At 63.0% G+C, this 42,820-nt stretch carries 38 protein-coding genes and 1 pseudogene; 23 read left to right on the top strand and 16 right to left on the bottom strand.

Annotation, left to right across the window (positions count from 1 at the left end):
* Window positions 1–67: 67 nt before the first annotated feature.
* The 3 genes from QMX83_RS05415 to QMX83_RS05405 form a co-directional block, all read right to left on the bottom strand.
* A complete protein-coding gene (locus QMX83_RS05415) occupies window positions 68–502 on the bottom strand; it encodes a transcriptional repressor (RefSeq protein WP_282295628.1) in 435 nt (144 codons plus the stop codon).
* An 87-nt stretch (window positions 503–589) separates the two neighbouring features.
* Entirely contained in the window at window positions 590–1,345 is a 756-nt protein-coding gene (locus tag QMX83_RS05410) for a class I SAM-dependent methyltransferase (protein ID WP_282295627.1), read from the bottom strand.
* A 2-nt stretch (window positions 1,346–1,347) separates the two neighbouring features.
* Window positions 1,348–3,447, bottom strand: a complete 2,100-nt coding sequence (locus QMX83_RS05405; RefSeq protein WP_282295626.1) for a TonB-dependent receptor — start codon at window positions 3,445–3,447, stop codon at window positions 1,348–1,350.
* 283 nt (window positions 3,448–3,730) lie between these two features.
* Here QMX83_RS05405 and QMX83_RS05400 point away from each other — a divergent pair, with 283 nt between their 5' ends.
* From QMX83_RS05400 to QMX83_RS05380, 5 genes are all read left to right on the top strand, one after another.
* Window positions 3,731–4,276, top strand: coding sequence for a single-stranded DNA-binding protein (locus QMX83_RS05400; RefSeq protein ID WP_282295625.1), 546 nt, complete (start codon window positions 3,731–3,733; stop codon window positions 4,274–4,276).
* A 138-nt stretch (window positions 4,277–4,414) separates the two neighbouring features.
* Window positions 4,415–5,728 carry a site-specific integrase gene (locus tag QMX83_RS05395; RefSeq protein WP_149500782.1) on the top strand — a complete coding sequence of 438 codons (1,314 nt, stop codon included), beginning with the start codon at window positions 4,415–4,417 and terminating at the stop codon, window positions 5,726–5,728.
* Entirely contained in the window at window positions 5,712–7,301 is a 1,590-nt protein-coding gene (locus QMX83_RS05390) for a site-specific integrase (protein WP_232092444.1), read from the top strand. Before QMX83_RS05395 ends, QMX83_RS05390 begins: the two co-directional genes overlap by 17 nt.
* Window positions 7,294–9,327 carry a hypothetical protein gene (locus QMX83_RS05385; RefSeq protein ID WP_282295624.1) on the top strand — a complete coding sequence of 678 codons (2,034 nt, stop codon included), beginning with the start codon at window positions 7,294–7,296 and terminating at the stop codon, window positions 9,325–9,327. The genes QMX83_RS05390 and QMX83_RS05385 overlap by 8 nt, the downstream gene beginning before the upstream one ends.
* A 4-nt stretch (window positions 9,328–9,331) precedes the next feature.
* Window positions 9,332–9,766, top strand: a complete 435-nt coding sequence (locus QMX83_RS05380; RefSeq protein ID WP_282295623.1) for a hypothetical protein — start codon at window positions 9,332–9,334, stop codon at window positions 9,764–9,766.
* 345 nt (window positions 9,767–10,111) lie between these two features.
* Here QMX83_RS05380 and istB read toward each other — a convergent pair whose 3' ends face one another.
* The gene (istB, locus tag QMX83_RS05375; RefSeq protein ID WP_003097544.1) at window positions 10,112–10,903 is read right to left on the bottom strand and encodes an IS21-like element ISPa36 family helper ATPase IstB; all 792 of its coding nucleotides are present in this window, start codon (window positions 10,901–10,903) and stop codon (window positions 10,112–10,114) included.
* Window positions 10,890–12,389 (bottom strand): IS21-like element ISPa36 family transposase, encoded by a 1,500-nt coding sequence (gene istA, locus QMX83_RS05370; RefSeq protein WP_003097546.1) that lies wholly within the window; start codon window positions 12,387–12,389, stop codon window positions 10,890–10,892. Before istA ends, istB begins: the two co-directional genes overlap by 14 nt.
* Between istA and QMX83_RS05365 the strand changes: the two genes are divergently transcribed.
* Window positions 12,382–13,170 (top strand): IS1595 family transposase, encoded by a 789-nt coding sequence (locus QMX83_RS05365; RefSeq protein ID WP_164145999.1) that lies wholly within the window; start codon window positions 12,382–12,384, stop codon window positions 13,168–13,170. The genes istA and QMX83_RS05365 overlap by 8 nt on opposite strands.
* Window positions 13,171–13,219: 49 nt before the next feature.
* Here the strand turns inward: QMX83_RS05365 and QMX83_RS05360 are convergent, their stop codons facing one another.
* Both QMX83_RS05360 and QMX83_RS05355 read right to left on the bottom strand, forming a co-directional pair.
* Window positions 13,220–15,043 (bottom strand): SLC13 family permease, encoded by a 1,824-nt coding sequence (locus QMX83_RS05360; RefSeq protein ID WP_019185707.1) that lies wholly within the window; start codon window positions 15,041–15,043, stop codon window positions 13,220–13,222.
* An 86-nt stretch (window positions 15,044–15,129) separates the two neighbouring features.
* Entirely contained in the window at window positions 15,130–15,438 is a 309-nt protein-coding gene (locus QMX83_RS05355) for a PilZ domain-containing protein (RefSeq protein WP_019185708.1), read from the bottom strand.
* On the opposite strand from QMX83_RS05355, the gene QMX83_RS05350 reads away from it, so the two are divergent.
* Window positions 15,431–16,450 (top strand): transposase zinc-binding domain-containing protein, encoded by a 1,020-nt coding sequence (locus QMX83_RS05350; RefSeq protein ID WP_282295620.1) that lies wholly within the window; start codon window positions 15,431–15,433, stop codon window positions 16,448–16,450. The genes QMX83_RS05355 and QMX83_RS05350 overlap by 8 nt on opposite strands.
* Before the next feature lie 15 nt (window positions 16,451–16,465).
* Entirely contained in the window at window positions 16,466–17,434 is a 969-nt protein-coding gene (locus QMX83_RS05345; protein WP_282295619.1) for an IS5 family transposase, read from the top strand.
* 170 nt (window positions 17,435–17,604) lie between these two features.
* Here QMX83_RS05345 and QMX83_RS05340 read toward each other — a convergent pair whose 3' ends face one another.
* Together QMX83_RS05340 and QMX83_RS05335 are read right to left on the bottom strand one after the other, a co-directional pair.
* Window positions 17,605–17,778 carry a hypothetical protein gene (locus tag QMX83_RS05340; RefSeq protein ID WP_282295618.1) on the bottom strand — a complete coding sequence of 58 codons (174 nt, stop codon included), beginning with the start codon at window positions 17,776–17,778 and terminating at the stop codon, window positions 17,605–17,607.
* Between the two features lie 461 nt (window positions 17,779–18,239).
* Window positions 18,240–18,485, bottom strand: a complete 246-nt coding sequence (locus tag QMX83_RS05335) for a hypothetical protein (protein ID WP_282295617.1) — start codon at window positions 18,483–18,485, stop codon at window positions 18,240–18,242.
* 200 nt (window positions 18,486–18,685) lie between these two features.
* On the opposite strand from QMX83_RS05335, the gene QMX83_RS05330 reads away from it, so the two are divergent.
* The 7 genes and pseudogenes from QMX83_RS05330 (at window position 18,686) to QMX83_RS05300 (ending at window position 27,446) form a co-directional block, all read left to right on the top strand.
* Window positions 18,686–19,842 (top strand): IS3 family transposase gene (locus tag QMX83_RS05330; RefSeq protein ID WP_282295616.1). Its coding sequence is split into 2 segments (ribosomal slippage): window positions 18,686–18,926 and window positions 18,926–19,842, totalling 1,158 coding nucleotides; the frame shifts between segments, so codons are not numbered across the junction.
* A 5-nt stretch (window positions 19,843–19,847) separates the two neighbouring features.
* A pseudogene (locus tag QMX83_RS05325) lies at window positions 19,848–20,809 on the top strand (IS3 family transposase); the annotation flags it as partial.
* 133 nt (window positions 20,810–20,942) lie between these two features.
* Window positions 20,943–21,107 carry a hypothetical protein gene (locus QMX83_RS05320; RefSeq protein WP_282295615.1) on the top strand — a complete coding sequence of 55 codons (165 nt, stop codon included), beginning with the start codon at window positions 20,943–20,945 and terminating at the stop codon, window positions 21,105–21,107.
* Between the two features lie 747 nt (window positions 21,108–21,854).
* Window positions 21,855–23,273, top strand: coding sequence for a hypothetical protein (locus QMX83_RS05315; RefSeq protein ID WP_282295614.1), 1,419 nt, complete (start codon window positions 21,855–21,857; stop codon window positions 23,271–23,273).
* Window positions 23,274–23,543: 270 nt separating this feature from the next.
* Entirely contained in the window at window positions 23,544–24,137 is a 594-nt protein-coding gene (locus QMX83_RS05310) for a hypothetical protein (RefSeq protein WP_282295613.1), read from the top strand.
* Between the two features lie 165 nt (window positions 24,138–24,302).
* Complete coding sequence (locus QMX83_RS05305) at window positions 24,303–25,208, top strand: AraC family transcriptional regulator (protein WP_282295612.1); 906 nt, start codon at window positions 24,303–24,305, stop codon at window positions 25,206–25,208.
* A 60-nt stretch (window positions 25,209–25,268) separates the two neighbouring features.
* Complete coding sequence (locus tag QMX83_RS05300; protein ID WP_282295611.1) at window positions 25,269–27,446, top strand: TonB-dependent receptor; 2,178 nt, start codon at window positions 25,269–25,271, stop codon at window positions 27,444–27,446.
* Window positions 27,447–27,453: 7 nt separating this feature from the next.
* On the opposite strand, the gene QMX83_RS05295 is transcribed toward QMX83_RS05300, so the two are convergent.
* Both QMX83_RS05295 and QMX83_RS05290 read right to left on the bottom strand, forming a co-directional pair.
* Entirely contained in the window at window positions 27,454–28,161 is a 708-nt protein-coding gene (locus tag QMX83_RS05295) for an RES domain-containing protein (RefSeq protein ID WP_282295610.1), read from the bottom strand.
* Entirely contained in the window at window positions 28,161–29,111 is a 951-nt protein-coding gene (locus QMX83_RS05290) for a hypothetical protein (protein WP_282295609.1), read from the bottom strand. The genes QMX83_RS05295 and QMX83_RS05290 overlap by 1 nt, the downstream gene beginning before the upstream one ends.
* 174 nt (window positions 29,112–29,285) lie before the next feature.
* Here QMX83_RS05290 and QMX83_RS05285 point away from each other — a divergent pair, with 174 nt between their 5' ends.
* The 5 genes from QMX83_RS05285 to QMX83_RS05265 all read left to right on the top strand — a co-directional run bounded on the left by QMX83_RS05285 (window position 29,286) and on the right by QMX83_RS05265 (window position 34,047).
* Window positions 29,286–29,900 (top strand): nucleotidyltransferase domain-containing protein, encoded by a 615-nt coding sequence (locus QMX83_RS05285; protein WP_282295608.1) that lies wholly within the window; start codon window positions 29,286–29,288, stop codon window positions 29,898–29,900.
* A 173-nt stretch (window positions 29,901–30,073) separates the two neighbouring features.
* Window positions 30,074–30,970 carry a TIM barrel protein gene (locus QMX83_RS05280; RefSeq protein ID WP_282295607.1) on the top strand — a complete coding sequence of 299 codons (897 nt, stop codon included), beginning with the start codon at window positions 30,074–30,076 and terminating at the stop codon, window positions 30,968–30,970.
* 28 nt (window positions 30,971–30,998) lie between these two features.
* On the top strand, window positions 30,999–32,687 hold the full coding sequence (locus tag QMX83_RS05275) for a GMC family oxidoreductase (protein ID WP_282295606.1): 1,689 nt from the start codon (window positions 30,999–31,001) through the stop codon (window positions 32,685–32,687).
* Window positions 32,687–33,262, top strand: a complete 576-nt coding sequence (locus QMX83_RS05270) for a gluconate 2-dehydrogenase subunit 3 family protein (RefSeq protein ID WP_282295604.1) — start codon at window positions 32,687–32,689, stop codon at window positions 33,260–33,262. The genes QMX83_RS05275 and QMX83_RS05270 overlap by 1 nt, the downstream gene beginning before the upstream one ends.
* A 41-nt stretch (window positions 33,263–33,303) precedes the next feature.
* A complete protein-coding gene (locus tag QMX83_RS05265; RefSeq protein WP_282295602.1) occupies window positions 33,304–34,047 on the top strand; it encodes a DUF1080 domain-containing protein in 744 nt (247 codons plus the stop codon).
* Between the two features lie 80 nt (window positions 34,048–34,127).
* On the opposite strand, the gene QMX83_RS05260 is transcribed toward QMX83_RS05265, so the two are convergent.
* The 5 genes from QMX83_RS05260 to QMX83_RS05240 are packed head-to-tail and all read right to left on the bottom strand — an operon-like array spanning window position 34,128 to window position 38,765.
* Window positions 34,128–34,424, bottom strand: coding sequence for a cytochrome c (locus tag QMX83_RS05260; protein ID WP_282295601.1), 297 nt, complete (start codon window positions 34,422–34,424; stop codon window positions 34,128–34,130).
* A 20-nt stretch (window positions 34,425–34,444) separates the two neighbouring features.
* The gene (locus tag QMX83_RS05255) at window positions 34,445–35,311 is read right to left on the bottom strand and encodes a sugar phosphate isomerase/epimerase (RefSeq protein ID WP_282295600.1); all 867 of its coding nucleotides are present in this window, start codon (window positions 35,309–35,311) and stop codon (window positions 34,445–34,447) included.
* Between the two features lie 19 nt (window positions 35,312–35,330).
* On the bottom strand, window positions 35,331–36,455 hold the full coding sequence (locus tag QMX83_RS05250; protein WP_282295599.1) for a Gfo/Idh/MocA family oxidoreductase: 1,125 nt from the start codon (window positions 36,453–36,455) through the stop codon (window positions 35,331–35,333).
* Between the two features lie 12 nt (window positions 36,456–36,467).
* Entirely contained in the window at window positions 36,468–37,685 is a 1,218-nt protein-coding gene (locus QMX83_RS05245) for an MFS transporter (protein WP_282295598.1), read from the bottom strand.
* A gap of 27 nt (window positions 37,686–37,712) precedes the next feature.
* Window positions 37,713–38,765, bottom strand: a complete 1,053-nt coding sequence (locus tag QMX83_RS05240) for a sugar phosphate isomerase/epimerase family protein (RefSeq protein ID WP_282295597.1) — start codon at window positions 38,763–38,765, stop codon at window positions 37,713–37,715.
* 95 nt (window positions 38,766–38,860) lie between these two features.
* Here QMX83_RS05240 and QMX83_RS05235 point away from each other — a divergent pair, with 95 nt between their 5' ends.
* From QMX83_RS05235 to QMX83_RS05225, 3 genes are all read left to right on the top strand, one after another.
* Entirely contained in the window at window positions 38,861–39,868 is a 1,008-nt protein-coding gene (locus tag QMX83_RS05235; protein WP_282295596.1) for a LacI family DNA-binding transcriptional regulator, read from the top strand.
* Window positions 39,869–40,021: 153 nt separating this feature from the next.
* The gene (locus QMX83_RS05230; protein ID WP_282295595.1) at window positions 40,022–41,641 is read left to right on the top strand and encodes a hypothetical protein; all 1,620 of its coding nucleotides are present in this window, start codon (window positions 40,022–40,024) and stop codon (window positions 41,639–41,641) included.
* A gap of 107 nt (window positions 41,642–41,748) precedes the next feature.
* Entirely contained in the window at window positions 41,749–42,729 is a 981-nt protein-coding gene (locus tag QMX83_RS05225; protein ID WP_282295594.1) for an aldo/keto reductase, read from the top strand.
* Window positions 42,730–42,820 lie beyond the last annotated feature (91 nt).

The following is a 42,820-nucleotide window of genomic DNA, read 5'->3' as shown; positions in this document are numbered from 1 at the left end:
CGGCTGCATTTGGCGCGGTGCGAAGAGCAGCCGGGCAAGCCCGGCTCTACGGAGCAAATGCGCGCGTTTAGGTGGCCCGTGGAGAGTCCGCCATCCTGCACCGCGCGCAGCGGCCGGAAATCTCCACGCTGTGCGACGCAGGCACGAAGCCGGTAATGCGCGCGTGGTCGATCCAGTTGATGCCAGTCTCGGCCCCATGCACGACCTGCACGCTGCTGCAGGTCTCGCACACCAGAAACGTGCACCGCGCCGGTGATCCCGGTGCCTGGTACAGATACGCGCTGATCGAGTTCAACCGCACCGCCCAGCCCTGCGTCTGCAGGAACTCCAGCGCCCGATACACGCTGGTCGGTGCCGTATTGGGCTGCGTCTGGCGAATGGTCTCCAGCACCGCGTAGGCCTTCAGCGGCGCGTTCGCTTCTATCAGTACGCGCAACACCCGTCGCCGGGTGGCGGTGAACGCGTGGCCGCGCTGCTGGCACAAGGTGCGTATCGCCTCCATGCCATCCGCCGCCGTAACTTCAGCAACGGCGCGGTGGCGGGGTGGGGGACTGGGCGGTGGGGCGCTTTGCATGCAGACAATCCGCGCTCAGGCTGGCTCGGCCACGACCAGGTAGTCGCTGCCATGGGCCAAGCCCCCGAGCTGCTGACTCACAGCCAACGCCCGCGCCTCCAGCTCGGCCACGTGCTGCAGCAGCGACACCGCCAACCGGCGATCCTGCAGCTTGTTCGCCGCCTGCGTGCACATCGCCAGCTGGCTCTGGATGAAGCGTGCGCCGTAGGTGATGGGCAGCACGTGGGCATCCACCACGCGGAAGCTGGCAGCTTCCAGATGGCGCAGCGTCCAGTCCAGTGGATACTCGCGATAGGGGCTGTCGCCGGCCATCAGCAGGCAGGCGTCACGCAGACGGCCGATCTCGTTGATCAGGCGACCGGCATCGGTGTCGGGCAGGCCCTGCACATACGGCTGCAGGCCAATCAGATAAAGCCGGCTGCGCACCAGCGGGCGCAGGCGTGGGAAGAGCTTGTCCTGCCAATAGGGTGCAAAGCCCTCGATGGCTCCCAGCAGGTAATCGGCCAGCACCACGTCGAACTGCTCGTCCTGCAGCAGTGCAGGGTCCATCCAGTTGCCGGTCAGCAGGCGATCCTGCTCACGCATCGGTTGCTGCAAGGCGGCGTGGGATTTTTCGCGCATGCGCTCCGAACCGGTCACCGCCGTCCAGCGTTCACTGTCCAGCGATTCCAGCCAACGGATGGATGCCGGCCCGGTGCCGGCATCCAGAACCTGCCCCCACGGCCGGTGGCCGTGGAGGCGGGCAACGCGCTCATAGAGCGAAGTGGCCATGCTTAGAAGCGATAGCTGAAGCCCAGGCTGACATTGCGGCCAGGCTGGGGAACGGTGCTGGCCAGGAACGAGGCATGGTTCCAGACCTGCTCGTTGGCCAGGTTGGTGCCGCGCAGGAACACCTGGGCATTGCTGTTGGGCACGGTGTAGGCCACGGTCAGGTTGACCATGTCGTACGACGGCGATTCCACCTCGTAGTCGGCGATGTCACGCTGGCGGTTCACCCGGTACAGCTCCAGCTCGGTGTCGAACGCACCCAGCGCCCAGTTCACGCGGCCACCGAAGCGTGCGGCCGGAATGCGCGGGACGTTGCCGCCGCCATCGGCGAAGCGGGCCCGGGTGCGGTCGCCGAACAGGGTGGCCGACACCGCATTGGTGAACTGATAGCCCAGCTCGGCTTCCACGCCCCGGAATTCCACGTCGGCCTGGGTGTACTTGATCAGGCGGAAGTCTTCGTACTGGTCCAGGGTGCGGGCGTAGATGTAGTTGTCCACGTTGTTGGCGAACACGCCCAGGCTGTAGGTCAGCGGGCCCTCGCTCCTGCGCAGGGTCAGCTCGGCGTTCTTCGAGGTTTCCTTGGTGTAGCTGGCGTCGTTGGTCGCACCGCCACAGGTCAGGGCGCTGGGCAGCAGGCCGCATTCGTAGGTGTTGGTCGCCATGTGGATGCCACGCGCATACAACTCCTGTGCATGCGGCAGGCGCTGCGAGCGTGACAGCGAGAAGGTCAGCGAGGTGGCCGGGGTGAACGACCAGATCGCCGCGCCCGAGAACGAACTGGCGGTATCGTCGAACGCCGGGCGGTTGCGGGCATCATTGCGCGGCTGATGCTTCAGCCACTCATGGCGCGCGCCCAGCTCAAAATGCCATTGGTCGTTCACTTCCACATGCTCGACCAGGAACACGCCGGTGGAGCGGGTGTCCACGGTGGGCAGGAAGGCTTCCACGCCAGTGGCGCTGAACTCGGTGTCCGAATGCTGGATGCCGAACACACCGGTGAAGGCTCCCAGCGGCACGTGCTCCAGTTCCACGCGGCTGTCGTAGCCCTTGTTGGCGAAGGTGGTGGTGACCTCTTCGCCGTCGATTTCGTCGTGACTGTAGTCGGTGTAGTTGGCACGGAAGCGAACGCGGCTGATGCCCGCGAACGGGTCGCGATACTCGCCGCGCAGGTCGTAGCGCTTGCTGGTCAGGTTGATCGCGGCCACGTGCTCATGGTCGTGCTCGTGATCATGGTCATGGTCGTCCCCGTCGGCATGGTCGTGCGAGCCACAGTGCAGGGCGCTGCCGTGCGGGTGGCAGCCTTCGTACTCGTGGTTGTGGCCGGGCAGACCGTAGTCGTCCTCACGGTAGGAGTAGGCCACGCCCACGTAACCGTTGTCGGTGACCCAGCTGGCCCCGACGCTGCCGTTCTTGGAACGGCTGAAGGTCGCATCCACGCGCGATTCGTCCAGGTCCGGCGCGCGGTAGTTGTCCGCGTCCTTGTAGGAGCCTTCGGCGTGCAGCACCAGGTGGCTGCCGACCTGGCCGGTGATGGAGGCGGCACCCACGCGCTCATCGGCGACGGTGTTGCCACGGACCAGCAGGCGGCCTTCCAGACCGTTCTCAGGCAGGCGCTCGGGGATCTTGTTGTCCAGCACGTTGACCACGCCACCAATGGCACCACCGCCGTACAGCAGGGTGGCCGGACCGCGCAGCACTTCAATGCGCTCGCCCAGCAGCGGGTCGACGGTGACGGCGTGGTCGGGCGAGATGTCCGAGGCGTCCAGCACGGCGGAGCTGTCGGAGAGCACCTTCACGCGCGGGGCGGTCTGGCCACGGATGACCGGGCGGCCGGCACCGGCCCCGAACGAGTCGACCCGCACGCCGGGCAGGCCATCCAGCACCTCGCCCAGGTTGCCGCCGCCCTGCTGGATGCGTTCGGCGCTGATCACGCTGATCGGGGAGGCGACCTTGCTGGCGTCTTCGGCCATGCCGGTGACGTGGATGGTGTCCAGGGTGGACGCGCTGGGTGGGGCGGCCTCGGCATGGGCGACGCTGGCGGCAATGCCCGAGGCGAGCAGGCCCAGGGCGATGGCGGTGGAGAGGGTGGAGCGGGATCGAGACATGAGTCTTCCGTGGCGGGGTGAATTACGATGTTATAACATCACATTCGCACAGGGTGCCAGTCGAGCCATCATCTGATGCGGCGCTGCGGCCTTGTCGGACGGGCCTTGCGGCCGTTTCCGAGGGCGGAAGCGGGAAGTTCCGATCCGGGCCGACCCGGCAGAACTGATAAGATGTGGCGTTCTGTAACCCACCCAGATTCAATGAGCGGCAGCCGGGATCACGCCTCCTTGCGGAGTGTGTAATCTCTCAGGTCTGCCCTCGAACAACGGAAGAGCACACCCTATGGCGCGCGGCATCAATAAAGTCATCCTGGTCGGCAACCTCGGCAACGACCCGGACGTGAAGTACACCCAGGGCGGCATGGCCATCACCCGTATCAGCCTGGCCACCACCAGCGTCCGCAAGGACAAGGACGGCAACCAGCAGGAACGCACCGAATGGCACCGCGTGGTGTTCTTCGGCAAACTGGGTGAGATCGCCGGCGAATACCTGCGCAAGGGCAGCTCGGTCTACGTCGAAGGCAGCCTGCGCTACGACAAGTACACCGGCCAGGACGGCGTGGAGAAGTACTCCACCGACATCATTGCCGACGAAATGCAGATGCTGGGCGGCCGCGGTGAAGGCGGCGGCGGCGGTGGTGGTGGCGGCAACTACGGCGGCGACCGTCCGCAGCGCCAGCAGGCTCCGCGCCAGGAGTACGGCGGCGGTGGCGGCAACCAGCGTGGCGGTGGCGGCGGTGGCTACGGCCAGCAGCAGCGCCCGCAGCAGCAGCCGCAGCAGTCGGCTCCGCCGATGGATGATTTTGCGGACGACGATATTCCGTTCTAGGACACCTATCCTCACGCTTTGTAGCTAATGGATCCAGGAAGCCCCTTCTACTAAGGGGCTTTTCTATTTTTTGCTCACTACTTTTGTAAAATAAAATGGTATAGTCATTCATATGTAGTAAATGTAGAAAAAGACCTTATGTCCTCGCTTGCGATGCGCGTGATGAATCAAGGTGAGCGCGTGCCACTTCTGCTGGACGATCAGGGGCTTCCTGTGTTCTACCCGACGCTCTTTGCGACGGCGCAGTTGCGCAACGCCGGAGCGGCCGTCAATACGATTCGAAACGCTCTCACGCACATCCAGGTGCTCCTTCGATGGGAGATGCAGGAAGGACGCAACCTCGTTGACGAGTTCACGGGTGGGACGTTCCTTTCGTTGCCAGACATCGTGTCGCTGCGCGATTTCGCGAAGCTGGACATGCGATATGTGGGCGCTAGAGAAGACACCGAAGTGCGCTCGGGCAACGTGGTGGCCTTTTCTGATGCACGGGTAGGCCCGACGGTGGCGCGTCCCTCGGTGACCCAGCGAGTGGCCTACAACCGCATGACGACGATCGCGGACTACCTGGAGTTCCTCGGCGGCGTCATCATCCAGCATCGCAACTCTGCGGAGTTTGCGCACGATTTGGCTGAGATGGGCAAGCGCATTCGAAAGCACCGCCCACGAGGGTCCAAGCACGGACTCATTCAGACGCCGGTCGAGAAGTCGCCTGATCCAGGGGTGGTCAAGCGGCTGCGGGAAGTCATCGCCATCGGGAGCGACGAGAACCCGTTCAGCGATCCGACGATCCAGCTGCGGAATGCGATCATCATCGAGTTGTATCGAGTCACCGGCATGCGAACGGGCGAACTGCTCAGCCTTTGGGTGGAGCAGTTTCATCTTGGGCACGAGCCAAGCGTCAGCGTTCGACGCAATCACGATGACGTGCACGATCCTCGCGCTTATCAGCCGACCAGCAAAACGAAAGAGCGCATTCTGCCGATCTCGGACGAGCTCGCAAAGCTGGTCCAGCACTACATCCTTGAAGTGCGTGCACGCATTCCTGGAGCGCGACGACATCCCTACGTTTTCGTATCGCACAAGGCCGGGAAGACCTTTGGGAGGCCGCTGTCGAAGAATGGCCTGTACCGAGTCATCGAGCGAGTCAGCGCGGTCTCGCCAGAACTGGCGGGCATACATCCTCATGCACTGCGCCATCACATGAATTACGCGCTGTCGCTAGCGATTGATCAACACAATGCAGCGTCGCGTTCCAATGACGCCGAGCAGATCATTAGGGAGGGTCGCGAGCAGGACATTCGTGCACACCTCAATGGACATCGCAACAAGGAGTCGGGCAAGGTCTATAACGAGCGTCATATCCGTGAACAGGCCGACAAGGCCATGCGACTGCTTGGCAGCGCACTTGCTCGCAATAACGATAAGAAGGTGGGTGATGAAGGCAAGCGCTAAGGCGAATGCAGCCGTACCAGAGACTGCTTCGCCGCGTATGGCTATATCGAAGGATGGCTATTCATTCGATCCGAAGGACATGCAGTGGAAGCTCAATAAGGATGTTCAAATCTCGCTTGGTGTCATAGATGACCTTGAGCCGGATTGTAGGCAGGGTGCCCGCCTCACCCTTCAGCGCTACGCAGAGGAGCAATCCGCCTCACATACCTACAACATGGCTGAGCGCATGAAGCGGTTCATTCGTGAAACGGGGTCTGCTGAAGTGTCTCCGGCTTCGCTCATGAACTGGAGAGCCTCACTCGGATTGGATGGGGAGTGGAATCTGGGGGGGCTCAAGGGGTTCTTGCTGGCATGGCATGACTATGGGTTCGCTGGGATCTCCAAGGATGTGGTTGAACTACTTGAAGGTTGGCGTATCACCGGCAATGAAAAAGGCGCAGCTGTGGCAAACGGCTGCCCAGAAACGGGACCTTTCACGGATATTGAGCTGCAGTCCCTATTGGATTGGGCGAATCTCGCGGTGGTCCAGAAAACGATTGATTTCGAGGATTACGCCTATCTGTTGATGCTGGCAATGACTGCTCGGCGACCCATCCAGATCGCTGCGCTCAGAGGCAAGGATCTGGCTTTGCCGAAGGCAGGCGATAGCTTCTATACGCTAAATGTTCCACGCTCCAAGCAGCGAGGTGGCTCCTTCCGCGGTGAGTTTCGTTCACTTCCAATCCCGAACGATCTTGGCGTTGTGTTGCAGCAACAGCACAGGGGCTCAGTCAAACTTGTCGAGAGTCGAGTGGGATATACGTTGCACGCATCGCTGCGGGATGAAATTCCGATCTTCATCAATGCATCCAAGGCGTACACACTTCGACGCAACACCGATGGTTTCGCGCTTAAAGAGTTGCTTCTTGGAGGTACGCCTGATCTTTTGCACGCGACGACGACATCATTTAGTCAGGCGCTACAGCGCGTCGCACAAGCGTGCACAGCGCGCTCGGAGCGGACTGGCGAATATCTCCGCCTCACAGCCACGAGATTCCGCTACACACGAGGTACGAAACTTCGGAGGGAAGGATTCGGGGCATACGTGATCGCAGAGTTGTTGGACCAATCCGACATCCAGCAGGTCAAGGTCTATACCGAGAATACGGCCCAAGAGGCGGTGTTCATCGACCGGATAGTGGGCCCCGCCCTTGCGCCATTTGCACAAGCTTGTCTAGGAACGCTGGTTCGCAGCGAACGTGACGCGATACGCGGCGACGACCCTACCAGTCGTGTGTCGAATGATCGGCAGAACGCCGTGGGGACATGCGGAAACTTTGGCTTCTGCGCCAGTGGATATCGCGCTTGCTATACATGCGTGCACTTCCAGCCCTGGCTCGACGCTCCACATTCGGAAGTGCTCGAGGATCTTTACGCTGAGAAACTCAGGGTGAAGGAGGCTGGATGTGCGGAGGTGGTGGTCAACGCCAATGATCTCCTGATACTTGCTGTGGAAGACTGCGTCTCGAAGTGCGCTGCCATGCGTCAACAACTGGCTGGCGCATCGTGCCTCGCTGAGGTGGCCGATGGCTGATGTCGTCCTCTTTGTACCGCGTGACGCACGATTTGCCAGCGAAAATTTGGCTGAGTTCATACGGCTTGCACGTGAAGATCTAACCGCATTCGGTGGGCGAGACGGTTGGGAAGAGCACAAGTGGAGGCTTGGAAAGACATCAGTTGTATTTGCCACGAAGACGAAGGAATTAACGAGCCATCGTTTCACCCCGATGGCAGAGCCGTTCATCCAATTCGCCAAGGCATACGTTCGTTATACGTACAGTCACAAGCCCGTTAAGAACATTGACTATCCGCTTCGAGCATTGCGTTGCATTGAAGCGGCTCTTCTTGAGTCCCGCGGAGGTGCCGACGTCAGCGGCCTGAACGGGGCTGTGATGGATGTGGCGGCTGCCAAGTGTCGGGAGTTCTACAAGAGCGACGACGAGAGATGCCAGACGGGGCGTCAGATGGCTCGCATTGTCGAATTCCTTCGGGAGAAAAAGATTGTCCCTTCCTTGCAGCAGTGGAAGTCGCCGTTCCCGAAGCCGAAGATACTGACCGAAGACATCGGAGGCGCGGGGAAAGCACACCGTGCAGCGAAGCTGCCGTCCAACGAGGCAATGTTCGCTTTGGCTGAAATGTTTGCAGCCGCCGATGATGTCGAGACTCAATATTTTTCCTCTATCGCCACGCTTTTGATGGTTGCACCGTCGCGAATTTCTGAGGTGCTCGCGCTTCCAGTTGACTGCATTCAGTGGGATACCGACGAATATGGAGCGCCGCAAATGTGCCTGCGATGGCGGGCAGCGAAGGGCAAGGGAGCCACGAAGAAGTGGGTGCCTTCGGTGATGCAGGATGTTGTCATCGAAGCCGTGCGTCGGCTGACCCAAATCGGCGCTCCCGCTCGTGCGGCTGCCCGCTTCGCTCATGATCACCCTGGAAGATTTATGGAACATCCGGGCTGTGTGGTGACGGTGGGCGATGCCGCCGATCGTCTGCTGATGCCGAATGAAGTGGCAGCTGCTCTAGGGCTTCGGGTTCACAGAAAAACGTACCGTACTGACGGCACGCCCACTTGGTCGCAGGTGGTTGGGGACAAGCGGTTGAAAAAGCTCCTTGATCGGGGTGACATCTCCTACAAGGATCTGGCCGCCTACGTTTTTGAAGGGTGCGCCGGGCCGGATTGGCCATTCATTGATGACAGCAGGACAGTGAAGATCTGGGATGCCCTCTGCCTGCACCGCGTGAACGAGTTCCATCGCGAACATGAAGTCAAGCGGTTCTCATGGGCAATCGCCACATCAACGATGGTGAATGATCGCCTGGGCGGGAGTTCGGATCTCTCGCTCTTCGAGAAGAAGGGCTATCGGAACTCAGATGGAAGTCCAATCAAGCTCACGACTCATCAGCCCCGTCATTGGCTCAATACCCTGAGTCAGCGGGGCGGTATGGACGAGATGACGTTGGCTCAGTGGTCGGGCCGCGCCCGTGTTGCCGACAACGCGCACTACGATCATCGTTCGCCAGAGGAGCGCATGAGAGAGGTGCGAGACATCCTCAAGGTGGAACATAAGTCGCTACTTGAACGATTCCAGAGCCGTCAACCGGTCACTTATCAAGAGCTTGGGGTAGATCGCCTGGGGACCGCCAAAGCTACGCTCTACGGGATGTGCGTTCACGATTACGCGATGAGTCCCTGCCAAAAACAGCGTGAATGCATGACTTGCAAGGAGCATGTATGCATCAAGGGGGATCACGTGACATTGGATCGAATCCTGCTTCTGGAGGCGCAAACCAAAGCGCTTCTTGATCGGGCCCTCGAGGCTCGCGAAGCTGGGGACTTCGGCGCAGACCGATGGGTGGACAACCATAAATGGAAGTTGGCACATGTGCAGGCGATGCGCATGACGTTGGAGCATGATGGCGTGCCCGATGGCACTGTCTTGCGCATTCCAGATGGTCACGATCCTTCGCCAGTGCGGCGAGCGCTGATTGAACTAGGCGTAGTCCTGCCCGATGCTCTGGCTCTGCATCCTCGCGTAATTCCCTTGGCACTCGCATAAAGCCATGCCGAAGAAGATTGTCACGAAATCGACCCTACCCAAGATCCTGCGGGTATTGGATCAATGGGAAGGCAAGTTGACCTGGGATACTTACTGCGATCGAGTTGCCCAGGTGCTCGGCATCGATTCCGTGAGTCGCCATGCGTTGCTCAATTATCCTGCAATCAAGGAACACTACCGGCGTCGGCAGCAGGAGCTGAGAGAGGTTAGGGATCAACGGCCAAGAGACTTCACGATGGAAGTTGCAACTCGGCGGATCGCGGATCTTGAGGCGCAGGTGAGCCGGCTTGAAGCCACCAATACGTTGCTGCTTGATCAATTTCGGCGGTGGCAATACAACGCGTACGCCAACAACGTGCGGATGGATAGCTTGAATTTGGATAAACCACTGCCTGCGGTTGATCGGTCAGGACATGGGGCGAAAGGGAAGAGTAGGTAGATTTTTCGAATTGCATCGAGCATCGGCAAGCGGTCGAACAGTTGGCAGATCTTGATGCAGCAGGGAGCGAGGATGTCTCACTTGAGCGTTGTTGTCTCAGTTTTTGAGACTCACGTGGAGTAGCTTCGGGTCACTGGAGTGTGGGATGCGATGGATGAACCTGATTCAAGCTTACTGGCCGGCTATCGCTGCAATGGCGTTCTCGTTGCTGGCCGTAGGAGTGATATCTCCCTTGCGGCACAGTTCATTTGGTACGGAGTTGATGGCTAGTTGTTGGCGCGCACTTAAAACTGACCCAGGCTGCGCGTTGAACTTTGACCCACCCGGTGTACGGGGCTGAGGGTATCAGTTGGTGGTCTGGGTGGTGGCCTCCTTTGCCCTGATTCTGGCTTTGGTCTTGTTGGCGGCGGTGCTGTTGCGCAGCCGCCAGGAGTCGTTGCCGGTCTCCAGGATGTGGCAGTGGTGGGTGATGCGATCCAGCAGCGCGGTGGTCATCTTGGCGTCGCCGAACACCTGACCCCATTCGGAGAAGGCCAAGTTGGTGGTGATGGCGAGGCTGGTGCGCTCGTAGAGCTTGCTGATCAGGTGGAACAGCAGCGCGCCGCCTGAGGGGGTGAACGGCAGGTAGCCCAGTTCATCGAGGATGACCAGGTCGGCATAGGTCAGGCGCAGGGCGATCTGCCCGGCCTTGCCCTGGGCCTGTTCCTTCTCCAGCGCATTGACCAGTTCGATGGTGGAGAAGAAGCGCACGCGCAGGCGATGCTGGCGCACGGCCTGGATGCCGATGGCGGTGGCCAGGTGGGTCTTGCCGGTGCCCGGTCCACCGACAAGGACGACGTTCTCGGGGGTGTGGATGAAGTCACCCTGGTGGAGTCGTTCGACCAGTGCGCGATCAACGGGACTGGCCGCGAAGTCGAACCCGAGCAGGTCACGATGGACGGGGAAACGTGCGGCCTTCATCTGGTTGGCCTGGGCACGAACCTGCCGTTCGGCGGACTCGGCCTGCAGCAGTTCGGCCATCCAGTGTTCGGGCTCCATGGTGTGCAGGCGCATCTTGGCCAGCAGTTCGGGCCACTGGCTGGCCATGCCGTGCAGCTTGAGCTGCTGCATGCGCAGCGGCAGGTCAGGCGTCGACATGATCTGCCTCCCGCAGGGCGTCGTAGCGGGCCGGATCGGACACCGGCGGATGACGCAGCGTCACTCGCGAGGCGACCGTCTCGATCGTGCGGTCCGGATGCTGCAATCGCCCCAGCACGTTGAGCACGTGGTCGGCGCGCACCAGGCCGGACTCGAGTGCCAGTTCCACCGCCACCAGTACCGCTTCGAGCCCGTGCACGGGTACGGCGGCCAGCACCTGGGCCATGGCGCGGTCGCCGTGAGGCTGGCGCAGCAACACCTGCTGCAGCTTGCGCAGCGGATCGGGCATGGACAGGAACGGCGCGCCGTCACGCAGTGCCCCCGGCTTGCGCTGGACCAGGGCGATGTAGTGCTGCCAGTCGTAGTGGACCCGATCACGCTCGAAGCTGCGCCGGTGGCGGGCGACCTCGGCCTCGCCGACCACCACGGCCAGTTCGAAGGGATACACGCGCAGGCTGGCGACGGCGTGGGCGTGTTCGCACGGCACGCTGTAGCGGTTGCGCTGGAAGCTGACCAGCGCGGTCGAACTGACCCGCACCGGCCGCTCGATGTAGCCGTCGAAGGGCGCGGGCATCGGCATCAGGTGGGGCTGTTCGTCCTCCAGAGCTTCGGCCACGGTGATGTCGGAGGCATCCGGATGCGCCTGCATCGGCCAAGCGGCGCGGCACTCGCTGGCGAGCCAGGCGTTGAGGGTGTCCAGATCTGGCCAGTGGCGGGCCCCGGCCTCGATCCAGATCTGTCGGCGCCGGTCCTGCACGTTCTTCTCGACCCGCCCCTTCTCCCAACCCGCGGCGCGGTTGCAGAACTCCGCGGCGAACAGGTAGTGGCTGGTCATGGCGTGGAAGCGGGCGTTGACCCGCCGTTCCCGGTGCTGGCCGATCCCGTCCACCGCCGTCTTCATGTTGTCGTAGATGCCGCGGCGCGGCACGCCACCGAAGGCGGTAAACGCCTGGGTATGAGCATCGAACAGCATCTCGTGGCTCTGGGTGGGATAGGCCACCAACCAGAAGGCGCGGCTGCAGGCCAGCTTCACGTGGGCGAGATCCAGCGGCATCTTGGCGTGGCTGCCGACGAAGGCGTACTCGCGGCTCCAGTCGAACTGGAAGGCTTCACCCGGAGGAAAGTGCAACGGCACGAAGGCCGGGCGGCGGCTGGCGCCGCCGGCCGCCTTCCACTGGCGGATGAAGGCCGTCACCCGGGTGTAGGTGCCCGGATAGCCGATCGCCTGCAACTGCGAGAACAGCACCTTGGCGGTGCGTTGTTCCCGCCGGGGACGATGGCTGTCGGCACGCAGCCACGTCTCCAACTGGGACCGGTAGGGATCGAGCCGGGAGGGCGAGGCTCGCCTGGGATAGACCGGCTCGGACTGGCCGCTGCGCAGCCATCGCCGGATGGTATTGCGGGATAGGCCCGTGCGCTTGGCGATCTCGCGCAGCGGCAGGCCATCGCGGAAATGCATCCGCCGGATCTTGGCCAACATGACCATGGTGATCACTCCTGAAATCCCCCGAGCAAAAGATGCTCAGGATGTGGGCTTCAGGTGGGTCAGTTTTACCCGCGCATCACCGCCGAAAGTGGGTCAGTTCTGGATGCGCGCCAACACCAAGACGGGCCGATCGGCTCTGGCACTGTCGCGGGAGCTGGGGATCGGCTACGACGCGGCCTGGCTGCTCAAGCACAAGCTGATGCAGGCCATGGTCGAGCGTGAAGGCAGGCGCCAGTTGGCCGGCTGGGTCCAACTGGACGATGCCTATTTCGGCGGCGAGCGCCGGGGTGGGCCACGTGGCCGCGGTGCCGACGGGAAGCAGGCGTTCGTGGCCGCCGTGCAGTGCTCCGAGGAGGGCCATCCGGAAGTGATGCGGCTGGATGTCGTCAAGGGATTCAGCGCCGATGAGATCGGCGCCTGGGCCACGCGCCACCTGGCCCCCGATACCGTCGTCGTATCCGATGCCCTGGCAGGGTTCAATGCGGTGGGCGAGGTGGCCGGCACCAGCCATCGCCGGCTGCGGACGGGCAGCGGTGGGCACAAGTGCGACCATCCGGCACTGCGCTGGGTCAACGTCATGCTGGGCAACGTGAAGACCGCTCTGCGCGGCACCTACCATGGACCCCGGCGCAAGTACGCCCAACGCTACCTGGGCGAGTTCTGCTATCGGTTCAACCGACGGTTCGAACTGCATCGGCTGGTTGCACGATTGACCTACGTGCTGCTCCGTACGCCGCCGCTGCCCTATCGGATGGCAACCGTGGATGCGATAGCCGGGTAATCAGGAACAAAAAAGCCACGTTGAATCCAGACTCCAAGGCATTGCCGCATCATAGCGGCAGCAGAACCGGCACGAGAAGGACCGTCACCACCAGGGCGATCATCGCCAGCGGCACGCCGATCTTCACGAAATCGACGAAGCGATAGTTTCCCGGCCCCACGACCAGCATGTTCACCGGCGATGAAACGGGAGTCATGAAGGCCGTCGACGCGGCAAGCGCCACGGTCATGGCGAAGGGATAGGGCGAAGCCTCCAGCCCCGCCGCAAGGGCAAGCGCGACCGGCGCCATCAGCACGGCGGTCGCGGTGTTGGAGATGAACATGCCCAGAAGGGCGGTGACGAAGAACAGAACAGCCAACACGGCACGCGGAGAACCGGACCCTACCGTCGATAACAGCCAATCGGCCGCCAGATCGATCCCGCCCACTTCCTGCAGCGCAATCGAGAAGGGCAGCATGCCGACGATCAGAACCAGCGTCTGCCAATGGATCGAACGGTAGGCGCCGTTCATGCCGACGCAGCCGGCAAGGCCGAAAAGCAGGCAGCCGATCAGCGCCGCCAGAACATTGGGCACGATGCCGCTGGCCATCATGAAGACCGTCAGGAGCAGGATCGCCACCGCAAATGGCGCGCGCGACCGGACGGGCGCTACATCGTCGCTCTCGACAGGCAGGTTCAGCAGGATCAGCCGGTCCGGCGAGCGCGGCAGACGCTCTATCGCGCGCCAGGGGCCGATGACAAGGAGTATATCCCCGGCGCGGAACCTCACTTCCGTCACCGGCTCTTCCAGCGCCTTGCGTTCGCGCCTGACCCCGACGACCGTCACATCGTGAAGCGATCGGACATCGGCCTCCGCCACGGTTTTGCCCACCAGCCTCGAATCCGGAGAAAGCAGCACTTCGGCCATGCCGATCTCCTGACTGCGATCCCCGAAATAATTGGCGGCCAGTTCCATCGGGTGCAGCCTGAAGCTGCGAGCCACTTTCCCGATATCGAGATCGCGCCCGCACGCATCGATCATCAATATGTCCCCGGCCTCCAGCTGGCTGTGGGCGTGCGGGCGCAGAAGCTGGCGGGAAAAGCGCCTCTCACGCTCGATGGCGATGATATTGATCCCGGCGCTGCCGCGCAGGTCGAGCGTGGCGAGCGGCCGTCCGATCAGGGAAGAATAGGGATCCACCGCAAAGCGGTATTCGCGGCCCTCCAGTCCGTATTTCTCTATGAAATCGCGAAGGGTGGGGCGTTCCGGCCCCTGCTCCGCTTCCGGCACGCCGGCGAGGAAACGGCGCGCGGCGAGCATATAGATGATGGCCAGGACAAGCAGCGGAAGGCCGAAAGGCGTGAAGGCGAAGAAGCTGAATCCCTCATAGCCATGCCGCTCGAGCTCGGCATGGACCACGAGATTGGGCGCCGTGGCGACCAGTGTCATCATGCCGCTGAGCAATGCCGCGACCGACAGCGGCATCATCAGCCGGCTGGCGGGAATGCGGGCGTTGCGCGCGATCCGCAGGACTATGGGGATGAAAATGGCGACCACGCCGGTCGAGCTCATGAACGAGCCGATGCCCGCCACGACGATCATCAGCAGCACGATCAGCCGGGCCTCGCTGCGGCCGGCCTTGCTGACAAGCCAGTCCCCCAGCATCTGCGCCACGCCCGTCCGGACCAGCGCCTCGCCCACAACGAAAAGCGCGGCGATGAGGATGATGTTGGGATCCGCGAAGCCGGCGAATGCCTGCTCGACGGTGATGACCCCGGAAAGCGGCAGCGCCACGATCATCATCAACGCAACGGCATCCATTCGCGGACGGCCGATCGCGAACATGACAATGGCGGAAATCAGCAGGGCGAGGACAAGGGCCAGGTCGGACATCGTCCCAGCCTAGTGCATTTTTTGCAGTCAGGGGAATCCGCGCGCCGCAAAGAGGTCCGGCGGCCGCCTGTTCGGGGGTGACTTGCCTACTCCGGTTTCCGGCTGGCGGGCTGCCGCAGGCGCAGGATATTATCCAATACGGAAGGATGCAGCGGCCGGGCGAACTGGCAGCCGACCACGAATTCATCCACCCACACGACCTTCGCCTGCTGGGGCTCCAGCTGCGGCAACCTTATCCAGCAGGTGTCCCCGATACGGAGCGCCTGGATCGCGGCAATACGCACGCCATGCGTGGAAATGTCGAGGATCTGGACATTGGTGCGGACGTTCCCCTTGCGGAACTGCACAGTCGCATTCAGCGGCCGCCGCTCGGCAAGGCGAGAAATCTTGCCCAACCTCCTGCTTCCAGACCTGCTGCAGGCGCATTGGCCGGACTTTCTCGCGCGCCGTGAGGTAGAAGACCGCCCGCTGCCCGAGTATGTGCGCGAGGAGTTCGAGACCTACCTGCGCTGCGGCGTGCTCGAGCACGGCTTCCTGCGCGTGGTCTGCGAGCACTGTCGTGCCGAGAGGCTGGTGGCGTATTCCTGCAAGAAGCGCGGGCTGTGCCCGAGCTGCGGCGCACGGCGCATGGCCGAGTCGGCGCGGCATCTGGTGGACGAGGTGTTCGGCCCGCGGCCGGTGCGGCAATGGGTGCTGAGTTTCCCCTACCCGTTGCGCTTCCTGTTCGCCAGCAAGCCGGAGGCCATCAGCCCGGTGCTGGGCATCGTGCATCGTGTGATCGCCGGTTGGCTTGCCGATCAGGCCGGCGTGCCGCGGGATACGGCGCAATGCGGCGTGGTGACCCTGATCCAGCGCTTCGGCAGCGCGCTGAACCTGAATGTCCACTTCCACATGCTGTGGCTCGACGGCGTGTACGAGGACACCACCGAGCGTCCGCAGCGCAAGCCGCGCCTGCACCGCACCCGTGCGCCCACATCGGCGCAACTGACGGAACTGGCCGGCACCATCGCGCATCGCGTCTGCCGGCACCTGTCGCGCCGCGGCTGGCTCGAAGGCGAAGACGAATCCGTGTTCCTGTCCGACAGCGCGGGTAGCGACGACGGCATGGATGGGCTGCGGATGAGTTCGATGACCTACCGCATCGCCACCGGTCGCGACGCTGGCCGCAAGGTCGTCACGCTGCAAACATTGCCCGGTGACGCAGGCTCGCTGGAGGGCGATGCCGGCAAGGTCGGCGGCTTCTCGCTGCATGCCGGCGTGGCCGCGGAAGCACACGAAAGCCACAAGCTCGAGATCTGTGCCCAAAGCGGCGCTTGCGCGGCCGCTTCCTACCCGCCAGACTCGCAAAAAAGGGCGGTTGAACTTCCTATACCCCCCCCCGTTGCGGGCGACAATAGCGCGACCTGAATTGGATGACGATCGATGCAACTGACGTTCGGTGATGCCGAAGGCCTGGGCCAGCGCAAGCGGACCCGCAAGGAGATCTTCCTGGCGGAGATGGAGCAGGTGGTGCCGTGGAATGCGCTGCTGAAGCTGATCGAGCCGCACTATCCGAAGATGGGCCGTCCCGGCCGGCAGCCCTATGCGGTCGCGACGATGCTGCGCATCCACTTCCTGCAGCAGTGGTACGCGCTCAGTGATCCGGCCATGGAAGAGGCGCTGTACGACACGGCGGTGCTGCGGCGATTCGCCGGCCTCAGCGGGCTGGACAACATTCCCGACGAGACCACGATCCTCAACTTCCGTCGGCTGCTGGAAACGCACGAACTTGCGCCGCAGCTCCTGGAGCGGGTGAACGCGCACCTGGCCCGCAAGGGCCAGAGCTTGCGTGCGGGCACGATCGTGGACGCCACGATCATCGCGGCGCCGAGTTCGACCAAGAACAAGGACGGCCAGCGCGACCCGCAGATGCAGCAGACGAAGAAGGGCAACCAGTGGCACTTCGGGATGAAGGTGCACATTGGCGTGGACGAGGAGTCGGGCCTGGTGCACCACGTGGAGTGCACGGCGGCGAACGTGGCCGACGTGACGCAGGTGCACAAGCTGCTGCACGGCCGTGAGGACACGATCAGCGGCGACAGCGGCTACACCGGTGCGGACAAGCGCGAGGAACTGCAGCAGGTGCAGGCCGCGTTCCGGATCGCGGAGAAGCCGTCGAAGCTGCGGGCGATCAAGAACACGCGCGAGCGCAAATACGCCGAGCGCTGGGAGCACTTCAAGGCCAGCGTGCGGGCGAAGGTGGAGCACCCGTTCCGGGTGGTGAAGCGGCAGTTCGGCTACACCAAGGTGCGCTACCGCGGCTTGGCGAAGAACGCGGCGCAGGTACTGACATTGTTCGCGTTGTCGAACCTGTGGATGGCGCGACGACGCTTGTTGCTGCCGGCGGGGTAAATCCGCCTGGTGGACGGGGAAACCCGTCGCAAACCGCCAGAAATGGCGCAAAAGTGATCATATCCAGATCGATCAGGCGCCTTGGCGCGCAAATCCAAGCATCAGAGCGCTTTGTTCAGACCTTCCTTAGTACGGTGAGCGAAACCGGCTCAGGGGTTCAACCGGAACAGTCACGACCTCATCCGGGAGCGCTCTGCCATGTCCACAATGCGGTCGAGCCTGGCTTGCGCGTCGCCCATGGTGGTGTGGTCGCCGCCGAGCTTGCGGCAGCGGTAGCGCATGCGACCAATCTGGCGATCGGGCACCGCAACGGCCGGCTCGATGACCTGGTCACTACGCGACAACCGGGTTCTACCCCGTTTCCAGGGACGGTTGGGATAGGAGTCTAAAGGCCTGCTCCTTGGCATCGAGCCTGCGCTGGACGACCGCTTTGGGTCGAAAGCAGCCCGATGCGGCGACCGATCCATTGATCATGACAGATCAGTCTTGTGATGCGATTCAGTTGGCACCATTACAAGGTCATCCACTCTCTCTAATCGAGCATCAGCTCCAAAGCAGGTCGCGTGCCAAAGCGCGCAGCGGTGCGTTCCGGAGCCGAGCAGCGAGTCGCAGCTCGACATGCTGCGCCTTCTACGTTGCAGACCCGTAGCATTACGTCCACAGCTATCTGGGCCATCTGGCGTTCCTGCCAAGCCCAAAAAATGTCACGGTCCGTGCTTCCGAGAAGGCCACTCAGCGCCACTGCAGTCAAGCGCCAGCGTGCGCGGAATCGGATGGATGCGCTGGGCCCACTGGGCGCCCTTCGTCAGCGGACCTTGCCGCTTAGGAACTTCCGACTGGTCATCTTGAGCCGCTGTCCACCGCCCGGCTGGACTTGGACTGCAACGAGATCTGGGCGATGCGCCGCCGCCGGCGTCCCGAGATCTTCCGGGTAGATGATCCGGTCCGCCAACGGGTGTCCGAGGGCCTTGAAGTCGCTTGCGGTGCTCCCTTCCAGCATCCGACGGAGGCTGGGGATGTTGAGACGGCTTGGTGCACTTTTCTTGGCCATGGAGCCTCCGAGATGTAGTTCAAAGCCTGCCGGTTCAGATGCCCGCTACCGATAGTGCCGCTCGTTGGCGTTATGGCCACACAACAAACACCGCCGGTAGTCACCGTATCGGCCGCTACGTTCGTGGCCCAGAGGCCCGGGTTCTACCCCGTTTTCACGGACACTTACGAGAAGGCCGATCGAGGCCCTGAGGAGTGTTCATGTCGAAGCGAAGGAAGTTCAGTGCGGAGTTCAAGCGCGGTGCTGTTGAGCAGGCAAGCCAGCCGGGCGTCAGCTGCGCCCAGGTGGCCCGGGAGCTGGGGATTCGCGACACCCTGCTGACCCGCTGGAAGCGGGAGGCGCAGAGCCAGGGCAAGGTGGCCTTCGGTGGCACCGGGACGCCCCGGGACGAGGAGCTGGCCGGGCTCAAGCGCGAGTTGGCCCGGGTGAAGAAGGAACGCGATTTTTTGCGAGAAGCGGCGACGTTCTTTGCCAAGGGATCGTCCTGAGGTATCAGGCGATCGAACGTTGCCGCGATGAATTTCCGGTTCGGCTGATGTGCCGCTGCCTGCGGGTGTCGGCCAGTGGTTACTACGACTGGAGCAAGCGCCTCCCAAGCCCCCGCCAGCTCGACAACCAGCGTCTGCTCGGCCGGATCCGTGAGCTGCACGAAGACAGCCGGGGCACGCTGGGCGCCGGTCGGATGCAGGAAGATCTGGCCGATGCCGGCGAACCCGTCAGCCTGAACCGGGTGGCGCGCCTGATGGCTGAAGATGGCCTGCAGGGCTGGCCGCGGCCGAAGCGGCGTGGCCAGCGTGGCCGGCCCGCGCTGACGCCACCGGGTGTGCGCAATCTACTGGAGCGGGACTTCACCGCGCTGGAGCCGGAGACCAAGTGGGTCACCGACATCACCGAGATCAAGACCCGGCAGGCCAAGCTGTACCTGTGCATCGTGCTGGACCTGTTCGACCAGCGCGTGGTGGGCTGGTCGATGCACCATCGGCAGGATCGGCAGATGGTGATCCGGGCCGTGCAGATGGCGGTCTGGCAGCGCCAAGGCAGACATCCGGCGATCCTGCATTCGGATCGAGGCAGCCAGTTCCGAAGCGGCGACTACCAGCGTTACCTGGCGGCCAACGCATTGGTGTGCTCGATGAGCGCGGTGGGCCACTGCGGCGGCGACGCGGCGTGCGAAGGCTTCTTCGGGCTGCTCAAGCGCGAGCGGGTCTACCTCATGACGTATCCGACACTCGATGCCGCCAGGGCTGATGTGTTCGAATACATCGAGCGATTCCACAACCCGAGGATGCGGCGAAGACTCGCCAGGCAGGATCAGAAGCTCTCAACCCTTTCACAACCGTCCGTGATTTCGGGGTAGAACCCTTCGGCGGCATGAATGTGTCGGAGGCCAAGCGCCTGAAGGAACTGGAGACCGAGAACGCGCGGTTGAAGAAGCTGTTGGCCGAGCAGGTCCTCGAGAACGAGGTGATCAAGGACGTGCTGCGAAAAAAATGGTGAGCGCACCCGCCCGACGCGAGCAGGTGCGCTACATGGCAAGAAAAGGACTCAGCGAGCGGCGCGCTCTGCGCGTGGTCGGCATGAGTGCCAGCGCACTGCGCTACACGCCTCGTCCGGACCGCAATGTAGAACTGCGGGCGCAGATCCAGGCCTTGGCGCATCGGCACAAGCGCTACGGGGTGGGCATGATCTACCTCAAGCTGCGGCAAGGCGGCCAGGTCGTGAACTACAAGCGCGTCGAGCGGCTGTATCAGCAGGCGAAACTGCAGGTGCGGCGGCGCAAGCGCAAGAAGGTGCCCCTGGGCGAACGGCAACCACTGATTCGTCCGGTTGCGGCCAACGAGGTGTGGTCGATGGACTTTATCTTCGATCGCACAGCCGACGGCCGTGTCATCAAGTGTCTGGTGATTGTGGATGACGCCAGCCACGAGGCGGTGGCAATCGAGGTCGAGCGTGCGATTTCGGGCCACGGCGTCAGCCGCGTGCTGGACCGCCTGGCACTCAGCCGTGGCCTGCCGAAGGTGATCCGGACCGATAACGGCAAGGAATTCTGCGGCAAGGCAATGGTGGCCTGGGCGCACGAACGTGGCGTGTCGCTGCGTCTGATCCAGCCGGGCAAGCCGAATCAGAACGCTTACGTTGAATCGTTCAACGGACGCCTGCGCGACGAATGCCTCAACGAACACTGGTTCCCGACACTGCTGCACGCGCGCACCGAGATCGAGCGCTGGCGGCGGGAGTACAACGAAGAGCGGCCGAAGAAATCGCTCGGCGGGCTAACGCCTGCCGCCTATGCCCAACAGCTGGCGGTGAAACCGCTACGATAAAGCCGGGCTCCAAACAGCTCCGCTACTGAAAGCGGGGAGACGTCGGGAGCAGTGTTCGAGAGCGGATCCGGTCAAGCTTCAGCGACTCGCCAATCGGGTTGCGCAGGCTGTCGGTCCGGTCGTTGACATGTACTTGGACTATGACTTGAGGCCACCGTCCCAGGCGCAGATCCAGTACGCGGTTGCCATTGCGCGACGAGAGGGGCTCGAGATCCCGGCCGACGTGCTGAAGAAAAAGGTTGCGATGGGCAAGTTCCTTGACCAGCACGCCAAAGGTGGTGCCCGAAGCGGTAAGTAAGCGCTTGCCTCTGCGCGCTGCTAGGATTGCTACCTATGTAGAAAAAGGCGGTCGCTTTCGGCTCGAAATCCGTCTTTTACAACAAAAACCTCTCTCAATGTATAAATGCGAGTTTCAATGATCAAGAAAAAGCCTTTAGATACAGGAACTTGCGATGGTTTCGCGTTGAGAGCGCTGCGATCTGTGGGTTCACAACCGTTCTAAAGAGAACTTTTAGTGGATGTAATTGGAAAGGCTTGCAGCGTACACGCTGCAGGCCTTTCTGCTATTCAGAGCCTCGAAGGCCGCTGGTGATCTTGTTCCATGCCGAGCACTTTGGGCGACGGCTCATAGTTGGGCGATTGCCAGTTAGGAAGATCCACCGGGGGTAGGGTAGGAGCGTTCCCGACCCGGTGCGGAGGCTGTAAAGTCGTGGTGAGGCCACATTGACGTGCTTTTTGCTAACTCTGCACAACCATTGAAAGAAATGAATGAGCGGCTGAAGTAGTCCACCTTCAAGGAAGAACGGAGAGAGAGCCACATATGGGCGGAGCAAAGCCAGGCAGGAATGAACGCTGTCCGTGTGGAAGCGGTAGGAAGTTCAAGCGCTGCCACGGCGGCCCCAATTTCAACTATGAAGAAATGATCTCGCGAGGGGCTGAGGAAGCCCAGCGCAGGGCTGAGATCAATCGGATACAGCGGCAGCGACAGCAGGGCCTAGGTCGCCCAATCACCGCCGCCCAGAGAGCCGGTAAGCGGAACGTCGCTGTGGGCCATCGTCTATTTCAGGGCGTGTGGCCAACCTTTCATGACTTCCTTTATAGCTACATCCTCGATGTTCTTGGGCGCGACTGGTTCGAAGCCCAGGCGCAGCCGGAACACAACGAACGTCATCCTGTCATTCAGTGGCATGAAAGGTTCCTGTTAGCGTCCAAAGTCGCCAACCTGGCACCAGGGGAGACGCGCCAAACGCGGATGACCGGCGCAATCAGCGCATTTCTGACGCTGGCATATGATCTCTACACCTTGGAACACAACAATGATCAAACGCGCACCCCTCAGCTGCGGAAATCACTGATTGGTCGATTGAAGTGCCAAGATCAGTTCAACGGGGTGCGTTATGAGATCCGTGTTGCGGCAATGCTGTTGAGAGCCGGGTTCGAGCTCGAATGGGAAGATGAAACCAATCGCCGAACCAAGCATGTGGAATACACTGCCACCTATCCGCGCACCGGCAAGGCCTTTGGCGTCGAGTGCAAGATCCGAAACCAAGATGCTGCGAAGCAGGCGAACCAGCATCTTGGGAAGTTTGCTGGGCTGGTGAGTGATGCGCTGAAGAAGGAAACACCACATGACCGTTTGATCTTCGTCGATTTGAACACACAGGCCTATCCCTATGTTCCGGGCGGACCACACGATTGGCGAACGATCAGCGTCAACACGCTTCGAAAGTTCGAGGCACAACCCAAGGCAGCGCTCCTGCCCCCTGCCGTGGTGTTCATCACCAACTATCCCGACCATCACCACCTTGATACTCAGGTTCCCGATGCTGGAGCCGTCGTTGAGGGATTCAAGATCGATGACTACCGGACCGGTGAGCTTCTGACGCTGCAGCAGAAGATTGAGATGCGCGTGCGCAATCCTGAAGTCGAGGCACTTGTGGCATCGATCCATGAACATATCGACCTGCCCTCCACTTTTGAAGGGGAAATTCCTGGGCTGCCTTCAAACCGGCTGCTTATCGGGCACCGATACCAAATGGACGATGGTGTGGTTGGTATCTTGGAGGACGCCTGCGTGATGGACGACAATGGGATGGTCGCGCTAGCTATAGAACGGGACGAAGGCGGGCGAGCGATCTACACCAACCAGCTCACGCCTGAGGAGTTCGCTGCATGGAAACGCTATCCAGAGACCTTTTTTGGGCAGATCCGCCAGAAACCGGGCCCGATGAGTGATCCAATGGAACTCTATGACAGCTTGAAGGCTATTCACGTCAGTACCCCTAAGGAAAAGCTACTCCAGTTCATGGGAGACCATCGCGAGCACTTTGCCGCGTTTACGCAGCCCGATCTGTTGGATGTCTACTTGCAAGGCATGGTGAACTCTGTGATGGAGCGGGCGGGTCCTCAAGACGTCCCTGTGCATATCCGAAGAATGAAGCCGCCGCCGAAACGGGCGGTTTAGGCAATCATTCACCTGGGTAGTCGACGCGCGCATTTTGTAGATCCTGCGGCCACACCGGAGTTGGAACTCGCGGCCGAGTAAAGACGCAAGGCAGAGGAGACTGAGAACGCCGGATTCCAGCGCTTTGCATCGGTGCTTCGGGAGCTCGCTGCGTGGTATGAGCGAGACGCCCAACGGATCGTGGAGGAGTATCAGGACCGATCAAAGGGGCCGGCTTGATCGTGGGGCCGCTTTGCAACCTACATGGCTATACGGGAACGGAGTACGACCATGACCCGCTGGGACCTGTCGAGTGAGCTGATCCATTTCACCCAAGGCGATACTCTAGACGCAGCCTACGCGAGGCTGCGTAGGATCCTAGACGACGGCTATCTGCAGGGCAGCGATCACTTGATCACTGGCCGCTACCGCTGCGTCTGCTTTACCGAAGCCCCTCGGACTGCATTGGCGGCGGGGCTGGTCAACAGTTGGAACTACGGACGTTATTCACCGTTCGGGCTCATATTCGACAAGCGTTGGCTTTTTGAAAAGGGCGCACGCCCGGTGATCTACCAGTCGGCCGCAGAGTTCAATGACCTTCCTGCCAGCCACGCTTGGCGACACATGACCTATGAGCCGGACCGCGATCCGCCGGTCGATTTCACCTGGGAGCGCGAATGGCGTCTACAGACGGAGCAGCTGCACTTCGATCGCTCATGCGCAGGGATAGTAGTACCTGACCGGAATTGGGAGGCGCTCCTGCTTGCCGAGCATGATGTCGAACAGGACTGGCGGGTTCTCGAGTACAGCCAGATCATGGACGCGGGCTTGGCCGAGCAGCTGCGCGATGAATACCAGTGGACGCTGACGTCGTTACATCCTTGATCTCCAGCTCTCGAAATGCTCGAGCGCTGCGGGCTTGTCGGCCGTCCCTCGCGCGTCGAACCAGCCTGCCCGGGCTTTGTGCTTTCGGGGATTTTTCCCCGCAATAGCGCTATTCTTTGCGCCTGCCAGCCGCTCCGCCAGCAGTTCCCTGCAGGCGGAGACGACATGAAGGCGGAAAGACTCAAAGCGATATCCCGTGCAGCAAGCAACGACAGCGTGCTGCTCACGGATGAAGTGAGCAGTGGTGTGTGCTGGCACTCGACACAGCACCTCGACCAACCCGTAGCCTACGACGTGGTGTTGCCCGCGGGCCTGCACCTGGCGGTGGGCGTGGCGACGCTGAAGACGTCGGCGGGCCGACAAGGCGAGTTCACGTTGCCCGGCATGGGCCTGACCGCCGTCTACTGTGCCGAGGATGTCCAGGCCACGACCCAGCTGGCGGCCGGCCCCAATCGTTCCTGCGGCCTCATGCTGCCGACCGGCGACACGCAGGAGGACCACATCCAACAGGTGATCCGTCGCCTGCGTGAGGGCCCTGCCATGCGGGCGACCTCATCCGTGCCCGCCGCTGTACTGGATCGCCTCTGCGCGCCGCTTGATCCATGGTTCCAGGGCCATGCCCGTGCAATGGCGCTGGAGGCGCGCTCGCTCGAGCTGATGGCTGTCGTCTGGACCTGGCTCAACGGTGAGCCCGAGCGTGTGGTGCCGCCATCACGACATATCGTGCATGCGCATCGCGCACGCGAACTCCTCGAGACGCAGTTGGCGGCACCGCCGTCACTGGCCCGGCTCGCGCGCCAGGTCGGCGTCAACGTGCGCACCCTGACCGACGTGTTCCGCAGCCAGTTCGGCATGTCGATCGCCTCCTACGTGACGCGCCGCCGCCTGCAGATCGCTCGCGACCATCTGCTGGAAGGCCTCAGCGTCAGTGCCGCCGCGCACCGCGTGGGGTATGCCCCCGCCCATTTCTCCAATGCGTTCCAGCGCCAGTTCGGCATCCGTCCGCAGGCGTTCGTGCGCGCCATGCCCACTGGCGCATGCGAAATGCCGGATGGCGCAAACGATGCATGACGCGGAGGCGCAAGCGCGATTCGATAATGCGGAACGGACTTCCTGCAGGAGAAATATCTAGTGCAACGCGGCGTGCTGGCGGTATCGATAGGGATGGTGATGGGGGCGATGGGCACTCCGGCGGCGTGGGCCGACGACGGTCCCACGGCAAGTGCGACATCGCTGGACAAGGTGGTGGTGACGGCCACCCGGACGCAGGACACGCTGGCTGACACGCCGGTGGCGGCGACCGTGCTGACCGAAGCCTTCATCCGTGATGCCCGGATCGATTCGCTGCGCGACATCGACGATTACGTGCCCAACGTGCACTTCAACCAGATCGGACAGGTGGGCGGCACCTACGTCACCATCCGCGGCATCGAGTCCAATCCCTTCATCGCCAACCGGGCGGCGGTCTATATCGACGGTATTCCGTTCCGCCAGCCTGCCGACCAGGCGCTGGGCTTTGCCGAGCAGGTGGAGGTGCTGCGCGGCCCACAGGGCACGTTGTACGGCGCGAACACCGAGTCCGGGCTGGTGCTGATCCAGACCCGTGCGCCCGGCGACGTTTTCGAAGGCGAGGCGGTGCTAGATGCCCAGCGCTTCGGGCACGGTACTGGATTGGACGGCCGTGTCCGTGTGTCCGGTCCTCTGACCTCGACGCTCGGCGGGTCGATGGTGTTGGCACGGGGACAGACGGACAGCTACGTGGGAAATCCCGTGTCGTCGATCGGCGAATCGGGAGAGATCCGCGACACGTTCTATCAGGGAAAGCTGCGCTGGGAGCCGGGCGAGCAGACGCGCGTTGATTTTCTCGCCTACGTGTCGTCCCTGCGAGCGCCCGGCCTTTACGAGCAGGAGTTCCTGCCGATGGATCGCGCGGTGTACGACGCGAACTACGCGGATGCCTTCAATGGTGGACGGCGCATTGGCCGCAGCGAACTGCTGCACGACGCGCCCAAGCGCACCGAGGAAGACGAGGTCGCCATCGGGGCCAGTCTGCGCCATGCGTTCGCATCATCCGTCCTGGATGTGGCGCTCTCGTGGCGGGATGTCGAGGAACGCTCCTTCGGTACCGACCTGGACATGACGGCTACGCCGATGTCGGCCGGCGGGCACGCCGACGACGAGCGATATCTGAATCTGGAGACGCGCTGGTCGTCGGGCGACGATGCCACCCTGCGCTGGGTCGTGGGCTACAACCACTACCGCGACGAGCGTGACAAGCGGTTGTCCACACTGGTCGGCCCCGGTGGCCTGGACGACTATCGCTACGCGCCTACCCAATCGTCCGAAGCACGCGATCATGCGGTATTCGCCCAGTTGGCCGTGCCGGTGGCAGAACGCCTGCGCGTGGGCGCTGGCGTACGTTACGAGCGGGCGGAGCGCAGCAAGGCGCAGCAGGCCGGCGCACTGGACCTGGGTCCGCTAGGCACCTTCGCGTTCCCGGAAGAACAGCTGCGCGAGACATTTGACGATGTCCTGCCACGCGTATGGATCGACTGGAAGCCGTCCGACCACTGGCTGCTCTACGCATCCGTTGCAAAGGGCTGGATCCCCGGCGGCTTCAACCTGGCTGCGGCCAGTGCCTCGGTCGACCGGGACTACTCGCGCTACGACGCCGAGTCGCTGTGGACCTACGAGCTGGGCGCGAAGGCCGTATGGCTCGACGGCCGCGTAATGCTGGGCGTCGCGCTCTTCCAGACCGAGGCGGACCATTGGCAGGACTACAGCATTCTGTACAACGACCAAGGCCAAGTTGTGTCCACGACGCTCATCACCACCGATGCATCCATCCGCACGCGTGGTGTGGAGGTTGAGCTCAGCGCCCGGCCTGCGGAGGGCTGGGACATCACCGCCAGCCTGGGTGTGGTCGATGCCGAGTACACCGACTACACCTATGGCCTGGTCAACCTCCGCGGTGGGCCGGTGAAGCTGGTGCCCGACTGGGATGCGTCGCTGGCGGTCGGCTGGCGACCCTGGCGCGGCTTGCTGCTGCGCGGCGAGCTGCAGGGGGTGGGCGATATGGCCCTGCATGCGCAGAACATCGCCAGGCAGCCCGCCTACTGGACCGGCAATCTGCAGGTCGGGTGGGAATCCACGTCCTGGAGCGTGCGCATGTACGCCGACAACATCACGGACCGCCGGGCCTTCGTTACCAGTGCCTACACCAACTCATTGTTCGGGTACGACGGCACCTGGTACGCGGGCATCAACGCGCCCAGGACGGTGGGGGTGGTGGCGGATTGGCGCTGGTAGTGACCAGTCAATCAGGATCCCATGCGGGCAGTTGCGGATCGCCAAGGGACGTCAGTTGAGCCCACCGGTAGCCTTCTCGCTCAAGTGCATCACGGACAAGGGCGTGGCCTTCGAGCGTATCCAAAGCCACCTCCTCAATCACCGACCAATCGCCGGAAGTAAGTGGCGGGTCGTAGGCCAGGTAGACATTGGCATCCGGGAACTGCTTTGACTTCCAATGCAGGATCGGCATGTACTCGATAGCTGGATCGAGTGCCCTGAGGCCGGCAAGCATTGCGGCAGCCTCGGCGTGCGTCGGCGCATGCTGGGTGGAGCTGAGGAAATCGATGATTGCCTTGGAGTGAGGGTGGTGCTCGTCGCCGAACAGATGGTGGACTGCGGGCGGATATAGACGAACTACGCCAATCTCCGGGTTATGCAACTGCACGGTGGCCAAACGCTGGTTGGTGAGTTTTGCGGCGGGGAGCTCCACATCTTCACCAGGTCGTGGAACGACGTACCGCAACAGCGCCTCCCACAGGGCACCTTCAGGTCGATCGGACACGTAGAACATGCCGTGGGCGTCATCCCGAAGTGCAAACCGCGCTTTGCTGGCGGGATTCGCATCCAGCGGCCCCCAAGGATGCCCACCTTCGTAAACCCTGTAGAGCGGTTGGTCTGTCGGGGCTTCAAAGAGTGGTGGTGGCTTTTCAAACCAAGGCAGGGGCGGTGCCATCAACCATCCTCGCCGAACTCGATCTGTGCGGCACGCAGCACTGCGCCAGGATCTGTGGCGAGCACGTCGGCCGGCCGCTCTCCATCGAGCAGAGCATGGCGGCTGCGGAACCACTCCACCTCTCCCCAACCGCTGGTGCGGCGCTGTGCATCCATCTTGAAGGGACCTTTCTCGCGAAGCACTGCCAGAATTTCCGGAATAAGAAGTATCGGAAGTCCATCATCGTCGAATTGCCAGGACGGATATCGATAACTGGGGGACGGGATGGGTAGATAGACCCCAAGCAGCTTGCCATCACGGCGCAAGCTGCTGGCCAAGTGGCTGGCGTTATCGGCAGTGGAGCCCAGCTTGCGGCTGACTTCTGCTGCCGTCGGCCATGTCGAAGCCAACTCGGCGCGTCGGCGGGCGGGTGCTTCATCAACCCGTGCATCTGCACTGGTCGCGCGCGTCGCCTTCAGCACAGGTTGCGGAGTAGACAGCGCCGCTTGGAACGAATCGTAGTAGCGGGCAATGGTTTGCCTGGCAGCGCGAATGGCATCGGGTGCTGGATCATCCAACTCAACCAGCACGTAGTCATTTTCTATATCACCGCCGCGCAACACCTCAAAAGCATCGGCCAGATTCTGGCTGTGCAGTTCCTTTAGGGGGGCATGCATACTCCAGAAGGCGAACAACGGGGCATGACGATAGCGGGTTCCGCTTTGGCGATTTCGCGCAACAAGCCTTTCCAGGGGATCCAGGCTGCGCAACGCCGCCAGATAGAGGTTCACCATGGTGGTGCCAGGCGCTCCGCCGGTGCTCTCGTGCGCCTGGGCGAAGACCCTGATGCGGTTGATCGCATCTGGGAGCATGGGGTCGCTTCCCACCAACTGCTCAGCCGTGGAAACGCCGCTCCTTTGCAGGACGCTGCCGGCGGCGATTTCGGTCAGTTCAAGGTAGGCCAAGGCCATGACGCGCTCCGCGGGGATAGGGGCCGGATCGGCGATCCAGCGGGACTCCACTTGGTCACAATGAATTAAACACGTTAAACAGTCAACGGAATGCCCGTTTTCGTTAAGTTTCAGGAGGTTGAGTCGAGTATCCCGATGCAATATCGTTGCCTGAAGAGCAACGAATGTCGCCAAATGAGCAACACTTCGCATCTGATGGACATCCTCTTCCCGGTGGGTCGCCAGCGGGTGCTTTCCGTGCTGCTGCTCCAGCCGGAACAGAGCTTCCACCTTCGCGAGTTGGCTCGAATTACCGGTAGCCACGCGGGAACGCTCGTGCGGGAGTTGGACAAGCTCACTAGTGCCGGACTCCTGCAACGCAGTTTGGTTGGCAACCAAGTGCACTATCGCGCCAATCGCGACTGCTTCCTGTTTGATGATCTGGCTGCGATCTTCCGTAAAACGCATGGAGTGGTACCGGTGTTGCGTGAGGCGTTGCTTCCGCACGCACAAAGGATTGCCTTGGCTTGGGTTTTTGGATCGGTTGCTTCGGGCGCAGATGTGTCCGGCAGCGACATAGACCTGCTGGTGCTCGGAGACGTGGGATTTGCTGATCTGGTGCGGGCTGTCCATCCTGTCCAGGAACTTCTGCGGCGGGAGGTCAATCCGGTCTTGTACTCGCCTGACGAATTCGATCGAAGGCTGCGGGCGGGTGACACTTTCGTTTCTGAGTTGGTTTCAAAGCCGAAGCTGATGGTGGTTGGCGACGATCGCGACGTTGTCAGGATGGCGGGCGGTCTGACCATTTAGCGGTATCCGGCGCAGCCACGCAGGACGTGGCTCTACGAGGCGGCTGCATGGTTCCCCGGCATGCATTTTTGTGCGCTGCGTCTTTCATTGGATCGATTTAGTGCCGTATGGTGCAATCGATTGCATTGCAGTGAATCGTTGCGTTTGATACCGGTTGGGAGGCCGGTTGGAGAATGTCCATTGATTCGAGCGGGCCAACGGCAACACCCGGGTTCACGCGGCGCGAAGCGCTGCGCATGGCGGTCGCCGGAGGCATAGGCCTTGGCGCTGCGAAAGTGCTACCTGCGTCTGCGGCCAGTGCCCCACTGAAGGGCAATCTGAAGCACTCCGTCGCGCGCTGGACCTTCCCGAAGCTGTCGGTCGCCGAGCTCTGCCGGACGGTCAAAGGCATCGGCTTTGCCGCCATCGATCTGGTCGGGCCGGAAGACTGGGCCACGCTGAAGGCCCACGGCGTGGACAGTTCGATGTGCAACGGTGCCGAGCTGGGCCTGACCAAGGGCTTTGCCGGCCGCGAGTTCCACGACCAGTTGGTCGAGCGCTACACCCGCCACATCGATCTCGTGGCCGACGCCGGCTACCGGAACCTGATCTGCTTCTCCGGCAACCGCAATGGCATGGACCCCCAGCAGGGCCTGGCCAACGCCGAGGCGGGCCTCAAGCGCATCCTCGGGCGTGCCGAGAAGCGCGGCGTGGTGCTGGTGATGGAACTGCTGAACTCCCGGGTCGATCACCCCGATTACCTGTGCGACCACTCGGCGTGGGGCGTGGAGCTTTGCCAGCGGCTCGGCTCGAACAACTTCGGTCTGCTGTACGACATCTATCACATGCAGATCATGGAGGGCGACATCATCGCCACCATCGGCAGGCACCACGCCTGCTTCAAGCATTACCACACGGCGGGCGTGCCGGGCCGACATGAGATCGGCGACCAGCAGGAGCTCCACTATCCCGCCATCTGTCGCGCGATCCGCGATACCGGTTTCGATGGTTATCTGGCCCAGGAGTTCATCCCCACTGCGCCCGATCCTGTCGGCTCTCTGCGCGAGGCCATCCGCCTCTGCGATGTTTGAATGATATCCACCCAGGTGAAGTAGACCCATGGCAGACAATCATTACGACGCAATCGTTGTTGGTTCCGGTATCAGTGGCGGCTGGGCAGCCAAAGAGCTGGCCGAAAAAGGCCTCAAGGTGCTGATGCTGGAACGCGGACGCAACATCGAGCACGTCAAGGACTACGTCAACGCGATGAAAGAGGCGTGGGACTTCCCACACCGCAACCGACCGACCCAGGCGATGAAGGCCGACTTCCCGGTGCTGATGCGCGACTACGGTCTGGTCGAGAACCTTGAGGGCATGTGGGCCGACGAGAAAGACTCGCCCTACATCGAGACCAAGCGCTTCGACTGGTTCCGTGGTTACCACGTGGGTGGCCGCTCGCTGTTGTGGGGCCGACAGAGCTACCGCTTCTCCGACCTGGACTTCGAGGCGAACAAGAAAGACGGCATCGCCACCGACTGGCCGATCCGCTACGCCGACATCGCGCCCTGGTACGACCACGTGGAGAAGTTCGCCGGTATCGCCGGTACCCGCGAAGGGCTGGACGTGCTGCCGGATGGCGAGTTCCTGCCACCGATCCCGCTGAACATCGTCGAGAAGGACGTAGCCGCGCGGATCAAGAAGGCCTTTGGCGGCACCCGCCACATGATCCACTCGCGCACCGCCAACATCACCCAGCCGATGCCGGAGCAGGGGCGCGTCAACTGCCAGTATCGCAACAAGTGCATCCTGGGCTGCCCGTTCGGTGCCTACTTCTCGACCCAGGCGGCGACGCTGCCGGCGGCGATGAAGACCGGCAACCTGACGCTGCGACCGTTCTCGATCGTCAAGGAAGTGCTGTACGACAAGGACCGCAAGCGTGCGCGTGGCGTGGAGGTCATTGATGCCGAAACCGGGCAGACCTACCAGTACACCGCCAAGGTCATCTTCCTCAATGCCTCGTCGTTCAACTCCACCTGGATGCTGATGAATTCAGCCACCGATGTCTGGGAAGGCGGATTGGGCTCTTCGTCCGGCGAACTCGGCCACAACGTGATGGACCATCACTTTGGGGCCGGTGCCTCCGGTCGCGTCGAAGGCTATGACGACAAGTACTACTTCGGACGTCGCCCCTGCGGGTTCTATGTTCCGCGCTTCCGCAACGTCACCGCCGACGACAAACGCGGTTATCGACGCGGCTTCGGTTACCAGGGCGGTGCCAGCCGCAATGGCTGGTCGCGCGAGATCGCCGAGATGAACATCGGTGCCGACCTGAAAGAAGCGCTGACCGTGCCGGGCGACTGGCGCATCGGCATGACCGGCTTCGGCGAGATGCTGCCGCACCACGACAACACCATCCGTTTGGACAAGGACAAGAAAGACAAATGGGGCCTGCCGGTGCTGGCAATGGATGTGTCGATGCGCGCCAACGAGTTGGCGATGCGCAAGGACATGGCCGCAGATGCCGCCGAGATGCTGGAGGCCGCAGGCGTAAAGGACGTGCAGGTGTTCGACAACGACTATGCACCCGGCAAAGGCATCCATGAAATGGGCACCGCGCGCATGGGGCGGGACCGGAAGAACTCGGTGCTGAACCAGCACAACCAGGTCTGGGATGCGCCCAATGTGTATGTGACCGACGGGGCCTGCATGACCTCCAGCGCCTGCGTGAATCCCTCATTGACCTACATGGCATTGACCGCCCGCGCAGCCGATCATGCGGTGCGCGAACTGAAAGCGGGGAATCTCTGATGGAACGTCGCGACCTACTGAAGATGATCGTCGCCGCGACCGGCGCGGCCATGATCGGCCTGCCGGCGCTGGCCAGCGGTCAGGTGCCGGCGGCGGGGGCAAAGGCAGCGTTCTCGGCGGCCGACATCGCCCTGATGGACGAGATTGCCGACACCATCCTGCCGCGGACCAAAACGCCAGGAGCCAAGGACGCCGGTGCGGGCGCGTTCATGGCCACGTTTGTCAGCGACTGCTATACGACGCAGCAGCAGGCGACCTTCCGTGCAGGGCTGGCCGACATCGACAAGCGGGCAGGCGGGCGGTTCGTCTCGCTGACCCCGGAGGCCCGTGCCGAGTTGCTGCGCGCCGTGGATGCGGATGCGAAGAAGCAGGCTGCCGCCAATACCGGTCCCCGCAACGCAGAATCTGCGGAGGCGAAGGCGCACTATTTCACCATGCTCAAGCAGCTGACCATCTTCGGCTTCTTTACCTCGAAGATCGGCGCGACCGAAGTGCTGCAGTACGTCGCCGTGCCGGGCCGCTACGACGGTGACCTGGCCTATGTGGCCGGCACACCGGCTTGGGCGACCAGCTGATAGATCACCCCGATTCGACCCTCTACGTGACCAGGAACACGATGACCCGACCTCTTCTGATGGCGGCTTGCCTGCTAGCGGCCGCCCCTGCATTGGCTGCGCCCAAAGACGACGCCGCGCGCGATCCTGCGACGACCGAAGCCTGGACCCCCGAACCTGCCGTCGTGGCCACCCCTCAAGGCGGCGCGCCGTCAGACGCGATCGTGCTGTTTGATGGCAAAGACACCTCGGCATGGGAGGCGGAGCAGGGCGGTCGCGTGCCCTGGACGGTGGCCGACGGCGCGATGACGGTGGTGCCCGGCAGCAAGGGCATCCGCACCCGTGAAAAATTCTGCGACATCCAACTGCACGTTGAGTGGCGCACGCCGACTGAAACGGCAGGCTTCAAGGGCCAGGACCGGGGTAACAGCGGGATCTTCCTGCAGGAGCTGTATGAGCTGCAGGTGCTGGACAGCTACAACAATCCCACCTATGCCAACGGCCAGGCAGGCTCGATCTACAAGCAGGCCATGCCCTTGGCGAACGCCTCGCGCGCCCCGGGCGAGTGGCAGACCTACGACGTCATCTGGAAGGCCCCGCGTTTCTCGCCGGGCGGCGGGTTGATCTCGCCGGCGCGCATCACCGTGCTGCACAACGGCGTGCTGGTGCAGAACGACACCGTCGTGTCCGGGAAGACCGAGTACATCGGCGCACCCTCCTACGCCCCCCACGAATGCGCCCCGCTGTACCTGCAGGAACACGCCTCCAAGGTCAGCTACCGCAACATCTGGGTACGCAAGCTGTAACTCAAGCCCGGCGCGCGAACTCACCCAACTGCTGATTACCCGTAGAGCCACGCCCTGCGTGGCTTCGCGGTGCCAGAAGACTACTTCGCCAAATAGCTGGCGATATCGCTGACTTCCTGCTCGGAAAGCTGCGCAAACGGCGGCATCAACCCGCCGCCCTTCCTGATCTTCTCCTTGATCTGCGCCGCATCCAGCCGCTTGCCAATATCGGTGAGCGCAGGAAACGTCGGCGGAACCCCCGCCCGGGTCGCCCCATGGCAGGCCACGCAATGCACGCTGTAAAGCTTCTCGCCTGCCGCGGGATTCTCCTTGGACCAGGCGGCAGGTGCCAGCATCGAACCACACAGCGCTGCAGCAGACATCAGTAGTACTTTCACAACTTGGGCTCCTATGCTTGCTAGCGCGTTGCGCGGGCGGGCAGGGTGGCGGTCAGGTGTTCACGCAGGTACTCGGCACCGGTCTGGATGATGGTCGCCGGGTCGCGCGGCTGGTCATGCTCGACGATGTACCACTGTACTTTGGCATCCGCTGCCGCAGGCAGGATCACGCTCCAGTCGAGCACCCCCTGGCCCACGGCCGCGAAACCGCCTTCGTCCTTGTTCTGGCCCTTGGGCGCGTTGTCCTTGGCGTGCACGGCGAACATGCGACCGTTGAACTTCTTCAGCATCACCGCAGGGTCGTAGCCCGCGCGCGCGACCCAGGCCAGGTCCAGCTCGGTCTTGAGATCGGGACCGGCGGCTGCGAACAGCAGTTCCAGCCCCGTCTTGCCGTCATAGTCGACCAGCTCGAAGTCGTGGTTGTGGTAGGCCAGGTGCATGCCCTGGGCCTGCACGCGCGCGGCGAGCTGGCCCAGTTCCTTGCCCAATGCGGTCCAGCCGGCCGCATCCTTTGGGCGGTCCTCTTCGTTCAGATAGGGCACCACCAGCGTGGTGTTGCCGATCGCCCGGTTGAAGGCGATCACGCCGTCCAGGTCTTTGCGAAGGTCAGCCAGCTGCGAATGGGAAGAGATCGCCTTGATCGAATACCGGTCCAGCAGCTGCTTGAGTTCGGCGGCTCTGACGTTCTGCGTGCCCACCGTTTCCACCGCGTGCACGCCCGCGTCGTGGACGATCTTCAACTGCTGGTCGAGCGAGCCGGCGTTGCGCAGCGTGTACATCTGCACCGCGATCGGCCTCTGCGGCCCGGCGATGTCGGCGGCGAAGACGGGCAGGGCGGCGAGCAACAGCAGCGCGAGCGTGGTGGTCCGGCGTGTACGGGTCTTCATCAAACACTCCTCCGGGAATTCAACCGATGGCGGTCCAGGCACGTGACCTGGCCGATGCGATGACGCGATCAACAATCAGCGCCGAACGCGCGCCGTCTTCAAAGGTGGGCAGACCGTCGGGGCGCTCGCCCTCGATGGCCCGGTAGGTGTCAGCGACGAACGACTCGAAGCAGGTGCCATAGCCCTGGGCGTGGCCGGGCGGAAATACCGCCAGCCGCCGCTGCTCGGCACTGCCGGCACCGGGCCCGCGCACGAAGGTTTCCTCGCGCTGATCAGGGTGCCCGATCCACAGCCGCTCGGCATCCTCCTGGTTGAAGGCCACGCTGGACTTGGCCCCATCGATCTCGAACCAGAGTCGATTGTGGCGTCCGGCCGAGACCTGGCTGACGGTCAGCGAGGCCAGCGTGCCTGCGCCGGTCTTGAACAGGGCGGCGGCCACATCCTCACTCGTTACCGCCTGCATCGCACCCCCGCCCGCCGGGCTGGTGAAGCTCTGCCCGGTGACGGCACCCCGCTCGGCGATCACGGTGGCGAACGCCGCACTGACGTCGACGAAGCGCTCGCCGCCCACCCATTCAACCAGGTCGCACCAGTGCGAACCGATATCGGCGAACACACGTGAGGTACCGCCCAGAGTCGGGTCGACGCGCCAGTTGTTGCTGACCGGGTCCAGCAGCCAGTCCTGCAGATAGCTGCCGTGGATCAGATGCAGTGGTCCCAGATCGCCTTGCGCGATGCGCGCGCGCGCTTCGCGGACCACCGGGTGGTAGCGGTAGACGAAGGGCACAGTGGCGATCAATCCGGTGGAGGCCGCCAGGGCCGCCAGGGCCTGCGCATCTTCCAGTGTCGTAGCCAGCGGTTTCTCGCAGATCACATGCTTGCCGGCTTCCAGCGCGGTCTGCGCCATGGCGCGGTGCAGGTGGTTGGGCGTGCAGACATGAACCACCTGCACCTGCGGATCAGAAACGGCTTCTTCGATATCCCGATAGGCGCGCGGCACGTTCCACTTCTGCGCGATTTCGGCCGCGCGCTGCGGAGAAGAGCCGACCACGCCGCGAACATCCGCACCGGCCAGCAATGCCGCGCGATGATGCACCGCTCCGATCATGCCGGTGCCGACGATGGCGATTCCAAGCTTGGGCATCGTCCAGGCTCCTCAGGGGGTGGTGGAGGCCGCCGCCACGACCGGCCGGTCGCGGAACAGCAGCAGGAAGGCGATCAGCACCAGCAGCGCGACGCCGGCCGGGAACAGCCAGATCTTCTCCCAGTCCGGACCCGCGGCAGTGGTGTAGTGCTCGACCACCGCGCCGGACAGGAAGGTGCCGATCAACATGCCTACGCCGTAGGTGGCCAGGGTGATGAAGCCTTGAGCGCTGCTGCGCGCGTCAGGGCCGGCATGCGCGTCGGTGTAGATCTGCCCGGTGACGAAGAAGAAGTCGTAGCAGATGCCGTGCAGCACGATGCCGATGACCAGCAGCGAGAACGCGCCGCCGGCATCACCAAAGGCGAACATCACATAGCGCACCACCCACGCGGCCATGCCGACCGCCAGCATGGTCTTGACGCCCAGGCGCACGAACAGGAACGGCATGGCCAGCATCAGCAGCACTTCAGACACCTGGCCGAGCGACTGCAGGCCGGCCGCGCCACGCACGCCCAGGTCGTTGAGGTACGGATTGGTGAAGTTGTAGTAAAACGCCAGCGGAATGCAGATGGCGATGGAGGCCAGGAAGAACACCAGGTAGGAGCGCGACTTCAGCAGACGCAGCGAGTCCAGTCCGAGAATCTTCCCCAGCCCGGCGTCGCGCTGCTGTGCCAGTGGCGGGGTGTGCGGCAGGGTGAAGGCATATAGTCCCAGCAGCAGCGACGCCAGCGCGGCCATTTGGAAGGTCAGCTCCAGCCGATGCGCCTGTTCCCAGCCCAGCCAGCCGATCAGCACGCCGGCGACGATCCAGCCGACGCTGCCGGCCACGCGTACCAGGGGGAACTGCTTTTCAGGCGATTGCATATGCCGCATCGCCACGCTGTTGGCCAGCGCAAGCGTAGGCATGAACAGCAGCATGTAACCCATGACGCAGGCGAAGAACGTGTTGAAGTCCGTCGCGGTGGAGGCGAACCACATCAGCACGGCACCGGCGAGGTGCAGCACGGCGAGAATGCGCTGCGCCGCGAAGTAGCGATCCGCGATCAGGCCGACCAGGAACGGGGCCACGATGGCACCGATGGACTGGCTGAGGAATGCGGTGGCCACCTGGCTGGCACTGGCCTGAAGCGGGCCCTGCACCAGGTACGTCCCCAGGGTCACGAACCACGCGCCCCAGATGAAGAACTGCAGAAACATCATCGCGCCCAAGCGCGACATGGCGTGCGTCATGGCTTGCCCTCCCGGGGCGGTAATGGCTCAGATTCCCAGCATGTGGCGCAGTGATTCGGGGTCGGTGCCACTGTCAGCGAAGTCGTCAAACGCGCGTTCGGTCACGCGGATGATGTGATCGCGGATGAAGCCCGCGCCTTCCCGCGCGCCATCTTCCGGATGCTTCAGGCAGCACTCCCATTCCAGCACCGCCCAGCCCGGGAAGTCGTACTGCGCGAACTTGGAGAAGATCGACTTGAAGTCGATCTGGCCGTCGCCCAGCGAGCGGAACCGCCCCGGACGATCGATCCAGTCCTGGTAGCCGCCATAGACGCCGCTGCGCGCACTGGGACGGTACTCCGCGTCCTTGACGTGGAAGATGCCGATACGTGCGTGATAGCGGTCGATGAAGCCCAGATAGTCCATCTGCTGCAGCAGCAGATGGCTGGGGTCGTAGAGAATCTTGGCGCGAGGATGGTGGTCCACCACGTCGAGGAAGCGCTCGAAGGTAGCCCCATCGTGCAGGTCCTCGCCCGGATGGATCTCGAAGCACAGGTCCACGCCGCACTCGTCGAACGTATCCAGAATGGGACGCCAGCGGCGTCCAAGTTCAGCGAAGGCTTCTTCCACCAGTCCCGGCGGACGCTGTGGCCAGGGATAGAAGTAGGGCCAGGCGAGGGCACCGGAGAACGTCGCGTGCGCGGTGAGGCCCAGGCGCTGACTGGCTTTGGCGGCCAGCTTCAACTGTTCTACCGCCCAGGCCTGCCGTGCAGCGGGATCACCGCGCTTGTCCGCAGGTGCGAATCCGTCAAACAGGCTGTCGTAGGCGGGGTGTACCGCAACCAGCTGACCTTGCAGGTGCGTGGACAGTTCGGTGATCTGCACACCGTGCCCGGCCAGCATGCCGGCGATGTCGTCGCAGTAGGTCTGGCTGCGCGCCGCCTCGGCCAGATCGAACAGGTGGGGCGCGCTGGTCGGCACTTGTACGCCAGAATAGCCCAGGCCCGCGGCCCAGCCGGCCAGCGTGTCGAGCCGATCAAAAGGAGCTGTGTCGCCGATGAACTGCGCCAGGAACAGTGCTGGACCCTTGAGCGTCTTCAACGTGTTTCGCCCTCGATGCAATCGATTGCATTATCCTAGCAGCGCCTTCCGCAAGACCTGTTGTGCACTGCACAGTGGGCTGAAGACCTGAGCTCATGGCTACCATCTACGACATCGCAAAACACGTGGGCGTCTCGGCCGGGACCGTGTCGCGGGCGCTTTCCCGGCCGGACAAAGTCCTGCCGGCCACCCGCGCGCGCATCGAGCAGGCGGCGGCGGAACTGGGCTACGTGCCCAACACTGTGGCCCGGAACCTCAAGACCCAGCGCAGCGGCAAGATCCTGGTCACCGTTCCGGACATCGCCAACCCCTTCTTTGCTCAGATCCTGCAGGGCGCTGAAGAGGCAGCGCAGGCGCTGGGCTACGCGGTGCTGCTGGGGGATACCCAGCATCAACCCGACCGCGAGGAGCGCTACGCGCAGATGCTCCGGCGCAACGAAGCCGATGGTCTGATCGTGCTGGGGCATCGTCTGCCACCGACCGCGCGCGAGATCGTCCTGCAGTTCGGGGACGCTGCGCCGGTGGTGAATGGGTGCGAGTTCGACCCGGCTGTGGGTATTCCCAGCGTGCACATCGACAACGTGGCTGCCGCACGTGCGGTGATGGAGCACCTGTATGCGCTGGGGCACGAGCGCATCGCCGTGGTCGGCGGGCCCACCGAGAACCCACTGCACCAACAGCGGATGGAGGGCGTCCGGGCGGCGGCCAAGGCGCGCGGTCGCGTGCGCGCGTTGTGCACCGCGCCCGGTGATTTCTCGCTGGAATCAGGCCATGCCGCGGCGATGGCGCTGCTGGATGCCGAATCCCCACCGACCGCGATCTTCTGTTTCAGCGACCAGATGGCACTGGGGGCGATGGCGGCCTGCAGAGAACTGGGCATCCGTGTGCCGGACGACGTGTCCATTGTCGGCTTCGATGACCTGGCGTCGTCCCGTTACCTCACGCCGCCGTTGACGACGGTTCGCCAGCCCATGCGCGAGATCGGTGCGCGCGCGGTGCACCTGCTGCTGGCGCTCATTGATCGGGTGGACGTGCCGCTGCAGCAGACGCTGGATTTCAGCCTGATGGTGCGCGGATCAACAGGTCTTCCGCGCACCGGGTGAAAAGGCACGCCAGCTGAGCCTGGTTCGACTGTGTGGGTTACGTTCGTCTGCTGCCGCCCATGGCCATCGGCGTAGCGCTGATGCAGCGCTTATGATGTACATCATTGTGAGCATCAAAGGATAGGACATCCCGTGCGTTTTACTGTTTCTGTAGTGTTGGCGACCGTTCTGGTGGGCAGCCCTGTGATCGCCTTTGCGACCGAGTCGGTGTATGCGTCGCTGCAGCGGATCCAGCATGATGATGCCATGCAGTCCGGCGTGGAGTCGGTGACGTTCCATCGTGTCAAGGTGGATGCCGCTGGTAAGGGGGGACGCGCCGTCACCGTCCAGCCGTTGTGGGCCGAGTATCAGGTGATGGGCCATGGCAAGCATCGGGTGACCGACCTCGATCAGCGCGAACCGGGCGTGCAGCCCATGCTGGATGCCTTGGCCTCCGGATTCCGCACGACGGTGACCGCAAAGGACGAAGCCAGTGCGCTGGAGCCCGTGAACCCGCGCGTCTGGGAGCAGGCGTTGACGGAGATGCCAGACGCAACACAGTGGCAGCTGTCCGGCGAGAATGTGCTGGCCATGCTGCCGCAACACGTGCCGGCGCAATGGCAGGTAGGCCAGATCCATCGTCGTACGGCGCAGTCGCAGGCGCATGGAACCGTGACGGTGACGCAGAAGGTGGTTGCCGTGACCCCGGCGATGGCGGTGCTGGATTTCACGGTGAGTGGTAAAGCGCTGAAAGGCACCGGGCGGCAGGCGGTGCGTCGCAGCGACGGCATGCCGGTGGAAACCCGCACAACACTGCATCGTGATGCGGTGCGCGGCTTTCCGGCGACCACCGAAACCAGCCACGTCGCCGATCTGGGGTACGAACCCTTCCTGGAGCCGATGACCGCCGAGCAGTATCGCCAGCAGGTGGCGTCGGTGACCGACGAGCTCGCGCGGCCGCCGTACAGTGCACCCAGCGGACGTCCTGACGATTACGCTGCCTCAAAGGAAGTCGAGGGCCAGTTGGACCCCTGGATGGTGTCGGCGGACGCATTGCCGGCCTTCGAAAAGAGCCTGCGCTTTGCGCTGCTGCCGGATCGGGATTCTGGTCGCACCCAGTTGGCCATCGGCGCGGAAGCCCGCCTGGGCCCGGCCTCTCCTGTGTCCTCGGTACTGGAACCCACCCTGACCGTGCGCCCGCGTTCCGTGACGCTGCTCGGGCGCGACGGCAAGCCGCTGCCGGACCTGGAGGCGGTGCAGGTCTTGTCTTCAATGCAGATGGAAGGAAGGCACAAGGTCGCTGAAACCTCGCCGTCATTCCCGTTCCGCCTGCCGTTGAACACCACCGAGCAGCAGCGACAGGCGCTGCATCGCATCCGCATGACCGCGGATGTCGAGGTCCACCGCTGGGTGGGCACGGAGGTCATCAAACCCGGTGAGGCATCCAGGATCAACCCGGGCGTGCGGGTCTCCCTGCCGGCACCGCATCGGATCACGCTGCAGAATGAGCGCGTCCAGCCGGCAGCGCCGGAAGGCATCTGGACCAGCGTGGTGCCGCTGGATGCTGAAGGGAAGGAGATTCCGACCCGAGATATGGGCATCGGCCCGTTCCAGAAGAAAGTGGGCGACAGCGATTTACCGCTGGTATGGGAGTTCCGCACCCAGCCGTACCAGAACGAGATGGCTGCCGAACGGCCCATCGCCGCGCTGCAGTTGCGGCACTATGGCTGGGAAACCCTGCGCCGGGAGTGGGAGTTCTGGCGGGCAGGAGAGGATGGGAAGCTGCTGGAGTGAGCGTCTCTTATAAGCGTGGCGCATAAGTGCATTCAGGTTGCGTGCTCTTATCGCGGGGCGGCGATGGGCGCAGACTGGTGGTCTTCCCCACGCCAGGAGCATGAACCATGAAGACACGCACACTCGGCCGCAACGGTCCGCAGGTTTCCGCCCTGGGCTTTGGCTGCATGGGCCTGAGCTTTGCCTACGGCCAGGGGCTGGAGCGGCCAGCGGCGGTTGCGCTGATCCGCGATGCCATCGAGCGCGGCGTCACCCTGTTTGACACCGCTGAAGCCTACGGCACCCTCAATGAGCAGATGCTGGGCGAGGCCGTCGCTCCCTTCCGCGACAAGGTGGTGATCGCCACCAAGTTCGGCTTCAAGGACGGTAACGCGCAGGCCGGGGTGGACAGCAGCCCGGCCAACATCCGCAAGGTCGCAGACCAGTCGCTGCGCAATCTTGGCACCGATCGCATCGATCTCTTCTACCAGCACCGTGTCGACCCGTCGGTACCTATGGAAGATGTGGCTGGCACCGTGCGTGATTTGATTGCCGAGGGCAAGGTCGGACACTTCGGTCTCTCGGAAGCCGGTGTGGATTCCATCCGTCGTGCGCATGCGGTGCAGCCGGTGGCGGCGCTGCAGAGCGAGTACTCGCTGTGGTGGCGCGCGCCTGAGCAGGATGTCCTGCCGGTGTGCGAGGAACTGGGCATTGGCTTTGTGCCGTTCAGTCCGCTGGGACGTGGCTTCCTGACCGGCAAGATCGACGCCAGCACCACCTTTGAAAGCGGCGACTTCCGGGCCAACAACCCGCGCTTCTCGGTGGAGGCGCGCACCGCCAACCAGCAGCTGGTGGATCAGATCACGCAGATTGCCGAGGCACGCAAGGCCACCCCGGCGCAGATCGCGCTGGCGTGGCTGTTGTCGCGCAAGCCGTGGATTGTGCCGATTCCGGGAACCACCAAGTTGCATCGTCTGGAGGAGAACCTCGGGGCGGTGGAACTGGAACTGAGTGGTGACGAGCTGGCGCGCATTGGTGAGGCGCTGGAGCAGATACAGATCGTGGGTGATCGCTATCCCGCCGATCTGGCGGCACGCGTTGGTCGCTGAGGCCGCTGCGTAGAGCCACGCCCTGCGTGGCTTCGGGGTGCCAGACATGGTCTGAGCCACGCAGGGCGTGGCTCTACGTTATGGTGGTGGG

Origin of the sequence: Stenotrophomonas sp. PS02289 (genome assembly GCF_029960115.1) — a bacterium.
In the GTDB taxonomy this organism is placed as follows: Bacteria; Pseudomonadota; Gammaproteobacteria; order Xanthomonadales; family Xanthomonadaceae; genus Stenotrophomonas.
This window is presented reverse-complemented; position numbering and strand designations above follow the sequence as displayed.

Bases quoted from the DNA above. Each gene is read 5' to 3' on its own strand.
- QMX83_RS05415 (WP_282295628.1), bottom strand. From the start codon at position 502: ATGGAGGCGATACGCACCTTGTGCCAGCAGCGCGGCCACGCGTTCACC.
- QMX83_RS05410 (WP_282295627.1), bottom strand. From the start codon at position 1,345: ATGGCCACTTCGCTCTATGAGCGCGTTGCCCGCCTCCACGGCCACCGG.
- QMX83_RS05405 (WP_282295626.1), bottom strand. From the start codon at position 3,447: ATGTCTCGATCCCGCTCCACCCTCTCCACCGCCATCGCCCTGGGCCTG.
- QMX83_RS05400 (WP_282295625.1), top strand. From the start codon at position 3,731: ATGGCGCGCGGCATCAATAAAGTCATCCTGGTCGGCAACCTCGGCAAC.
- QMX83_RS05395 (WP_149500782.1), top strand. From the start codon at position 4,415: ATGTCCTCGCTTGCGATGCGCGTGATGAATCAAGGTGAGCGCGTGCCA.
- QMX83_RS05390 (WP_232092444.1), top strand. From the start codon at position 5,712: ATGAAGGCAAGCGCTAAGGCGAATGCAGCCGTACCAGAGACTGCTTCG.
- QMX83_RS05385 (WP_282295624.1), top strand. From the start codon at position 7,294: ATGGCTGATGTCGTCCTCTTTGTACCGCGTGACGCACGATTTGCCAGC.
- QMX83_RS05380 (WP_282295623.1), top strand. From the start codon at position 9,332: ATGCCGAAGAAGATTGTCACGAAATCGACCCTACCCAAGATCCTGCGG.
- istB (WP_003097544.1), bottom strand. From the start codon at position 10,903: ATGTCGACGCCTGACCTGCCGCTGCGCATGCAGCAGCTCAAGCTGCAC.
- QMX83_RS05365 (WP_164145999.1), top strand. From the start codon at position 12,382: ATGACCATGGTGATCACTCCTGAAATCCCCCGAGCAAAAGATGCTCAG.
- istA (WP_003097546.1), bottom strand. From the start codon at position 12,389: ATGGTCATGTTGGCCAAGATCCGGCGGATGCATTTCCGCGATGGCCTG.
- QMX83_RS05360 (WP_019185707.1), bottom strand. From the start codon at position 15,043: ATGTCCGACCTGGCCCTTGTCCTCGCCCTGCTGATTTCCGCCATTGTC.
- QMX83_RS05345 (WP_282295619.1), top strand. From the start codon at position 16,466: ATGCAACTGACGTTCGGTGATGCCGAAGGCCTGGGCCAGCGCAAGCGG.
- QMX83_RS05335 (WP_282295617.1), bottom strand. From the start codon at position 18,485: ATGGCCAAGAAAAGTGCACCAAGCCGTCTCAACATCCCCAGCCTCCGT.
- QMX83_RS05310 (WP_282295613.1), top strand. From the start codon at position 23,544: ATGACCCGCTGGGACCTGTCGAGTGAGCTGATCCATTTCACCCAAGGC.
- QMX83_RS05305 (WP_282295612.1), top strand. From the start codon at position 24,303: ATGAAGGCGGAAAGACTCAAAGCGATATCCCGTGCAGCAAGCAACGAC.
- QMX83_RS05295 (WP_282295610.1), bottom strand. From the start codon at position 28,161: ATGGCACCGCCCCTGCCTTGGTTTGAAAAGCCACCACCACTCTTTGAA.
- QMX83_RS05290 (WP_282295609.1), bottom strand. From the start codon at position 29,111: ATGGCCTTGGCCTACCTTGAACTGACCGAAATCGCCGCCGGCAGCGTC.
- QMX83_RS05285 (WP_282295608.1), top strand. From the start codon at position 29,286: ATGAGCAACACTTCGCATCTGATGGACATCCTCTTCCCGGTGGGTCGC.
- QMX83_RS05280 (WP_282295607.1), top strand. From the start codon at position 30,074: ATGTCCATTGATTCGAGCGGGCCAACGGCAACACCCGGGTTCACGCGG.
- QMX83_RS05275 (WP_282295606.1), top strand. From the start codon at position 30,999: ATGGCAGACAATCATTACGACGCAATCGTTGTTGGTTCCGGTATCAGT.
- QMX83_RS05270 (WP_282295604.1), top strand. From the start codon at position 32,687: ATGGAACGTCGCGACCTACTGAAGATGATCGTCGCCGCGACCGGCGCG.
- QMX83_RS05265 (WP_282295602.1), top strand. From the start codon at position 33,304: ATGACCCGACCTCTTCTGATGGCGGCTTGCCTGCTAGCGGCCGCCCCT.
- QMX83_RS05255 (WP_282295600.1), bottom strand. From the start codon at position 35,311: ATGAAGACCCGTACACGCCGGACCACCACGCTCGCGCTGCTGTTGCTC.
- QMX83_RS05250 (WP_282295599.1), bottom strand. From the start codon at position 36,455: ATGCCCAAGCTTGGAATCGCCATCGTCGGCACCGGCATGATCGGAGCG.
- QMX83_RS05245 (WP_282295598.1), bottom strand. From the start codon at position 37,685: ATGACGCACGCCATGTCGCGCTTGGGCGCGATGATGTTTCTGCAGTTC.
- QMX83_RS05235 (WP_282295596.1), top strand. From the start codon at position 38,861: ATGGCTACCATCTACGACATCGCAAAACACGTGGGCGTCTCGGCCGGG.
- QMX83_RS05225 (WP_282295594.1), top strand. From the start codon at position 41,749: ATGAAGACACGCACACTCGGCCGCAACGGTCCGCAGGTTTCCGCCCTG.